Source organism: Clostridium senegalense JC122 (assembly GCF_000285575.1).
Lineage (GTDB): Bacteria > Bacillota > Clostridia > Clostridiales > Clostridiaceae > Clostridium_J > Clostridium_J senegalense.
In genome coordinates this window covers 1543882-1601552 of record NZ_HE611050.1, presented here as the reverse complement: position 1 = coordinate 1601552, position 57671 = coordinate 1543882, and the positions used below count along the sequence as shown (strand labels likewise).

At 26.3% G+C, this 57671-nt stretch carries 54 protein-coding genes, 2 pseudogenes and 1 other annotated feature; of the genes and pseudogenes, 40 read left to right on the top strand and 16 right to left on the bottom strand.

Features of this window, described 5'->3' with window-relative positions; genetic code table 11:
• Positions 1-646 precede the first annotated feature (646 nt).
• From arcC to CSGHG_RS07995, 7 genes are all read left to right on the top strand, one after another.
• Positions 647-1594, top strand: a complete 948-nt coding sequence (gene arcC / locus CSGHG_RS08025) for a carbamate kinase (RefSeq protein ID WP_010293965.1) — start codon at positions 647-649, stop codon at positions 1592-1594.
• A 13-nt stretch (positions 1595-1607) separates the two neighbouring features.
• Positions 1608-2813 (top strand): arginine deiminase, encoded by a 1206-nt coding sequence (arcA, locus tag CSGHG_RS08020; protein WP_010293964.1) that lies wholly within the window; start codon positions 1608-1610, stop codon positions 2811-2813.
• A 53-nt stretch (positions 2814-2866) separates the two neighbouring features.
• The gene (gene argF, locus CSGHG_RS08015) at positions 2867-3865 is read left to right on the top strand and encodes an ornithine carbamoyltransferase (protein ID WP_010293963.1); all 999 of its coding nucleotides are present in this window, start codon (positions 2867-2869) and stop codon (positions 3863-3865) included.
• A gap of 238 nt (positions 3866-4103) precedes the next feature.
• Positions 4104-4238 carry a hypothetical protein gene (locus tag CSGHG_RS24625; RefSeq protein ID WP_268869848.1) on the top strand — a complete coding sequence of 45 codons (135 nt, stop codon included), beginning with the start codon at positions 4104-4106 and terminating at the stop codon, positions 4236-4238.
• A 173-nt stretch (positions 4239-4411) separates the two neighbouring features.
• Entirely contained in the window at positions 4412-4912 is a 501-nt protein-coding gene (locus CSGHG_RS08005) for a YhcN/YlaJ family sporulation lipoprotein (protein ID WP_010293961.1), read from the top strand.
• Positions 4913-5051: 139 nt separating this feature from the next.
• A complete protein-coding gene (locus CSGHG_RS08000) occupies positions 5052-5240 on the top strand; it encodes a ferredoxin (RefSeq protein WP_010293959.1) in 189 nt (62 codons plus the stop codon).
• Positions 5241-5440: 200 nt separating this feature from the next.
• Positions 5441-5842 (top strand): hypothetical protein, encoded by a 402-nt coding sequence (locus CSGHG_RS07995; RefSeq protein WP_010293956.1) that lies wholly within the window; start codon positions 5441-5443, stop codon positions 5840-5842.
• A gap of 70 nt (positions 5843-5912) precedes the next feature.
• On the opposite strand, the gene ispF is transcribed toward CSGHG_RS07995, so the two are convergent.
• Positions 5913-6383, bottom strand: coding sequence for a 2-C-methyl-D-erythritol 2,4-cyclodiphosphate synthase (gene ispF / locus CSGHG_RS07990; RefSeq protein ID WP_010293955.1), 471 nt, complete (start codon positions 6381-6383; stop codon positions 5913-5915).
• Between the two features lie 286 nt (positions 6384-6669).
• The gene (locus CSGHG_RS07985) at positions 6670-6855 is read right to left on the bottom strand and encodes a hypothetical protein (RefSeq protein ID WP_010293953.1); all 186 of its coding nucleotides are present in this window, start codon (positions 6853-6855) and stop codon (positions 6670-6672) included.
• A gap of 543 nt (positions 6856-7398) precedes the next feature.
• Between CSGHG_RS07985 and CSGHG_RS07980 the strand changes: the two genes are divergently transcribed.
• Complete coding sequence (locus CSGHG_RS07980; RefSeq protein ID WP_010293951.1) at positions 7399-8004, top strand: LptM family lipoprotein; 606 nt, start codon at positions 7399-7401, stop codon at positions 8002-8004.
• A gap of 116 nt (positions 8005-8120) precedes the next feature.
• Here the strand turns inward: CSGHG_RS07980 and rluF are convergent, their stop codons facing one another.
• Positions 8121-8864: a 23S rRNA pseudouridine(2604) synthase RluF gene (gene rluF, locus CSGHG_RS07975; protein WP_010293950.1), complete on the bottom strand. Its 744-nt coding sequence runs from the start codon at positions 8862-8864 to the stop codon at positions 8121-8123.
• A 318-nt stretch (positions 8865-9182) separates the two neighbouring features.
• Here rluF and CSGHG_RS21830 point away from each other — a divergent pair, with 318 nt between their 5' ends.
• The gene (locus tag CSGHG_RS21830; protein WP_010293949.1) at positions 9183-10361 is read left to right on the top strand and encodes an N-acetylglucosaminidase; all 1179 of its coding nucleotides are present in this window, start codon (positions 9183-9185) and stop codon (positions 10359-10361) included.
• Positions 10362-10404: 43 nt separating this feature from the next.
• On the opposite strand, the gene CSGHG_RS07965 is transcribed toward CSGHG_RS21830, so the two are convergent.
• Positions 10405-10977: an anti-sigma factor domain-containing protein gene (locus CSGHG_RS07965; RefSeq protein WP_010293948.1), complete on the bottom strand. Its 573-nt coding sequence runs from the start codon at positions 10975-10977 to the stop codon at positions 10405-10407.
• A 144-nt stretch (positions 10978-11121) separates the two neighbouring features.
• Here CSGHG_RS07965 and CSGHG_RS07960 point away from each other — a divergent pair, with 144 nt between their 5' ends.
• Positions 11122-12681 (top strand): threonine/serine exporter family protein, encoded by a 1560-nt coding sequence (locus tag CSGHG_RS07960; RefSeq protein WP_010293947.1) that lies wholly within the window; start codon positions 11122-11124, stop codon positions 12679-12681.
• 41 nt (positions 12682-12722) lie between these two features.
• Here CSGHG_RS07960 and cls read toward each other — a convergent pair whose 3' ends face one another.
• Positions 12723-14180, bottom strand: coding sequence for a cardiolipin synthase (cls, locus tag CSGHG_RS07955; protein ID WP_010293946.1), 1458 nt, complete (start codon positions 14178-14180; stop codon positions 12723-12725).
• 476 nt (positions 14181-14656) lie between these two features.
• Here cls and CSGHG_RS07950 point away from each other — a divergent pair, with 476 nt between their 5' ends.
• Positions 14657-15526, top strand: coding sequence for a YitT family protein (locus tag CSGHG_RS07950; protein WP_010293945.1), 870 nt, complete (start codon positions 14657-14659; stop codon positions 15524-15526).
• 140 nt (positions 15527-15666) lie between these two features.
• On the opposite strand, the gene CSGHG_RS07945 is transcribed toward CSGHG_RS07950, so the two are convergent.
• The 3 genes from CSGHG_RS07945 to CSGHG_RS07930 all read right to left on the bottom strand — a co-directional run bounded on the left by CSGHG_RS07945 (position 15667) and on the right by CSGHG_RS07930 (position 20508).
• Entirely contained in the window at positions 15667-17097 is a 1431-nt protein-coding gene (locus tag CSGHG_RS07945; protein ID WP_010293944.1) for a YfcC family protein, read from the bottom strand.
• A gap of 417 nt (positions 17098-17514) precedes the next feature.
• A complete protein-coding gene (locus CSGHG_RS07940; protein WP_010293943.1) occupies positions 17515-18576 on the bottom strand; it encodes a M20 family metallopeptidase in 1062 nt (353 codons plus the stop codon).
• A 132-nt stretch (positions 18577-18708) separates the two neighbouring features.
• Positions 18709-20508, bottom strand: coding sequence for a sigma-54 interaction domain-containing protein (locus CSGHG_RS07930; RefSeq protein WP_010293941.1), 1800 nt, complete (start codon positions 20506-20508; stop codon positions 18709-18711).
• Positions 20509-20811: 303 nt separating this feature from the next.
• Between CSGHG_RS07930 and CSGHG_RS20205 the strand changes: the two are divergent.
• Positions 20812-21665 (top strand): annotated as a pseudogene (locus CSGHG_RS20205) (AraC family transcriptional regulator).
• An 88-nt stretch (positions 21666-21753) separates the two neighbouring features.
• Here the strand turns inward: CSGHG_RS20205 and CSGHG_RS07920 are convergent.
• Positions 21754-22416, bottom strand: a complete 663-nt coding sequence (locus tag CSGHG_RS07920; RefSeq protein WP_010293931.1) for a hypothetical protein — start codon at positions 22414-22416, stop codon at positions 21754-21756.
• Entirely contained in the window at positions 22406-22747 is a 342-nt protein-coding gene (locus tag CSGHG_RS07915) for a PadR family transcriptional regulator (RefSeq protein WP_010293930.1), read from the bottom strand. The genes CSGHG_RS07920 and CSGHG_RS07915 overlap by 11 nt, the downstream gene beginning before the upstream one ends.
• Before the next feature lie 215 nt (positions 22748-22962).
• On the opposite strand from CSGHG_RS07915, the gene CSGHG_RS23130 reads away from it, so the two are divergent.
• The 5 genes and pseudogenes from CSGHG_RS23130 (at position 22963) to CSGHG_RS07890 (ending at position 26276) form a co-directional block, all read left to right on the top strand.
• The gene (locus tag CSGHG_RS23130) at positions 22963-23115 is read left to right on the top strand and encodes a hypothetical protein (RefSeq protein ID WP_155844746.1); all 153 of its coding nucleotides are present in this window, start codon (positions 22963-22965) and stop codon (positions 23113-23115) included.
• A gap of 337 nt (positions 23116-23452) precedes the next feature.
• Positions 23453-24574 (top strand): annotated as a pseudogene (locus CSGHG_RS25060) (deaminase domain-containing protein).
• A gap of 161 nt (positions 24575-24735) precedes the next feature.
• The gene (gene truA / locus CSGHG_RS07900; RefSeq protein WP_010293928.1) at positions 24736-25473 is read left to right on the top strand and encodes a tRNA pseudouridine(38-40) synthase TruA; all 738 of its coding nucleotides are present in this window, start codon (positions 24736-24738) and stop codon (positions 25471-25473) included.
• Between the two features lie 152 nt (positions 25474-25625).
• Complete coding sequence (locus CSGHG_RS07895; RefSeq protein ID WP_010293927.1) at positions 25626-25907, top strand: zinc-ribbon domain-containing protein; 282 nt, start codon at positions 25626-25628, stop codon at positions 25905-25907.
• Positions 25908-25916: 9 nt separating this feature from the next.
• Positions 25917-26276, top strand: a complete 360-nt coding sequence (locus CSGHG_RS07890) for a DUF2085 domain-containing protein (protein ID WP_026022265.1) — start codon at positions 25917-25919, stop codon at positions 26274-26276.
• 94 nt (positions 26277-26370) lie between these two features.
• Here the strand turns inward: CSGHG_RS07890 and CSGHG_RS07885 are convergent, their stop codons facing one another.
• Positions 26371-26556, bottom strand: coding sequence for a hypothetical protein (locus CSGHG_RS07885; protein ID WP_010293925.1), 186 nt, complete (start codon positions 26554-26556; stop codon positions 26371-26373).
• Positions 26557-26856: 300 nt separating this feature from the next.
• On the opposite strand from CSGHG_RS07885, the gene CSGHG_RS07880 reads away from it, so the two are divergent.
• Both CSGHG_RS07880 and CSGHG_RS07875 read left to right on the top strand, forming a co-directional pair.
• The gene (locus CSGHG_RS07880; RefSeq protein WP_010293924.1) at positions 26857-27432 is read left to right on the top strand and encodes a nucleoside recognition domain-containing protein; all 576 of its coding nucleotides are present in this window, start codon (positions 26857-26859) and stop codon (positions 27430-27432) included.
• Between the two features lie 17 nt (positions 27433-27449).
• Positions 27450-27971, top strand: a complete 522-nt coding sequence (locus CSGHG_RS07875; RefSeq protein ID WP_010293923.1) for a spore maturation protein — start codon at positions 27450-27452, stop codon at positions 27969-27971.
• 56 nt (positions 27972-28027) lie between these two features.
• Here the strand turns inward: CSGHG_RS07875 and CSGHG_RS07870 are convergent, their stop codons facing one another.
• The gene (locus CSGHG_RS07870; protein WP_010293921.1) at positions 28028-29377 is read right to left on the bottom strand and encodes an MATE family efflux transporter; all 1350 of its coding nucleotides are present in this window, start codon (positions 29375-29377) and stop codon (positions 28028-28030) included.
• Between the two features lie 281 nt (positions 29378-29658).
• On the opposite strand from CSGHG_RS07870, the gene CSGHG_RS07865 reads away from it, so the two are divergent.
• The 10 genes from CSGHG_RS07865 to rbr all read left to right on the top strand — a co-directional run bounded on the left by CSGHG_RS07865 (position 29659) and on the right by rbr (position 41455).
• Positions 29659-30576: an ABC transporter permease gene (locus CSGHG_RS07865; RefSeq protein ID WP_010293920.1), complete on the top strand. Its 918-nt coding sequence runs from the start codon at positions 29659-29661 to the stop codon at positions 30574-30576.
• A gap of 15 nt (positions 30577-30591) precedes the next feature.
• On the top strand, positions 30592-32250 hold the full coding sequence (locus tag CSGHG_RS07860; protein ID WP_010293919.1) for a hypothetical protein: 1659 nt from the start codon (positions 30592-30594) through the stop codon (positions 32248-32250).
• Positions 32251-32529: 279 nt separating this feature from the next.
• Positions 32530-33363, top strand: coding sequence for a phosphate ABC transporter substrate-binding protein (locus tag CSGHG_RS07855; RefSeq protein WP_010293918.1), 834 nt, complete (start codon positions 32530-32532; stop codon positions 33361-33363).
• Positions 33364-33572: 209 nt separating this feature from the next.
• Positions 33573-34466 carry a phosphate ABC transporter permease subunit PstC gene (gene pstC / locus CSGHG_RS07850; RefSeq protein ID WP_010293917.1) on the top strand — a complete coding sequence of 298 codons (894 nt, stop codon included), beginning with the start codon at positions 33573-33575 and terminating at the stop codon, positions 34464-34466.
• Between the two features lies 1 nt (position 34467).
• The gene (gene pstA / locus CSGHG_RS07845) at positions 34468-35292 is read left to right on the top strand and encodes a phosphate ABC transporter permease PstA (RefSeq protein ID WP_010293916.1); all 825 of its coding nucleotides are present in this window, start codon (positions 34468-34470) and stop codon (positions 35290-35292) included.
• A gap of 14 nt (positions 35293-35306) precedes the next feature.
• Entirely contained in the window at positions 35307-36062 is a 756-nt protein-coding gene (pstB, locus tag CSGHG_RS07840) for a phosphate ABC transporter ATP-binding protein PstB (protein WP_010293915.1), read from the top strand.
• A gap of 18 nt (positions 36063-36080) precedes the next feature.
• The gene (phoU, locus tag CSGHG_RS07835; RefSeq protein WP_010293914.1) at positions 36081-36755 is read left to right on the top strand and encodes a phosphate signaling complex protein PhoU; all 675 of its coding nucleotides are present in this window, start codon (positions 36081-36083) and stop codon (positions 36753-36755) included.
• Positions 36756-37010: 255 nt separating this feature from the next.
• The gene (locus tag CSGHG_RS07830; RefSeq protein ID WP_010293911.1) at positions 37011-38294 is read left to right on the top strand and encodes a TraB/GumN family protein; all 1284 of its coding nucleotides are present in this window, start codon (positions 37011-37013) and stop codon (positions 38292-38294) included.
• Between the two features lie 159 nt (positions 38295-38453).
• Positions 38454-38704: a binding site (T-box leader), on the top strand.
• Positions 38705-38768: 64 nt separating this feature from the next.
• Positions 38769-40703, top strand: a complete 1935-nt coding sequence (metG, locus tag CSGHG_RS07825; RefSeq protein ID WP_010293909.1) for a methionine--tRNA ligase — start codon at positions 38769-38771, stop codon at positions 40701-40703.
• Positions 40704-40861: 158 nt separating this feature from the next.
• Entirely contained in the window at positions 40862-41455 is a 594-nt protein-coding gene (gene rbr / locus CSGHG_RS07820; RefSeq protein ID WP_010293906.1) for a rubrerythrin, read from the top strand.
• A 63-nt stretch (positions 41456-41518) separates the two neighbouring features.
• On the opposite strand, the gene CSGHG_RS07815 is transcribed toward rbr, so the two are convergent.
• Positions 41519-42289, bottom strand: a complete 771-nt coding sequence (locus tag CSGHG_RS07815) for a histidinol phosphate phosphatase (RefSeq protein WP_010293905.1) — start codon at positions 42287-42289, stop codon at positions 41519-41521.
• Between the two features lie 413 nt (positions 42290-42702).
• Positions 42703-43887 (bottom strand): sodium/glutamate symporter, encoded by a 1185-nt coding sequence (gene gltS / locus CSGHG_RS07810; RefSeq protein WP_010293904.1) that lies wholly within the window; start codon positions 43885-43887, stop codon positions 42703-42705.
• A 505-nt stretch (positions 43888-44392) separates the two neighbouring features.
• Between gltS and CSGHG_RS07805 the strand changes: the two genes are divergently transcribed.
• The 10 genes from CSGHG_RS07805 to CSGHG_RS07760 all read left to right on the top strand — a co-directional run bounded on the left by CSGHG_RS07805 (position 44393) and on the right by CSGHG_RS07760 (position 53975).
• On the top strand, positions 44393-45634 hold the full coding sequence (locus CSGHG_RS07805) for a DUF445 family protein (RefSeq protein ID WP_010293903.1): 1242 nt from the start codon (positions 44393-44395) through the stop codon (positions 45632-45634).
• Positions 45619-45903, top strand: coding sequence for a DUF445 family protein (locus CSGHG_RS07800; protein WP_081496259.1), 285 nt, complete (start codon positions 45619-45621; stop codon positions 45901-45903). Before CSGHG_RS07805 ends, CSGHG_RS07800 begins: the two co-directional genes overlap by 16 nt.
• 32 nt (positions 45904-45935) lie before the next feature.
• Positions 45936-46700: a TatD family hydrolase gene (locus tag CSGHG_RS07795; RefSeq protein ID WP_010293901.1), complete on the top strand. Its 765-nt coding sequence runs from the start codon at positions 45936-45938 to the stop codon at positions 46698-46700.
• A 436-nt stretch (positions 46701-47136) separates the two neighbouring features.
• On the top strand, positions 47137-48156 hold the full coding sequence (locus tag CSGHG_RS07790) for a 3D domain-containing protein (RefSeq protein WP_010293900.1): 1020 nt from the start codon (positions 47137-47139) through the stop codon (positions 48154-48156).
• Between the two features lie 99 nt (positions 48157-48255).
• Positions 48256-48543, top strand: coding sequence for a hypothetical protein (locus CSGHG_RS07785; RefSeq protein ID WP_010293898.1), 288 nt, complete (start codon positions 48256-48258; stop codon positions 48541-48543).
• A gap of 436 nt (positions 48544-48979) precedes the next feature.
• Positions 48980-49531 (top strand): ribonuclease M5, encoded by a 552-nt coding sequence (gene rnmV, locus CSGHG_RS07780; protein ID WP_010293896.1) that lies wholly within the window; start codon positions 48980-48982, stop codon positions 49529-49531.
• The gene (gene rsmA, locus CSGHG_RS07775; RefSeq protein ID WP_010293894.1) at positions 49524-50375 is read left to right on the top strand and encodes a 16S rRNA (adenine(1518)-N(6)/adenine(1519)-N(6))-dimethyltransferase RsmA; all 852 of its coding nucleotides are present in this window, start codon (positions 49524-49526) and stop codon (positions 50373-50375) included. The genes rnmV and rsmA overlap by 8 nt, the downstream gene beginning before the upstream one ends.
• A 214-nt stretch (positions 50376-50589) precedes the next feature.
• Entirely contained in the window at positions 50590-52005 is a 1416-nt protein-coding gene (locus CSGHG_RS07770; RefSeq protein WP_010293892.1) for a DUF7922 domain-containing protein, read from the top strand.
• A gap of 395 nt (positions 52006-52400) precedes the next feature.
• On the top strand, positions 52401-52976 hold the full coding sequence (locus tag CSGHG_RS07765; protein ID WP_010293891.1) for a hypothetical protein: 576 nt from the start codon (positions 52401-52403) through the stop codon (positions 52974-52976).
• A gap of 192 nt (positions 52977-53168) precedes the next feature.
• On the top strand, positions 53169-53975 hold the full coding sequence (locus CSGHG_RS07760; protein WP_010293890.1) for a hypothetical protein: 807 nt from the start codon (positions 53169-53171) through the stop codon (positions 53973-53975).
• Between the two features lie 93 nt (positions 53976-54068).
• Here CSGHG_RS07760 and CSGHG_RS23700 read toward each other — a convergent pair whose 3' ends face one another.
• Both CSGHG_RS23700 and CSGHG_RS07750 read right to left on the bottom strand, forming a co-directional pair.
• The gene (locus CSGHG_RS23700; protein ID WP_162829342.1) at positions 54069-54245 is read right to left on the bottom strand and encodes a hypothetical protein; all 177 of its coding nucleotides are present in this window, start codon (positions 54243-54245) and stop codon (positions 54069-54071) included.
• 250 nt (positions 54246-54495) lie between these two features.
• Positions 54496-54693, bottom strand: coding sequence for a cold-shock protein (locus tag CSGHG_RS07750; protein WP_010293889.1), 198 nt, complete (start codon positions 54691-54693; stop codon positions 54496-54498).
• Between the two features lie 456 nt (positions 54694-55149).
• Here CSGHG_RS07750 and nrdD point away from each other — a divergent pair, with 456 nt between their 5' ends.
• Positions 55150-57270 (top strand): anaerobic ribonucleoside-triphosphate reductase, encoded by a 2121-nt coding sequence (gene nrdD, locus CSGHG_RS07745; RefSeq protein ID WP_010293888.1) that lies wholly within the window; start codon positions 55150-55152, stop codon positions 57268-57270.
• Positions 57271-57671: the final 401 nt, after the last annotated feature.

Genomic DNA, 57671 nt, shown 5'->3' with positions numbered 1-57671 from the left:
TAAATAAAATGCAAATAAAAATTTACAAAAAATATACATTTACATAAAAATTCAAATATATTGTATATTCCATTACTAGTAATTAAAAAAATATATAATATGTATTCTATAATTTAAAAATATCTTGTTAAGGTATAATATTAAAAGGAAGAAAATAGATTAGTTTATTAATTTATTTTTTAAATAATATTATTATATTGTAATATAAATATTATTAATTTAAGATAAAAACAATATTTTCACAAAAAAATAAGAAAAAAGTAATAAATAATATTTAATTTTATAAAAATAAATTAATATAAATATAATTAATCGTTAATAAGTTATAAATTTATATTTATTAAAAAAATGTATAGCAAATGAATATACTTTATCATAGTAAATTTGACATAAAATAGAAAATTATTTACTATGATAGTACTTTATATTAAAAACATCTTATGAAATTACTGCATAAAACATCATGTTAAACATAATTTTAATACTAATGAAACAAGTCTATTAGATATAGAGCACATGACAATTAAAAATTCAACAAAATTAATTGATATTGATATTATAAATAATTATTTTAAATAAAAAGGGTGCTGGGGAAAGAATTAAAAAATATTATAAAAATAAATATGTTTTTAAATGGGGGGATATTGTGAAAATAGTATTAGCTTTAGGGGGTAATGCACTACAATCAAATCCAAAGGATAAAAGTGCAGAATCACAATTAAAAACATGTAAAGAGACAGCTAAATCTATTGTTGATTTAATAGAAGATGGACATTCAATTTCTATAGTACATGGGAATGGGCCACAAGTAGGCCAAATAGTAGCTACAATTGAAGATGCTATAAAATATAATAATAAAAATATTTTATTTCCATTTGATGTGTGCGGAGCATTTACACAAGGATATATAGGTTATCATCTTCAAAATGCAATAAGTGAAGAATTAAAATATAGGGAAATTAATAAGTCGGTAGCTACAGTAGTAACTCAGGTTTTAGTAGATGAAAATGATAGTGGCTTTAAAAATCCTACAAAACCTATAGGTTCATTTTATTCTAAAGAAGAGTCAGAAAATTTAGAAAAAAATCAAGGATATATTATGCGAGAAGATGCTGGAAGAGGATATAGAAGAGTTGTAGCTTCACCAAGGCCTGTAGATATAATTGAAAAAGAAACTATAAAGGATTTAGTTAGAAATGAAAAAGTAGTTATTTCTTGTGGTGGTGGTGGAATACCAGTAATAAAAAAAGGCAATACAATAAAAGGTGTTGCAGCAGTTATTGATAAGGATTTTGCAGCAGAAAAATTAGCAGAGATATTAGATGCAGATTGTTTGTTAATATTAACAGCTGTAGAAAGTGTATGTATAGATTATAACAAAGCAACAGAGAAAAAATTGAAGTCTGTTACTATAAAAGAAATTGACAAATATATAGAAGAGGGACAATTTGCTCCGGGAAGTATGCTTCCGAAAATAGAAGCATGCAAAAAATTTGTTCAATTTGGTGATAATAAAATGGCAATAATATCATCATTATCTAAAGCAAAGGAAGCGTTAAAAGGGGAATGTGGAACTAAAATAATTAAAAAGTAGGGGGCGATACTGGATGGAACAAAGAGGGGTGAAAGTTTATTCTGAAATAGGTAAATTAAAGACCGTTCTTTTGCATAAACCAGGTAGAGAAATAGAAAACTTAACACCAAGATATTTAGAAAAGTTATTATTTGATGATATACCATACTTAAAAATTGCACGTGAAGAACATGATAAATTTGCAGAAGTGTTTAAAATGAATGGTATAGAAGTTTTATATTTAGAAAACTTAGTAACAGATTCAATAAAAGATTCAAATATAAAGGAGCAGTTTGTAGAAGATATATTATTAAAAAGTAATTTAATTGATAATAAAATAAAGGGAGAACTAAAAAAATATCTTTTAAATATGTTACCTAAAGAAATGATTGATGTTATTATGGCTGGAGTTAGAAAAGAAGATATACTTTTAAAAGAAAGTAAAAGTGAATATCCTTTTTTATTGGAACCAATGCCTAATTTATATTTTACGAGAGATCCATTTGCGTGTATAGGAAGTGGAATATCTTTAAACTCTATGAGAAAAGTTGCAAGAAAAAGAGAAACTCTTTTTGGAAAATATATATTTAAGTATCATCCATGGTTTAAAGATACAAATGTGAATATATATTATGATATGGACAACCCTTCATGTATAGAAGGCGGAGATCAGCTAGTATTATCAAAGGAAGTATTAGCTATTGGATGTAGTGAAAGAACAGATAAAGAAGCTATATTAAAGCTTGCAAGCAATATTTTTAAATCAGGAGAAAGCTTTAAAAAAATATTATTATTTAATATACCAAAAATAAGAGCATTTATGCATCTGGACACAGTATTTACTATGGTGGATTATGATAAATTCACAATACATCCAGAAATAGAAGATACATTAAGAGTAATAGAAATAAGTTATGATAAAACAAACCAAAATGTGCTTGCAAAAGAGTGTGAAGAAAGTCTTGAAAGTATATTAAGTAGAGCTTTAAAAACGGAAGTTACGCTTATAAGATGTGGTGGTGGAGATAAAATAGCAGCGGGAAGAGAACAATGGAATGATGGTTCTAATACCTTAGCTATATCACCAGGAAAAGTAATAACTTATGATAGAAATTATGTTACAAATGAACTTTTAGACAAACATAATATTGAAGTATATGCTATTAAATCTAGTGAACTTTCAAGAGGGCGTGGTGGTCCAAGATGTATGTCTATGCCATTTGTAAGAGAAGATATTTAGCTTAAATTGAAAATTATTATAATATATTTTAAATAGTTTTGGGGGTATTAAAAATGTATAATTTAAGAAACAGAAACTTTTTAACACTAATGGATTTTTCACCAAAAGAAATAAACTTTTTTTTAGACTTAGCACAAGAATTAAAAAGAGCAAAATATGCAGGGGTAGAACAACCAACTTTAAAGGGAAAAAATATAGTATTATTATTTGAAAAAGATTCAACTAGAACAAGATGTGCTTTTGAAGTAGCGGCTCATGATCAAGGGGCACATGTAACTTATTTAGGACCTACAGGAAGTCAAATGGGAAAAAAAGAGTCTATTGCAGACACTGCTAGAGTTTTAGGCAGAATGTTTGATGGAATTGAGTACAGAGGATTTGGACAAGAAGTAGTAAATGATTTAGCTAAGTATTCAGGGGTGCCTGTATGGAATGGTCTTACTAATGAAGATCACCCAACACAAGTATTAGCAGATTTTTTAACTATAAGAGAACATTTTACAAAACCACTTAATGAAATAAAATTTGTTTATGCTGGAGATGGAAGAAATAATATGGCAAATGCTCTTATGATTGGAGCAGCTAAAATGGGAATGGATTTTAGAATAGTTGCACCAAAATCATTATTTCCAGAGGAAGAGCTGGTAAAAAAATGTTTAGAAATTTCAAAATGTACTGGTGGAAAAATAACAATAACAGATAGTGTAGGAGAGGGCGTTAATGGCGCAGATGTAATTTACACAGATGTATGGGTTTCTATGGGTGAAGCAGATGAAGTTTGGGCGGAAAGAATAAAACTTCTTCTACCATATCAAGTTAATTCAAAAATGATGGAGTTAACTAATAATAAAGATGTTAAATTTATGCATTGCCTTCCAGCATTTCATGATTTAAAAACGAAAGTAGGAAAAGATGTTTTTGATAAATTTGGTATAGATGCAATGGAAGTGAGTGATGAAGTTTTTGAAAGTGAAGCATCAATAGTATTTGATGAAGCTGAAAATAGAATGCATACCATAAAAGCTGTTATGGTAGCTACTTTAGGAAAATAATTTTTAATTTTAAAGGTATCTTAAAAATAGTTTTAAGATACCTTATTATTTTTTATGTAAAAATAATAATTTAATAAATTAGGTTAAAAAGTAAAATTTGATTTAAAAGTTTAAGAATGTAGATTATTCATAAAATATTAATCATAAATATAAGGGTTTCTTAATATTATATATCATTGACACAGGGAATTAAGACAATAAGGACAACAATAAAGTTTACTAAAGGGAGAGAGATGCTATGATTAATGAGATTCCAACAATGATATATGATAACTTAGGAAATCAATTAAAAGTTGTTAGAAATAATAAAATTTTTTTAAAAATAAAAATAAATATGGATATGTATTTCATGTTGAAAAAGCTGAGAAAGTAAGCACTGTAAGTGAATTTGAGCTAGAATTTAAAGATGGAAAATATATATTAAAAAGAGATATTTTTTTAGAAGTAATATCAGTATAAAATTAATTTCCTAAAATTATAATAAAAACTATTGAAGTTGAGCACAATAGTATAGAGAAATAGATAATAATTTTAGGAGGTATTTAAATGAATAAAAATTCTAAAAGACTTATGGCATTAGTTCTTTCAGCATCACTTCTTGCAATGCCATTAGTTGGATGTACTAAAAACACAACTGACAATACAACAAATAAAAATGGTATGACAAACAATAATGGTATGACAAACAATAAAGGAAATGCAAACAATGCTACAGGTAATGAAAAATCAGCTGAGCTTGAAAGATCTAAAGTTATAAGAGAAAAAATAGCAACAATAGCTGGTGTAAAAGAAGCCAGTGCTGTTGTTCATGACAATACAGCTGTAGTAGGTGTAGCATATAATGATGACATAACTTCTAAAACAGAAGTTAATAAAGCAATAGAAGATGCTATAAAACAAACAGATAATAAAGTAACTACAGTTAAAATTAGTGATGATACTGCAATGACTGTAAAAATTAAAAAAATGTATGAAGACTTAGGTAGTGGAAAAACATGGGAAGATGTAAAAGGTGACTTTGAAGGATTTAAAAAAGACATAATGTAATTATAAGATAAAAAACTCTACTAAAATATGTAGAGTTTTTCTTTTTAAAAAGAAATAATTTTAAAAATTAAGCAAGAATAAAAACATATATTGTTGGGAATTTTATAATTAAACTATAAATAAAAAGTGAGGTAATTATATGATAGCAAAAGTTGATAAAGCAACATGTATCAGTTGTGGTAGTTGTGCAAAACTATGCCCAGAAGTTTTTGAAATAGGTGTTGGTGATAAGGCTTATGTTAAAGTAGAAAAAGTTCCAGTTATAAATGAATTCGATGCAAAAAAAGCAGAAAAAAACTGTCCTGTTGAAGCAATAAAAACATGTTAGTTTATTTTAGATAATATAGGGGGATAATTTAAATTGCAAAATGTTTTATATAAGCTAGTTTTTATTTGAAATACCAAAATAATAGTTAAAATTATTTTGATGTTTTTTTATGATTAAATATAAATTTGGGTAGATTTGTAGCAATATAAAGGTCTCTAGAATATATATATAATAATAAAATATAATTTGGAGGGGAATTTATGGAGGCTTTTATGCAAAATGGTCTAGTTCAAGCATTGCTTATAATTTTAGTTGTGTTGGCAATTGGAATACTTGTAGGACTGTTGAAGAAGAAAAATATAATACCAGATGATAAATTCCTAAATTTCGGATATACAATTATTGATATGTTAGATGAATTAGGAGTAGCAGATGAAAATACGAAAAAGATATTGAGAATAATAATGGATGGAGTTAGATATGTTGAAGAAAACTTTAATAACATGTCTAATCCAGTAAAAGAGGAAACTGCATTAAATGTGGTAAAAGAAAATCTTGAAAGTATTAATGGTATAGAAAAACTAACAGAAGAAGACATCAAGACACTCATAAGACTTTCTGCAATATTATTAGGTGAAAGTGAAAAGAAAACAGTTGAATAATTGATTCATAAAGAAAAGGATGCAAAAGCATCCTTTTAAACTTTAAATAAAAATTTTATTTACATAATAATTAATCTATAAGTAAACATATACTTTGAGAAGATATACCTTCTCCAGTTCCAGTAAATCCTAAACCTTCCTCAGTTGTAGCTTTCACATTAATTCTATTACAATCTATATTAAGTGAATCACTTATGTTAGATACCATTGTAGCGATATAAGGAGCCATTTTAGGTTTCTGGGCTATTATAGTGGCATCTATGTTACCTATAGTATAGTTATGTTTTTTTAATAAATCACCGACATGTTTTAAAAGTTCCATACTAGAAATTCCTTTGTATTTTTCATCTGTGTCAGGAAAGTGCTTACCTATATCTCCTAGAGCTGCAGCTCCTAAAAGACTATCCATAATGGCATGAATAAGTACGTCTGCATCAGAATGACCTAAAAGACCTTTCTCATAAGGAATAGTAACTCCACCTAATATAAGTTTTCTGTTATCTGTAAGTCTATGTACATCATAACCTAGTCCGATTCTCATAAAAAACCTCCAAACAAATATAGAATTATCTATAAATGAATAATTTAATATTTTTTAAAATATTAAATTATAATTATAAAATAGATTTATCCTTAATATTATTTATTATACGAAATATTAGGAGAAAGTAAAATAAGTATAAAATATTTATAAAAATAAACAGTCAGTATAATTATTAAATACAGGGTATAAAATAATCATACTAACTATTATTTGAAATTAAATAATATATAGAATTGTAAAATTATATATAAACTTATATTTTAAAAGTTTTGTATATCTATGTTTATAACTGATTTTTATAGTTATAAATTTTTAATCTCATATTGTAAGGTTTATTATTTTTATTTTCTTTAGGATTTTTATTGTTAAAAAAGATTTGATTTTTTTTATAGAAAAAAACTAGATAATTTACTATGATTTTTAATTTTTTTCTAGATTTAAAGTCTACATAAATAACGTTATTAGACATTTTATCAACCCCCAATGTGCTTGTGGTATGGGAAAGAAGTAAAAACATTTGATAAGAAAATTATACCATAAATTACAGAATATTTTAACAATTCAAATTTTAATTGTTTTTAAATAATATTAATTATCAGTTAAATTTTTGAAACAATAAATAATATAAAACTTATCCACAAATTATAAACAATCATGTTGATAATGTGCATAAAAAATAATTTAAAAATAAACAGTGTAAGTACATCTATATTATTTTAATTTTCATTAAAATTATTCTAGAAAAATTAAAGTATAAATAAGTATTAACAATAACTCAACAGATTATCAACAAGAAGTCTGTGGATAATGTTAATAACTTTTTCAAGAATATAAGAATATTTACAAATTTTTCATAAGAACTGCGATTTATGTGATAAAGTTGTTAATTGTTTATAAAAAAAATAATTAAAAATATTAAGATTATTTTAAATATTGAAAAACTTTTAAAAAATTGATATAATTGAAAAAGAGCCAATTGGAAAAAATAACTAATTAAATTGGGGGTTATGAAATGAAAAAGGTATTATCAATTGTGTTAGCAGCAGTTTTAACATTTTCATTAACAGCATGTGGAGCTAATACAACTAATAAAAATGATACAAAAGAAAATACAACAAACACAGAAACTACTAATAAAAAAGATGAAAATAAAAAGGATGAAGAAAAAACTGAAGAAAAAGCTGAAGAAGTTAAATATGAAGAATTTGGACAATTATTAAATGCTGTATCTGAAAAAGATTATTACTATGATGATATAGGTACTATTAAGATATTAAATGATGTAAAAAAAGAAGTAAATGCTGCAAAGAAAGAAGAGTATATTAAAAAGACAAAAGAAATTATAGATAAAGAGATGACAGATAAAAAAGTAGATTTAAGTAAAATTAAAGTTTATGATTACTATAAAAACGCCAATGGAGAAAAATCACAAAAATCTTATGTGGTAGTTTATGGTGATGATAAAGTACCAACTACTGTTTATGAAGTTATGTTTGATATTTCAGAAACTGATGAACCAAGCTTAAAAGAGACAAAGGAAAATAAAGAATTAATTAATGATGATTTTAAAACATTATTTAAAGCTGACCTTGAAAAGCCAGCAGAAAAAGAAGAATAGATTTTTTATAATAATAAAAAATTCATAAATTAAAGGTGATTTTAAAACTTAAAAATCACCTTTAATTTTTTTATATATAAGTAGAATTTTCAAAGTACGTTCCCATAACAAGTTAATTATAAAGAAGCATCTTCTGTTTTTACAGAATCTTTTACAAGAGAGTTTATAACACCCATTTCCTTTTCCGTTAAGTATCTCCATTTACCTACAGGAATATCTTTTAGTGTAACATTCATAATACGAATTCTTTCAAGCTTTACTACGTCATATCCTAAATAATCACACATTCTTCTTATCTGTCTATTTAGACCTTGAGTTAATATAATTCTGAAAACAGAAGTACTTTCTTTTTTTACAAAGCATTTTTTTGTAATTGTATCTAATATAGGTACGCCATTAGACATAGATTTAATAAAATTATCAGTAATTGGCTTATTAACAGTAACTAAATACTCTTTTTCATGATTATTTCCTGAACGTAAAATTTTATTTACAATATCTCCATCGTTTGTTAGAAAAATTAATCCTTGAGAAGGTTTATCTAATCGTCCTATATGAAATATTCTTTCAGGATAATTTATAAAGTCAACTATATTTCCTTTTATAGATGTGTCTGTAGTACAAGTAATTCCTACAGGTTTATTTAGTGCTATATAAACCTTTTTACTTTTAGGTTTTACAGTTACTCCATTTACAGTGACAATGTCATTAGGTAGGACTTTAGTACCGATATCAGCTTTTTGTTTATTTATAAAAACTATACCTTTTTCAATTAATCTATCTGCTTCTCTTCTAGAACAGAATCCACTTTCACTTATGTATTTATTTAATCTGATGCCTAAAGCGATTTTTTTATCCATATACATCGTTCCTTTTCTAAAAATATTATAAGTATATATTAATATTATATACTTAAAAACTAAGTATAAAAATTAAATATAATATTTTTATATAAATTACTGTATCTTCTTTCACTATATAACTATACAATATAATTTAAATTTACAAAAATATAAATAAATATACAAATTAAAGGAATCATCATGTATAATTTAAGTATGCTTTATAAGCTATTGTCTAATGATTAGTGAAATTGTTTTTAAAAGAAAATAATATTTAAATTTATAACAATACTTCATTAAAATTGGACAAGCAATATTAAGAAAAGAGGGGGAAAAATGAAGAGAAAAAAGAGGTTTTCTATTATAAGCGTATTTTTATTAATAATGGCTACTATGATTATTACAACATCAAGGGTACATGCAGCAGTAGAGCCTAAAGTTTTTGACCATAAATTAAGTGTTTCAACTAATAAAGTTTGGAGTATATGCCTTAATGATACACTAAATGATAGTGCTATTAATTCACTAGAAAGTTCTATTAAAGTTACAACAGTAAATGGTGGCGTAAGCCAACCTATATCTATTAGCTATGATGCTAACAATAAGGTTATAAATGTAAACCCTCCAGAAGGTGGATATGACCCTAATACTATTTATAGTTTATTAGTAAGTAGTTCAATTACAAATTCAATTGGAAGCGGACTTGAAAATAATTATGTTATAGATTTTACTACTGAAAGAAACACAGATACTATTAGTGTTCCAGCGGGAAGCACAGTTGAATATATAGATTATCCATTCACATTAGATGATTTTGTACAAAGTCAATCAGGAAAATTAATTAAATTTTTAAGAAACTCACCGTTTACATCTGATGGAAGTTTATTAAATGTTAAGGCTTTTGCTGATTCAGAGAATTTATCTTTAAATAGTACTCAAGTTTATCAATTTTTAAGTTTAAAATATATAGATGGTATATCACCAGAAGTTTTAAATAGGGAGATAAATACAAAAGGTATTATAAAAGATAAAGGTTCAGTGTTTATAGAAGCGGGAAAAACATATGATATAAATCCTGTATATTTAAATTTACATTGTGCATTAGAAACAGGGGTTGGAACATCTCAGTTAGCTAATGGAGTAGATTATAAAACTCCAGATGGAAAGACTGTTAAAGTATACAATATGTACGGTATAGGAGCAGTAGATAGCGATCCTATAAATGGAGGAGCAAAAACTGCATACGAGCAAGGGTGGACAACTCCAGAAAAATCTATAATCGGTGGTGCTAAATGGATTGGAGAAAGATATATACACTGTTCACAAGTGACTGATATGGATGATAAAGATACATTATATGAAATGAGATGGGCTATAGGAGAATATCCAAGTGGATGGAAACAATATGCTACAGATGTATCATGGGCATATAAACAGGCCGCTAGATATGAACGAATTTTAAGTCAGTGTACAAGCGCTAAGTTAAAGTTTCAAATTCCTAGATTCGTTAAATAATAGATGAAAATAAGAAGCAACTTAATAAATATTAAGCTGCTTTTTATTGATCAAAATCACCGGTATTATTATTTACAGTTACTACAAAATTATTTTTTTCCGCATGACTTACAAATGTATTAAGGTCTAATGGTAATTCTGTCTTATTATTTGATACAAATACTAAGACTTTTCCAATGTAATACCCATTAGGGATTGAAATCTTTTTTTCTTTTAAAGCTTCATCAAATAGTATAATAAGGCCATCATTTAATGTATTTCCAAGCACGTTGGTATTGTTAATTAGTTCTATTCCTTCAGCATCTTTAGAAGATACATTAGATATTTTACCAGAGGATGTAACTTCAAATCTCACATTAGAATTAAAATCAGCAATTACAACATATTTAGTAGCAAATTGAGTATAAGTTAAAATACTAGCTGAAATTATACCTATTAAAAGAAAAGATATAAGAAGTTTTTGAACTAAAGTTTTCTTTTGAATTACAGTTCCTGTATATATATTCCCCATTTTAGGATTTATGTTATTTTTTTTTACAGTTATAAATTCTTTATCTTTAGTAAGAAGATATACTTTATTTTTTTCAATATTAATTATTTTACCTGTTCTTTTCATAGATAAATCCTTTCAAATTTATAAATTAGAATGTTAATTTTGAATTAACTAATTATAATAATATCATATAATTGAACATATATAAAACAGAGAGTATAATAAAAGTTAGAAAATACAGAATTTTGAAAATTTGGAGGCGGGGAGATGAAAAAAAGGAGAATATATATAGGAGGGTTAGTATTATTAACGGGGATAATTTTGATTCTAAATTATATAACAAGTTTAGGATATTATAAGAGTCCTCCATCTAAAATTTGGAGTAAAGAAGTAATTGTGGGCGAGGGAGTGATAAAAAATCCAGCTCCAATTCTAAAAGATGAAGAGAAAGTAATAGTTGGATATGACGACAAGGATAAGTTGAAGATTAGCATTACAGATAGTGTAGGAAAAATTATTGATGAAAAAGCTTATGATATAGATGAAGATTTTATAATGGGCACATCACTTTGTAAATCTAAAGATGGTTATTGGTTTAGTTTTACATCAACTAAAAATTCTGTAGGATATATGGAAACTTTAATTTTAGATGAAAACTTTAATAAAAAAGATAGTAAAAAAATTGAAGATATAATAGAAATGAAACAACTGGATGATAATTTAATTTTAATTTGTACAAGTGATAAAATAGAAGTTATAAATACAAAGACAGAAGAAATAAAAGAGTTAGATGAAAAAGGCGTATCTATGATATCTTCTGTAAAGTTAAAGGATAAATATCTTATAACTTTTTTAGAAAAACAAACTAATTTAAAAGCGGTTATATTTGAAAATAACCAGTTCAATATAGTAAAAGATATAAAAGAACTTCCTAAAATGCAAAATGTAGTTTATTCTAACATGGCATGTTCTGCAGATGATAAATATGGATATATACTACTAGAAGAGGAAACTAAAGGTGTTTTTTCAGGTTCAAAACTTATAAAGTATGGATTAAATAATAATGAAGTTGATATATCTAAATTAAGGGTAAATAACAGTGAAGAAGTATATTATAACAAAGGTTTCTATTCAGAAAAAGGTGCAAGATTTTTAGCTACTACTCCTAGATTATTTGGTAAAAAAGATTATCAAGAAAATATAATAGATTATATTATAAATGATGGAAAAGTAAAAGAATTTTCTTACGTAACTAGACTTAGAGAACTTTGTATTTATCCATATATAAATGGTGATATTGCGTCATTTGTAAGTTTTAAAAATGATAAAAAATTTAATATAAATATAGCATCTACTAATGAAGATTTCAAAAAAATTAATAATGAGTCAAGAAAAGAGGAATATTCTCAGGCGTTAATAGCAACAGTTCAAGGAATAGCTTATTCATTTTCATATTTATTTGTATTAGCAATAAAATGGTTGATACCGGTTTTTGTAATTGGTGGTATAGTTAGCTTTTTTGATTATAGCTTTACAAAAGAAAAGAGAGCTAAGAGTTTTATTGTTTTAGCATGCTTTGCAATCATTGCTAAATGCTATGCAATAATAACAACAGTGTATGGATCCTATAAAATGTTACTTCCTCAATTTATATCTAATACTATAGTTGGAACTATAGTATGCTTAATTATAGGTGCTTTAAGTTATGGATTAGGTTATAACTTTTATAAAAAGGACACAGAAATACTTACTTTAATACCATTATCAATATCTTTAATTATTGATTCAATTATAACATTGCTAATATTTGTACCATATATGACATAAAATAAGAAAAGGTATAAGGCTTATAAAAACCTTATGCCTTTTTATAGCATAGGTGCTAATAGTCTAGAAATTGCTTCTTTAACTTTTATTATTAAAGGACGTTCAGCATAATGTTTATTGGTAAGGTACGTAGAACTTTCGATATCTTTTAAAAATATTTTTTCTAAGTCTTTAGTAGAATCCTCATCATAAATCATAGCATTTACTTCAAAGTTAAGTTTGAAACTACGCATATCTAAATTTGCAGTACCAACAGTACACAACTTGCTATCTATAGCTATAATTTTACTATGAATAAATCCATTATTATATGTGTAGCAATGCACACCTGCTTCCATGAGTTCCCATGCATAAGACTTAGTAGCCCAATAAACAAACATATGGTCTGGTTTACAAGGAATAATAATTTTAACATCAATTCCGGAAAGAGCAGCTAGTTTTAGAGCTGTAAGAATACTGTCATCAGGAATTAAATATGGAGTTTCTATATATATATTTTTTTCAGCTCTACTAATCATTTTTAAATATGAGTTTCTTATAGCTCCCCATTGAGAATCTGGTCCACTAGATATAATTTGAATGGGTTTATTACCTATATATTGGTTTTTAGGAAAATAATTTTTACTCATAGAAAAATCATCTTTGTTAGATGCAAATCTCCAATCAAGTAAGAATCTAGTTTCTAATGTAGCTACAGCATCACCTATTATATAAAGGTGAATATCACGCCAAAAACCTATATTTTCATCTTTTCCTAAATATTCATCACCAATATTTAATCCACCTATAAAACCTTCCACACCATCAATAATACATATTTTTCTATGGTTTCTGTAATTTAGTCTTAAATTTATATAAGGGATAAATGGTGGAAAAAAACAGACCACTTCTCCACCAGCTTCTATTATCGGGGTGAAAAATTTTTTAGGGAGCCATATACAACCCATTCCATCATAAAGCACTTTTACTTCTACACCGCGTTTAGCTTTTTCTGTTAAGATACTTACAATTTTATTTCCTATTTCATCATCACGAAAAATATAATATTGGATGTGAATAAAATTTTTAGCATTTTCTAAAGAAGTAATTAATTTGGGGAATTTTTCTTCACCGTTATTTAATATTTCAACATCATTATTATGTGTAAATATAGCATTGTCAGTAGTTAGATTTAATTGAATAAAATCTCTATACTCATTTAAAAAATGATTATTTTTTACTAAATAGTCATTTTTAAGTATGGTATGTTGAGCTTGAATTGTTGGTATTAAAGCTTCTTCTTCTTCTTTTTTATAGTGGAAAAACTTTTGTTTTCTTAAATCTTGACCTAAAAATAAATAAAGAATAAAACCTAAAATAGGTATAAAGAACATAATCATTATCCATGTCCATGTGCTATTCGGGTTTCTTTTTTCAAAAATTATAAGAAGTATTGCTAAAAAAATATTTATTATATATATGAATGTTATTATGTTTTTAAAAATAGCAACAAAGCTCATAAAAAACCTCCTTTAAATATTATTAATATAAAAGTAGAAAAGTAGTTATTCTATCTAAAAACAGTGACTATTTATTAATATATAGCGTTGAATTATGAAATTTAAATATATAAGAGGTATAAAACTTTTTAAATTATCTAGTAAATTAAAGATTACTTGATTATAAATCATACTATAATATAGTTTAACTCTATTATAGCTTGAATATAATTGAATTTGAACAAATTATAAATTATTTGATAAATGAATAACTTTAAAATTTAGATTAGAACTCTATAGTATATTCAAAAAAGTATATTTGTCTATTGACAAAGTAGTAAAAAAAGTGATAAAAATATGAAATGCACTAGAAATTTTAAGATTATTAAAAAAATAGTGACTTAAAAAAATAATTTAAATATTTAAAAATGATAATGTTTACATTGCTTAGCGAATATGTTATAACAGATGAGGGGTTTTAGATGGAGGGAAAACGTATGTTAAAATTTATTGAAAAACAAGACATTAAAGATTACTTAAAAATAATGATAGGAATTACATTAACAGCAATTGGAATCAATGTATTTTTCAAACCTAATCAATTAGTTATAGGTGGACTATCAGGACTAGGTATTGTCATAGAACATGTGGCGAATATTCCTATATCGGTAACTAATATTTTAGTTAATATACCTTTATTTATTTTGGCAATAAAGCTTAAGGGGAAAGCATTTGCAGGAAAATCAGTATTCGCAGCACTTTATTTATCTGTGGCACTTACATATACAAGCTATTTACCACCACAAGAAGGTTTAGATATGATGCTTGTAAGTATATTTGGATCTGTTTTACTAGGGTCTGGAATAGGAATTGTATTAAAAATACCAGCAAGTACAGGGGGATCAGATCTTACTGCAGTTATAATTAATCATTTCTTTAAAAGTATTCCAATAGCTAAAATTATGGCTTGTTGTGATACAATAATAATCATATGTGGTATTATGGTTTTTGGTATAGAAAAAGGATTGTATGCAATAATAGCAGTGTACATAATTTCTACGGTGGTAGATAGAATAGTAAGCGGTGGTAGCGCTTCAAAGACTGTTCATATAATTTCACAAAAGTCACAAGAAATTTCAATTGCATTAATGAAATCATTGAATAGGGGGGTTACGGGACTTCAAGGTACAGGTATGTATACTAACGAAGATAAAAAAATACTATTTGTAGTTTGTGATCAAAAGGAACTTGTAATTCTTCAGAATATTGTTAAAGAAATAGACGATAAAGCATTTTTAACAATTACAGATATAAAAGAGGTATATGGTAGAGGTTTTACTCAGCCTAAATTTGAAATTGAAAAATAAAGTTTAAAATAAAAAGCACAAATCTATCTTGAGATAAGTGCTTTTTTTATTTGATTAATCATCAGAATCAATATCTTTTTTGAGATTGATATAACAACAAAATTTACTAAAGAAATAAAAAAGTTAAAGACGTATTAATATTATTTATATACAAACATAGCTAATACTAAAAGTCCAAGAGTAATAATAAATGTTAGTGCTACAAGTTTCCATACAAATTTTAGCCATTTTTCATAGGGTACTTTGGCTATAGCTAATGCAGCCATAATAACTGGGCATGTTGGTGCAAATAAACTTAGTATTCCATTTGCAGATTGATAAGCAGTTATTACTATATGTCTTGCTACACCAGAAAAATCTGCTAAAGGTGCCATAATTGGCATAGTAACAGTTGCAAGACCAGAAGTTGATGGAATTAAAAATGACATTGGTAAATAAAATAAATAAGTGAATATAGTGAATCCTACAGAACCTTTTCCTTGAAGACAAACTTCACCTAAATGTAAAACTGTATCAGAAATATGTCCTGCATTCATTACAACAGTAATACCTCTTGCTAAGCCTATTATCAAAGCAACCCCTAATAAATCACGTGCACCGTCTATAAAGATATGTACAAATTTTGACTCTCCGTTTTTGGCTATTACAGAAATAAGTATACTAGACACAAGGAATAGTCCTGAAAGCTCACCAAACCACCAGCCTAATGTTGGAATCAATGTAATACCTAAATCGCTAAATGGAATAATTCCAATTACCATTATTAAAAATGTTAATCCGAATATAGCAAGTATAAGTTTTCTTGTACCTGTTAATTCAGGAATTTCTCTTTCTGTTTCATCACCAAGGAAATGTTCTTTATGCTCATCATATAAATGATAAATCAATGACTTAGTTGGATCTTTTTTTACCATTTCAGCATATTTCATAGTCCAAAACATACCTAATCCCACAAGGATAATAAGAAGAGCTATTCTAAGTCCAATTCCTTCTCCCATGGAAATACCAGCAAATTTGCAGGCAATACTAACAGCAAATGGATTAGTTAAAGATGCTATAGTTGCCATTCCTGAACCTAACTTTATAACGGCAACAGCTGTAATTGCATCATACCCGGCGGCGATAAATACTGGAATCAATATTGGAAAGAATGCCAGTGTTTCTTCATCCATACCAAAGGTTATTCCTCCAAGTGTAAAGAAGAACATTATTAGAGGTATAAGCCATTTTTCCTTTCCTTCTAGTTTCTTAACAAGCCTACCTATACCTGCATCTATTGCTCCAGTTTTCATAACTGTACCTAAAAAACCACCTATTACAATAACGAAAATTATAACATCTATTGCATCAGAAAATCCAGTTATAGGAGCTAAAATGATATCTTTAAAACCCTGCGGATTTGAAGTAACTGTATGATATGTACCTGGAATAGGTTGTAAACTTGTTTCTGTAGATCCTGTATAGTTATATTGTCCCGCCGGCACTACCCATGTAAGGAACGCTACTAATAAAATTATAAAAGCCAGAATAGTATAGGCCGTTGGCATTTTGAATTTCTTTTTCATATTCATATATTTATCCCCCTGTTTTTTAAAAATTATAAGTCCAATGTTTAATAATATTAAGGTATGGTTTGTATTGTAAATTTTACTGTGGCTTGTGTTTTTCACCTCCAATATGTAAAAATATAAAAATTGATTTGTTTTAAATTAAAATTGTAGTTAAGTTATAACAATTACTAATTTATTAAAGCAAAAATCATGCCAATATAACTTATAGCTATAAATTTATTAGTTGTAAGGGTAAGCTATATAAAAATATAGCTATAAATTTATAATTTCAAGGCAAGTATTGTAAGGTTTTACTTTAAATGAAATAAAAATATTAAATGTTTCTTTGAAAAGTATATTTAAAAATTCTTAATTTGAAATTATAATTTTTTTGGTTTGGTTTTATTGGTTTATATTGTACAGTTTAACCATTTAGATTTAACCAATATTTAATATAAAATCTTTAATGATATCTTTATATTTATAAACAGAATCTATAATCACATATTCATCATCACCATGCCAATTTGCACCTGAGGGACCAAACTCTACAGCAGGTATATTATATTTAGAATAATAAACTGTATCTGCAGAACCATGCTGTCCAAATATATTAACAGGGTTGTCAGTAACTTTTTCTATAGACTTACTAAGTGCTTTAACATACATATTATCTACTTTTGTAGTTACCGGTGGATTAATTTCATGAATATGAATTTCTGTTTCAACCACACTTTTGATTTGTTTTAATATTTCTTCTGCACTTTGTTCTGGTAAAAATCTTATATCAAGGTACATTTTGCAGTAATCAGGAACTTTGTTATATACATCTCCGCCAGATATTTTTGCTAAATTAATTGATGGAAAGTCATAAAGTTCTGATTTTTCTTTGCTAAATGGAAGGTCTAAAATCTTTTCAAAACTTTTATATGCTTTAATTATAGCGTTATCTCCTTGCCATGGTCTGCTACCATGAGCTGATTTGCCGAAAAAGTCTATATTTATTTCAAGTACACCCTTTGCTTGAACTCCAATTCCAATTTGAGTAGGTTCACCACAAATTACAAAATCTCCTCTAAACCCTTTTTCAGCTAAATATTTTGAGCACTTATCTCCGCCAGTTTCTTCATCAGTTACTAGATGAAGCTCTACTTTACAAGGTAAATTTTCATTTTTCAACTCTATAAATGCGCATATCATAGAGGCTAAGCCAGATTTCATATCTGCACTACCTCTGCCATAAAGCTTTCCATCTTTTTCATAAGGGGTTAACTGATTTTCTTTAAAAGGAACTATGTCTAAATGTCCATTTAATATTATTTTTTTCGCACCTTTTCCTATAGTGCAAACTAACATTTTTTGGCCTTCATTTTCAAGTATCTCTGGAATTAAATCATTTTCTAAAAGTAAGTTTTTACAAAAATCTATAGCGTTATTTGTACCTTCTAGGGTAGAACTATCGATTTTTATAAGTTCTTTTGTAAGTTCAATACAATTCATAATATAATCCTCCTTAAATTTACATAAAATATAACGTCTTTTATACAAGCAAAAATCATGCCAAATAAAAAACAGCTGTAAATTTAAAATTTACAGCTGTTTTGGTTGTTTTATTGGTTTGTATTGTATACATTAACCATTTTGTTTTAACCATTCAACACCTTTATTTGAAATTTTCGTACCACTTTTCCCTTTGCTTTTTGTTACGAGTTCTAAATTTTGTAGTTTATCTAATTTACCTCTAATAGATTGTTCACTAAAATTAAACCCTTTTCCCTTTAATAATTCTGATAAAAATCTTCTTCCTACTATTATGTTTTTATTTTGGTTATAATATATTTCCTTTAATATAATTTTTAAATCATCATCAAGTTCATTATTAGAGATTTTATTATTATAGTTATGATATTTAATAAAGTCTAAAGGTAAATGTTCTTCTTTTATGCAACAACCGTCACAAATTTCATAAGAGTATTCTAAGGTATTTATAAGTTCTCTAACATTCCCTTTCCAATCCCTATTATTTAAAATTTCTATAACATTACTTGAAACATCTAATTTACCGCCTTTGCGTATGAAAAACTCCTCTATAATTTCAGAGATATCTTCTTTTCTATCTTTTAAAGGTGGTAAAATTATGTACCCCATTTTTAATCTGTAATATAAATCCTCTCTGAACTTACCTTCATCAATAAGTTTAATAAGATTTTTATTAGTGGCTGCAATTACTCTTACATCAATAGGTATTATTCTATCGCCACCAACTTTCATTATTTCTTTTTCTTGAAGTACTCTTAATAATCGTGTTTGCACTTCTAAAGGGGCATCGCCTATTTCATCTAAAAATATAGTTCCACCTTTGGCCTGTTCAAATAAACCAATTTTTCCTTCTTTTTTAGCACCTGTAAAAGCACCAGGTTCATATCCAAATAGTTCACTTTCAATTAGATTTTTAGGTAATGCACTAAAATTTATTGCAATAAAGGGACCATCATTTTTAAAAGAATAGTTATGGATGGCTTGAGAAAATAGTTCTTTGCCAGTGCCACTTTCTCCTTCAATTAATATGGAAAGATTTGTTCTTGCAAGTTTTTTTGATATGTTTTTGACATTGGTTATTTTTTCACTAGTACCTATAATATGTTCAAATGTATACTTTGCATAGTATCTCTTTTTTATAAGGTCTTCTTTAATATCAGTTTCTACTGTATTTAATAAAGTAGAATTTTTTATTTTATAAGAAAACTTTTTTTGAGTTTCCACTTGAAAACTATTTAAATGTAATACTACTCTTTCCAAATCTCTATGTAAAGTTAGTACTTCATTGTTTCTTACTGCTAATTTTTTACCTATTTCTATTATTTTCCTAATATAACGAGAAGAAATATCTTTCACTTTTTCATCGTAATATCCAATTCCACGCATTATTTCAATAAGACTACTCATGTCAATAAGACTACACTTTAAATCTATTATAGTGCTAACTTCACTAGGAACTTTATCAACTTCACCAGGAGTTACAGCAACATTACAAGGTTCATATTTATCTATACCTGGATAGTAAGGTATAAATTGAATGTGATCTATTCCTAAATTTTTTAAATGATCTATTAAGTTATAACTTGAGTCTTTTGCATCGTTTACAATAAGTACTTTACTTTCTTTGTTTAAAAAAAGAAGCTTATCAATATTACAATAGTTTAAAGTTTTATTAGCTATAATCCATGGAATGTTATTTAAGTTTATATTTACAGCATCATATATAGGTTTGCTAGAAAAAACAATGAGATCTCCGTAAATAGGTTCATTAATAGCCTTTTCATATATAGCATAGCTTTTAATGGTGGCAAACTCACTAAAATACTCTTCTAATTGACTATGTAAAAACATTCTTGTACTTTCTGTACCAGTAATTAAAATTATATTTTTCAATACTCTCACCTCTAAATTGTTTGATAATATATAATATTATATTATCATGAAATTTTAAAAACATTTCTTTATTGAAAATATTATATATTGTTATAATTTTATGAATTAAATAAAGGATTGTATTTATTATAATGATAATTAAGAATCATTAAAGGAATTTAAAATATTTTTAGAGAAATATATGCTTAATATAATTATTTTACTTTGATTAAAATAGAAGTATATACCTCTCATATTTGTGCATCAAAAGAGAGGTTATAAAAATTATTAGTTACTATACTATTGTTATAGGGGGATGAGCTAATGGAATGGTTAGAAAAATTAAATGAGGCATTAAAATATATTGAAGCGAATTTAAATAAAGAAATTGAGTATGAAAAGGCAGCAAAAATTGCTTGTTGTACGGTATATCATTTTCAAAGAATGTTTTCATATATAGCTGGAGTGCCATTATCTGAATATATAAGAAACAGAAGACTTACAAAGGCCGCTTTTGATTTACAAAACGGTAATAAGGTAATTGATGTAGCATTACGTTATGGATATGAATCTCCAACTGCCTTTAATAGAGCTTTTCAAAAGGTGCATCATGTATCTCCTTCAGTTGCGCAAAAAGAGGGAACATTCCTAAAGGCATATCCACCTATTAGTTTTAGAATAACAATAAAAGGAGTAGAAGAGATGAAATATAGTATAGTAAAAAAGAAGAGATTAGAATAGTAGGGGTAAAAGCTTAATTTAAAAAAAATATGGAGTAAAATTTTAAAATTTTTACTATATTATGTAAAGAAATAGTTGAAAATGGAAAGCTTAGTGATATAGTAGCGCTTATGGGTTCAGATTGCAAAGGTGTATTAGGTGTTAATGTATGTATGGATAGTTTAGATAAATGGGAGTATTATATAGCCGTTGAAACAGATAAAAAGGTATCAAACGAAATGTATGAATATATAATACCAGCATATACTTGGGCAGTTTTTCCTGGAGAGGGTACTATGCCCACTGCAATTCAAGAAATTGAAAAAAGAATAATTACAGAATGGTTACCAACATCAGGTTATGAGTATGAAGATGGACCAGATATTGAAGTATATTTAAATGAAGACCCTGCTAACTCAAAGTTTGAAGTTTGGATACCAATTAGAAAAAACTCATAAAAGTTATTTGATAATAATTTATCATAATTTTATAAATTAGTTGTGTTAAATTAATAAGGCACAAACTTTGTGCCTTTATTTATCTATTTTATTCCATCCAATTTATTTTTAGTGATTGTTTGTGAAGTAAATTGTTGTATAAAAGTGAAGAAATAAACCATATTGTAACAGATAATAAATGCATTATATAATTTGGAATTACAAATAACACAACTCTATCAAAGAAAGTTAATATAAAAATCATCAATAAAGATATTACAATGAACAGTGAAATTTCAATTGTATACTGTTTGATTAAAGGATCAAATGAGAATTTAGGCAATATAAAGATATTATAAATAGTCATTAATACACTATAGCCTATAGATACTAGTAACCAAGTTGTATCAACAGGCACTTTTTCTGGTGTTATGTTGAAAAAAATGATTCCCCATATAATCCAACAGGGAGAAATCTGATTTATTATTGAAAGTATTAATTCTTTAAAAGAAACTTTTCCATAACTATCAAGGATAGAATCGCACCAGGATTTCTCATCATTACCAATTATATTGGATAAGGTTTCATTTCGATTTTCTGCTTCTATAGCCATTCCAATTAAATCTTTTCTAATAACTTCTCTGTCAAAAGCTCCAATTTTAAATGTTTTAAAGTAACATAAAATGTGAGTCAAGGTTTTTTGATTTATTTCATTTAAATTTTCGGTATTGATTTCATTTTGAAATTTTAATTTATTTAATTCATTTTTCATTAATTTGTCCTCCTATAGATAATATTGTGTTTACAGAATGAGAAATTTCATTCCAATTTTTAATAAAATAATTTAAAGTTAAATATCCTTCTTTAGTTAAAGAATAATATTTTCTAGAAGGCCCTAAAGGTGAAGGGCGAAACTCGGAAGTAATTAAATTCTTTTTTTCAAGCCTTAGAAGGAGAGGATAAATAGTTCCTTCTTTTATTTCTGTAAAACCATATTGTTCAAGTTGCTCTACAATTTCATAACCATAAGTTGTTTTTATATTAATTATTTTTAAAATACATCCTTCTATTGTTCCACGCATTAATTGAGATTTATCATTCAAAATGAAGCACCTTCTTTCCACTACCTTGTACTATAAAGTAGTTAGCTATATTGTATAGTAAGGTAGATTTAATGTCAATATATTATAGTAAAGTAAAAATATACTATTATAAATATGTGTTATTAAATAAGTTGCTAAAATGTAAATATAGAGTTAAATATAAAAATTTATAGTTAATAATAAGTAGACAGTGAATGTTTGGAAATATTATATAATTGTTTAAACAGATAAAAAGTAATATTGAATTTATAATACTAGCATATACCTTGGCAGTTTTCCATGGAGAGGGTTTTATGATTATAGAGTGGTTATCAACATTAGGTTATGAGTATGCAGATGGACTAAAGGTTGAAGTATGTTTAAATTAAGATACTGATAACTCGAAATTTGAAGTTTGAATACAAATTAGAAAAATTCACAAAAATTAATTGATTATAAAATTACAAAGTAAAGCATAAATTAAAAAATATTTATTTTTTATAAAAATTTGATATGATATAAGTAACATAGGTTTAGTAATTTAAAATAAAGCTAAAATTTAGAACATTATAGCTATTTAATTAGATTTACATATAGCAAAAACTATTAGTATTAGAGAAAGTGCTAATCTTGCTGGATATAGTACTTTTTTCTTTGAGTTTAAATTAAGTAATTAAAATACTTTACATATAATTAAAATAATGGGGTGAATTCAATACAAGAAATATGATATCAAAGAAGATAAAAAAACAACGAATAGACATTAGTAATTTAAATGAGTTTAAAGACGCATTAAAAAAAGAAGGATATAAAATAAATGAATTTGATGAAGAAAGATTTAAAGTAGAAGTTGCAAAAATTTTTGAAGTTGATAATAGTTTAATAGAGAATTTGTATACATGTATTAGTGAAGAGGAGATCACCTATAGAGTAGATGATATTAAGGATTTAATTGACTATATAAACAAAATGATATTATTTGAAAATCAACATAATAAATTGTATAAAAAGATAAGTACAATAAAAAAGATAAACATAGATAGAATTGAATATGAAAGAGAACCTAGTATTCAAGATAATGTTGGTAATATGATGAATATAATAAAAAAATATCAAATAAGATATCTGGATTGATAAGTGAAAAAGAAAAATTAAATTAGAAAAATTAGAAAAAGAATTAGACAAAGAATATCTATACGCAAAGGATATTGAACTACTAAAAAAGATGATACTCATTAAAAAAGAAAATGTGAAAGAAAAATATAATGCTAAAACTAAAATTAAAACAATATCTATAGAAATGCCTGAAAAATAAATTGTGAGTATATTAAAGCAAAAAAAGGAACTGTAGAGTACCATGAATATTTAACTAATAACATACCAAGAATAGAACGACTAATAAAAAATATAAATAAATATATTAAGGTTGATGAAAAAGAAAAGACAACATCTAAAATAAACCAAAGTAAAACTCTACAGGATTCTATCAATATAGCAGTAGCTACATATAATGGCAAAGAATTTAAAGCAATTAGTGGAAGTAACGAGATAACAAATTATTGCAGTGCACCACCACTAGAAAAAGCAATTTTTAAAAGCAGTAAAGTTAATAAATTAGGTGAAATAGGAATAGGATATGATAGAGTTAATGATAGTGAAAAAAAGATACTTGAAGAGATACATAAACAAATAGAAGAAAAAGAATTAGAGAATGAAGGTAATCTTACTTTATATAGTAAGTGGGAACCATGTCCAAGCTGTTATTCTGTAATTAATCAGTTTATGAAAAAGCATCCTTATATAGATGTACAGGTAAAATATAGTGAAAAATATAGTAAAAAATCATAAACATATTATTAGCTAAGTGAATGAAAGATTAAAAAATATTTTTCTTAATTAAGGGTAGGAATTCATATTAGGATGAAAAGTTAAAGTGTATATGTGTACAACTAAATGTGTTATACTACTTTTAGTTTAAAAGAAAGATATGAAAGTTAGGAGAAGCAATTATGAAAAATTTTAAAATTACAATAGAATATGATGGTAGCAGATATAAAGGATGGCAAAGACTTCAAGATAATGAGAATACAATTCAAGGAAAGATAGAAAACGTGTTAACTAAGTTATGTGGACATAACGTTCAGGTTGTAGGTTGTGGAAGAACCGATGCAGGTGTTCATGCAGAAAACTATACAGCTAATTTTTATACAGATTGCATGTTAAGTGAAGAAATGATGAGTGATTATCTTTATGAGTTTTTACCAGAAGATATAGTTGTTAAAGATATAAAAGAAGTAGGTGAAAGATTTCATTCTAGATACAATGCAAAATCTAAGACTTATGTTTATAAAATAAATAATGGTAAGTTTAGAAATGTTTTTGATAGAAAATATATCTATCATATAGATGAAAAGTTAGATTTAGATGCAATGAAAAAGGCTAGTGAAGTGTTAATAGGTACTCATGATTTTCAAAGTTTTACAACTTTAAAATCAAAAAAGAAATCTACAGTTAAAACTATTAACTATATAAATATTAAAAAAGATAATGATTATATAGAAATAGAAATGAATGGTGATGGGTTCTTATGGCATATGGTAAGAATAATTGTAGGAACGCTTCTAGAAGTTGGAAAAGGAAATTTAAAACATAATGATGTTGAAAAAATATTAAATATGAAAAAAAGACAAGATGCAGGTCCAATTGCACAATCAAAAGGATTATTTTTGAGAAATGTTGAGTATTAGGTTATAAAAAACAGTTTTTCATAAAAATACAAAAATATAAAATATTTGACTAAAAGTGCAAAAAAAAGTATAATTTTGTTGACTTAATTTTACAAAATATTAATTTAAAAGCATACTTTTAAAAAAATGTATGGCTTATAAGGGGGATAAATATGTTTTGCAAAAATTGCGGAAAACAAATTAATAATAATGCTGAAATATGCATTCATTGTGGTGTTAGAGTAGCACCGAGTAGACCGCGGAGTGTAGATAATCCATCACATTTAGCGGGTATTGTATCATGCTGTTTTCCTATAGTTGGATTAATTTTATATTTTTTGTGGAAGGATGATAAACCTAAATCATCTAAACTAGTTTGTAATTGGATGTTAGCTGGTATTATAGTATGGGTTACAATTTATTTAGTTTGCTTTATCTTAAGTTTTACTATTTAAAGTGATTTTATGGAAAAAATATTAAAATATATGTTTTTTTGTCACAGAATGCCGGAGCGATCATTTTTTTTGAAAAACAAACAATTCCCTATATGTGCTAGATGTACAGGGATATTAGTAGGATATTTTATAGGAATAATATATAGCATATTAACTAAGAAAATAAATTTTTTCTTATTAGTTATATTTATGATACCTATATCAATAGATGGAATAGGTCAATTATATGGTTATTGGAATAGCAATAATATAAGAAGATTTTTAACAGGGATATTAGCTGGCATTGCAACTATACAATTTATACATATAGCTATAATTTTAGGGCTGAGAAGTGGAAATATGTTTCAAAACTATTTGAATAAAATTTAGATTTATATAAAAAGAGGCTAAATTAATTTAGTCTCTTTTTATATATTAAAAATTATTCCTAATAGTATTCATAAATAATTTATACATTAATAAATTATAAAATACCTTCTTCTTTTAATAACACTTCAATATCTTGAAGTTTTTTATTTAATTCTAAAAAATTTTTTTTTACAAAATCCTGAGAAATATTACTTGTTTTAATACTTTTTTCTAATTTTTCAATAGTATTTAGAGCTTCGTCAATATCTTGTTGAGCTAATTGTAATTTATTTTCTTTCATAAAAAATCTCCTTTAAAAAAGTCATATAGGGAAACAAGCTCCCATTTAGATTTATTCAATAATCTAAAATAGCGTTTACTCTTATAATAAAATGTTAGCATCTTAAAAATACAATTTCAAGGTAAAAGAACTTAAAAATTTTTGTATAGAAAGAGAAAATAATGAATTTAAATAAAAATTAGACATATATATTTACTATGATTTTTTTATTATTAGCGAAAAATATGAATTATAATCTTTAAAAATAATTAAGTTAGTAGTTTATTATGTAAAATCAAGAAAAGAAAGGGGAATTTTATATTGATAAATGTAATATGGTTTGTAATTTTAGCTATAGGAATTATTTTTGGATTGGCAAGTGGTGATGGAGAAATAATATCAAAGGCAATCATTTCAACTACCAGCTCCACAGTAGACTTAGTGATAGGACTTGTAGGAATGATGTGTCTTTGGTGTGGAATAATGAAAATTGCAGATAAAAGTGGCCTTACAAATAAACTTGCTAAAATACTTACACCTATATTAAAAAGAATATTTAAAGAAGCGTCAAAGGACGAAAAAGCTATGGGTGCAATAGTTATGAATATAACAGCTAATATGTTTGGACTTGGAAATGCAGCAACTCCTTTTGGAATAAAAGCTATGGAAGAAATGGACAAGTTAAATAAGGAAAAGGGAACAGCAAGCAATGACATGATTTTATTTTTAATCTTAAATGCTGCATGCATACAATTAGTTCCTACCACTGTAATATCTATAAGAGCAGCAGCAGGCTCATCGAATCCTGGTGCAATAATAATACCTGCAATAATCACAACATTTTCTGCATCTGTAATAGGGGTTATACTTTGCAAGCTATTACAAAAATATTTTTAGTTTAAAGGAGAAATTTTATGTTTGATTATATTATTAAAGCAATCATTCCTATAATAATAATATTAATAGTAACTTATGGAATGATTAAAGGTGTTAAAGTTTATGAATGTTTTATAGAAGGAGCAAAGGAAGGATTGAACATATGTCTTAGAATATTTCCTTATTTATTAGCTATGCTTATTGCCATAAATGTGTTTAGAGCATCTGGTGCAATGGATTTTTTAATTTCAATTATAAAACCAGGTGTAGATAAAGTTGGAGTACCGGCAGAAGTGGTACCATTAGTTCTTATGAAACCACTATCAGGAAGTGGAGCTATAGGGATTTTTACTGATATCATAAATCAACATGGAGCAGATAATTTTATAGGTATATGTGCATCTATTATAATGGGATCTACAGAGACTATATTTTATACATTAGCAGTATATTTTGGAGCAGTACAAATAAAAAAAATAAGACATACATTATGGGTTGCATTACTTGTGGATATGTGTGCAGTACTTATTGCAGTAAATGTAGCTAGAATATTAATATAGAATTTAAATAAAAAAGGGCCTATACTATAGCCCTTAAATATAAAAAAATTTTAAACTTATGCTTTGTTTTTGCAGAAAGTACTAAAGTTTTTCCTATAAGCAATGTATATTAAAACTGCATCTACAAACCACTGTATAACACATATAGACCAAAAATAAGTTACTGATAATTTCTTTATAAATATAAAATAAAATGTTAAAGGTAGTCTTATACACCAACCGGTAAATAAAGATATTTTAAAAGGTGTAGTTGTATTTCCTATACCTTTTAAAGCTCCACCGTAAATCATAGAAAATGCCATAGTAGGTTGTTGTAGTGATGCAATCATTAGACATTTAGTACCAAGTTTAATAACATCAATTTCTGTAGAGCCTATAAAAAGTTTTATTAATAACCCAGGTATTAATATAAATAGTGATGCAACACATAACATAACTATAAGCCCAAGAATTGCACAGTTATTTGCACATCTTTTAGCACCTTTATAGTCTTTTTCTCCAAATTTATTTCCAACCATAGACGTACAAGCAACAGCAAAACCCCATCCAGGCATATAAGAAAGAGACTCTAAACTTTCAGTTATGGTATTGGCGGAAAATGAAAGTGTTCCTAGCCTCATTATCATAAAAGTAGTAAGAAGTCGACTAATACTAAAGGCACCTTCTTGTAATGAAGCTGGGATAGATAATTTAAAAATATGCTTAAGTTTATTAAAAGTTATATCTTTAATGTAATGTAATTTAATTTTAATTTTAGATTTAGTTAATATATAATATAATGCAAATAAAAAACTGCATATTTGAGCTATAACTGTTGCAATAGCAGCACCATCAATACCTAATTCAGGAAACCCAAATTTACCAAATATTAAAGAATAGTCTAAGGTTAAATTTACAATTATTAAAATTAAAGAACCTATTAGTGGAATTTTAGTATTACCATAAGAACGTTGTATTGAAGATAACAAACTTGTTGTCATATTAAAAAACATTCCTATACAAACAATTCTAATAAATCTTTTAGAAATTAATAAGACTTCAGGAGTACAACCAGCTAATTTTAAAATTTTATCTGCAAATGTAAAAATTATTGTTATACAAAAGAAGATTATAATAATTCCTATAAAAGAACATATACTGGCATATTCTTCAGCAGTATCCATTTGTTTTGCTCCATATAATCTAGAGACCATAGAAGTTATAGCAACACAAATTCCCATAATTACAAATATATTAGCAAAAACATTAAGTATCTCCCAGGAGATACCTACAGCGCTTACAGAAAGTTGTCCGCCGTATCGTCCAATCATTAAAGTGTCTAGTACCCCTGTCATCATATACAATATCATTTCTCCAACAGCTGGAACAGCAATTTGCAAAACTTCTTTAGCTTCCTCTTTTTTCAAAAAAACACCCCCTAACTGTTTTAAAAGCAATTTAACTAATTATATCAAATAAATGGATATAAATTTACAAAATAATAAAAAAACATAATTAATTTTAAAATTTTAAAATATTTAATAAATTTTTAAAAAATTACTAAAAAACTAAGTATAAAATGTTAAATTTACAAATTATACAAAATCTTTCATAAATTTGTAACAAGTGAATAAATAAATAATATATACTTTTATATAAGGGTAGATATTATTTAAAATATTAGGTTGATTTAATATGGAGGGGGAATATGTTAGAGTTAAGGAAAGAAAAATTTGAAATTATAGGGTGTAAAGATAATCAAGAGGCATATCATAGGGGGGGACTAAGTTTTTGGTCATCTGTTAGAAAAAAACTTTTAAGAAATAAACTTTTTATATTTGCGGTTATTTTATTTATATTGCTATTATTAGCAATGATAATTTGTCCTATTTTTGGAAAGTTTGAATATATAGAAACATTTAAAGACGTATACTGCCCACCAAACTCTACATATTGGTTTGGAACATGTGCAGATGGTAGAGATTTGTATGCAGGGGTATGGCTAGCTACTAAGCACACATTAATTATAGCTGTTTTAGTAACCTTTTTAAATGTTTCTATAGGTGTAGTTTTTGGAGGTATATGTAGTTTTTATGGTGGATTGATAGATGAAATTATAGTTAGAATAATAGAAATACTTACAAGTTTACACGTAATAATAATACTAGTAGTTTTAATATGTATAACAGGTAGCCCTTTAATATCATTGGTAATGGCAATGGTTTTGTGGGGAGTTGGCAATATAGCCCTTATAGTTAGAGGACAACTGCTAAAAGTTAGAGAACAGGAATATATTTTGGCGGCTAAAGCATTAGGTGCAAGTACTTCTAGAGTTTTATGCAACCATTTTTTTAGAAATGTTTTAAGCACTTGCATAATAATGATTAGTTTAGAAATACCTTCAACAATACTTTTGGAATCAACTTTGAGTTTTTTAGGATTAGGATCATCTGTGTATTTTATAACATTAGGTGGATTGATAAGAATTAATTCAGGAATGTTATTATTTTATCCATACTCAATTATGATACCATCAGCTATTTTAGTTATATTAGCTTTAAGTTTAAATATAATAGGTGATGCGTTAAGAGATGCGTTTGATCCAGAAGAAGTCATTATAGATTAGTTGGAGGTGAGAAGGGTGAAAAAAGAAAAATATATAACTATAGGTTTTGTGATTATATTTATTATAGGCATATTTATATTTCATAATAAATTAAATAGTGATGTTATTGTTCCTAATCATACAGACAAATGGAGCAAGGCTGTTTTGGTAGAACAAGGAGATATAGAGCAGAAACCGGCAGTGTTAGATTTTAATAATAATGCAATAGTAGCGTACCAAAGTGGCAATGACTTGAAAATTAAAATCGTTGATAGTTCAGGTGAAGAATTAAAAACTAAAACTATTGAACAGTTAAATGAAATTCCTAGAGAAATTAATTTATATAAGCAAGGTAAAAAAATATATTTACATTATTCAATATATAAAGATACTAAAAGATTTATAAAAGAAATACAAATAGATGAAAGTTTAAATATAATAGATGAAAACTTAAAAGAAAATATTCAAGATTTTGTAAAGTTATCAGATGAAGCTTATGCTATATTTTATGATGGTTATGTTGAAGTTACTGATTTAAAAATTAATAAGGCGGCTAAAGTTAATATTGGCAAAAATATAAAATCAGTAGCAGGAAATTTTTATGACGGGAAGTATATAATAACATATTTAGAAAATTCTTTAGAGTTTAAATATATTACTGTGGAAAATGGAATACCATCAGATGTGAAGTTTGCATTTGGTAGTGCTGAAACTTCTAAAATAAGAATATTTGAGTCTAAGCTAGCAGTTAAAGATAATACTGGTATCTTAGTAGTTAAATATTCCCATGAAGGTGAGCCAAGTTATGAAACCCATAGTTTTGAAATAGATTCTAAAAAATCTAAGGAAGAACAAGAAATGAAACAGGTGTTTAGAGGTGAATTTGGTATAATTGTGCCTCCAAATACAGGAATATTAAAAAATAAACAAGAAGAATACCTTGCTTCAAGTGATGACTTTAGTACAGTGCCAGGAGAAAGTGATGAGTTAATTCTTAGTGCAGATGTAAGTAACTCAAAGCACAGAACTCAAAGACAAATAGTTGAAGTGTCTATGGAATATGTTGAAGGACAGCTTGAATATATGAACAAAGTAAATCCTAAATTAATAAATATTAATACTAATACCTCTAGAGATTCAATATTACCAACTAGGGATGGAAATTATATTGCATATGTGGATTGCATTAAAAAAGGTAATGCTCGATTAGAACTGATTTCAACCCATGAAAAATTTATAGAAGCTACTAAAGGTTACAGAGATGGAGATTTAAAAACCTGTATTTATATAACTATACAAAATATTTTAACAGGGGCGTTTTATATGATACCAATGGGAGCTTCATGGATTTTAATAATAATATCAATAGTATCTATAATATCAGTTATAGAATTTAAATTAAGTGATAGAGTTAGAAAAGCATTATTTATTATTTGTTATATGCTGATGATTCTATTAAAAACAGTTTTAATAAATGGATTTTTTTTCATGTCATATAAAGATATGATGCCACCTTATTTTACAGCTAAGGTTGGAACAATTATATGTCTTATTATGTCTATACCTTTAATTATATATGGATATAGAAAATATAAGTTCGATTTAGATTATTATGTTTTAGCTATTGCTATATCACCACTAATATGCATAGATTCTATGCTTACACTTATGTTATATGTACCAATTATAATGTAAAAAAAGCAGTTTTAAGATAGAGATATGTCTTTATCTTAAAGCTGTTTTTTATTTTAGTATATATTTAGTATATGTATGTTAAATTTTTTTTACATAATCTGAACATAGTTTAAACATAGTCTTAATACTGCTTTAACATTGATAATATAGTATAAGTTTTGTAAACAAGGTATATTGAATTAAAAAATAATATAAATTAAAAGTAAAATTCAATTAGAATAAAAACTTTTTTACTAGGAATACTACATAATTAATATGGATTGTTTAGGAGTGTATATGATGAAAAAAAAGAGGTTGCTTAAAGGTATAATTGCAGCATCATTGGCTATAAGTATAGTCTTTGCAGTTACAGGGTGTGAAAAAAAGACAGTTAGTAATAATACTATAAAAATATCTGGATCAACATCAGTTTCACCTTTAATGGAAAAGGAAGCAGAGTTTTATAAAAAAAGTAATAAAGACTTAGATATAGAGATACAAGCAATTGGATCATCAGCAGGAATACAAGATACTATAAATGGAGTTTCTCACATAGGTATGTCATCGAGAAATATTAAAGAAGAAGAAAAAAGTTCAGGGTTGGACGAAAAAATAATAGCTTATGATGGTATTGTAATTATAACAAATAATAAGAATAGCATTAATAATTTAAGCTTAGAACAACTAAAAGAGATATATACAGGAAAAATAACAAATTGGAAAGAACTTGGTGGAGAGGATAAACCAATAGTTGTTGTATCTAGAGAGGATGGTTCAGGTACAAGAACATCTTTTCAAGAAATTGTAGATTTTAAACCAGAAGAACAAATAGAAAATGCAATAATAACAGATGGTAATGGAAGTATTAAAAACATTGTAAAAAGCAATGAAAATGCTATAGGTTATATATCCTTTGAATATATAGATGACACTATAAAACCTCAACATATAGATGGGGTAGAGCCTACAGAGGAAAATGTATTAAAAAACACTTATAAATTATCAAGACCTTTTATAGTAATTTATAAGGAAGAAAATTTTACACAGGAAGATAAAAAGTTTTTAGATTTTATATTAAGTGAAGATGGTCAAAATATAGTTAAATCTAGTGGAGCAATAAGAATAAATCCATAATAAGACATAATAAAATAAAAATCTATGCAATTTAAAATGTGCATAGATTTTTTATTTTTAAAGTAGAAATGTTAATTATTTTTAACATGGACTAAATATTGAATTAACACAGTCTAAACATTGCTTTAACATTGACTTTATATAATATAGTTAATAACTGTTGGGCATAATAAATTAAATTATAACAGTATAAAGAGGTGTGAAGGTGAATGGATTTTAATATAAATAAAGAAAGTAATAAACGAAAATATTTTATAGAAAAGTTATCACAAAAAATATTTTTAATATGTGCATTAATATCAGTAATAAGTTTAATTTTAATTATAGGATTTATATTTTATAAAGGGTTTCAACCATTTGTATCAAAGGGATATTCCTTTACAGAATTTATATTTGGGAAAAAATGGGTGCCTAGTAGTGATAAATTTGGAATTTTTCCAATGATATTAGCATCAATTTATGGAACCTTAGGCGCTGTAATAATTGGAGCTCCAGTAGGAGTTTTTACAGCACTATTTATATCTGAAATTGCACCTAAAAAAGTAGGTGTAGTAATATCAAATGCAGTTCAGTTATTAGCAGGGATACCATCAGTTCTTTATGGTGTATTTGGATTAGCTGTAATAGTACCTACAATACAAAACTTATTTAATTTACCGAAAGGACAAACATTGCTAGCAGTTATAATAGTTCTTGCTATAATGATGCTACCTACAATAGTTACAGTAGCAGAAACATCTATAAAAGCAGTACCTAAAAGTTATAAAGAAGCATCACTAGCCCTTGGGGCATCTAAAATAGAAACTATATTTAAAGTTGTACTTCCAGCAGCTAAATCAGGAATTCTTGCAGCGGTGGCATTAGGAATCGGAAGAGCGATTGGAGAAACTATGGCAGTGATTTTAGTTGCAGGTAATAGCGTAATAATACCAAGAGGACTTGCAGATAGCGTTAGACCTCTTACTACTAACATTGCACTAGAAATGGGATATGCATTTGGTACTCATCAAGAGATGTTATTCGCAACAGGTATAGTACTGTTTATATTTATAATGATTATTAACTTAACTATTTTAAAACTTTCTTCAAAGGTAGGTAAGTAGAATGAGAAAAATAAAAGGATTTTTTCTAAATAGCTTATTATGGCTATCGGCTATTTTAACAGTAATAATATTAGGAGTAATATTAATATTTATATTTGCAAAGGGAATAGGTGTAATAAACTTTAAATTATTATTTAGCAATTATTCATCAGATGGCCAGGGTGGGTTACTTCCTATGATAATAACAACACTATATACCGTTGGATTGTCTCTTTTAGTGGGAGTGCCAATAGGAATATTATCAGCTATATATCTTCAAGAATATGCGAAACAAGGTGTAATTGTTAAATTTATAAGATTTTCAACAGAAGTGTTAGCTGGTATACCATCTATAATATATGGATTATTTGGTTCCATATTCTTTGTAACCATATTAAAAATGGGTTACTCCATATTAGCGGCAAGCTTAACATTAGCAATAATAATATTACCAGTAATAATAAGAACAACAGAGGAATCACTAAAAACTGTACCATCATTTTATAAAGAAGGATCTTTAGCATTAGGCGCTACAAAGTTTCAAACTTTATATAAAGTTGTTTTACCAGCAGCTATGCCAGGAATACTTTCAGGAGTAATATTATCAATCGGAAGAATTATAGGAGAATCAGCGGCTATATTACTTACAGCAGGAACTGCAGTAGCTATACCAGAAAATATAATGTCTAGTGCTAGAACACTTACTGTTCATGCGTACTTAGTTACAAAAGAGCAAGGAGATATAGGGTTAGCAGCAGCTATAGGAATTGTTTTAATAGTTATGGTTTTAGTATTAAATTTATTATCTCAATTCATAGTTAAAAGATTTACTAAAGGAAATTATTAAAAAGAGGTGAGTTTATGGATAACAAAAAAATTTCTGTTAGAGATTTAGATTTATTTTATGGTGAAAAGCAAGCACTTTTTAAAATTAATATAGATATATCAGAAAATGAAGTTACAGCATTAATAGGACCATCAGGATGTGGAAAATCAACTTTTTTAAGAACTTTAAATAGAATGAATGATTTGATAGATAATGTTAATGTTATAGGTAAAATAGAAGTTGATGGTAAAAATATATACAAAGATGATGATGTAATTGCATTAAGAACTAAAGTTGGAATGGTGTTTCAAAAGCCGAATCCATTTCCAATGAGTATATATGATAATGTTGCGTATGGACCAAGAATACATGGGGTAAGAGATAAAGCTACCTTAGATAAAATAGTTGAAGAAAGCTTAAAAGCAGCAGCACTTTGGGAAGAGGTTAAAGATAGACTTAAAGCATCAGCTATGGGAATGTCAGGTGGTCAGCAACAAAGACTTTGCATAGCAAGAACAATAGCTATGAGGCCTAAAATAATTCTTATGGATGAACCAACATCAGCATTAGATCCTATTTCAACATTGAAAGTTGAAGAACTAATATTATCATTGAAAGATAATTATACTATAGTAATAGTTACTCATAATATGCAACAAGCAGCACGTATATCAGATAAAACAGCATTTTTCTTAAATGGTAAATTAGTAGAATTCGATAATACAGGAAGTATATTCTCAAACCCTAAAGATATAAGAACGGAAGATTATATAACTGGAAGATTTGGTTAAAAATGAGGAGGGGATTAAATGAATGCTAATATAAGAAAAAACTTTGAAAATGAGATTTTAAAACTAAATGAGAAGTTAACTAGTATGGGGAACATTACAATAGAAATGTATAAAAGCACCGTTAAAGCACTTAAAGAAAATGATAAGGAGTTAGCTTTAAAGATAATAAAAAAGGATTCTGTTATTAATGAATTAAATGATGAAATAAATAATGAGGCAGTAATATTAATAGCAAAACAATCACCAGTAGCAATAGATTTAAGAACTATAATAACAATCATTAAAATATCTACTGAAATTGAAAGAATAGCAGATTATACTAAAAACATATCAAATTATATACTAGCTTTTAATACATCTAATTGTGAAGGAATACAAAGTTTAAATAACGAGTTTATAAAGGCAATTTCAATTTTGACAAATATGATAAATAAGACAATGGATTCTTATGAAAATGAAAGCTTAGAAGATGCTAAAATTGCAGCAACTTTAGATGATGAAATTGATAATATTTATAAATCAAATTTAAAGAAATTTGTTCAAGGAATTAAGAAAACAGAAAATGAACAAGAAATTGATCAGTACTTGCAAGCTATAATGGTAAACAAACATTTAGAAAGAGCAGGAGATCATGTAACAAACATAGTTGAAGAGGTTATGTACTATATAAAAGGAAAAAGATATAGATTGTAAAAAAATAAAGTTACATTATAAAAACTGTTACAACATAGAGAAAAGTCTATGAGTAGCAGTTTTTTTACTATATAGAAATTTAATTCTATTTAAATAAAAGTGCAAAAAAGATAACTTTACAAAATGTATAAAACTAGTTAATAAAATTCATATTTTATTTAATAAAATTATGTTTAATGGTTTTATAATGAAAAACATATGAAGTGGTAAAAATTAACTTTATATAATTTTTTTTAATAAAAGAGGGCATTTATCATGAAGAAAAAAGGAATAATCATTATAATTATTGCTATTGGAATTATTTATAACATGCCGATGAATAATGTTAATTATGTTAAAAAAAATAGTAGAGAATTAAAGCTCAATGATACTAACGATAACAAAGATTTAGATTTAATATTGGATAATATAAAAGATAAAAATATAGTTTTTACAAATGAAACCCATGGCATGAAGGAAAATACTTATATTAAAGAGAAATTTGTTAATTATTTAATGGATAATTGGAATTTAAAATATTTTTTTGTGGAGAATGGATATGCAGAATGTAGTTTTATAAATGAATATTTACAAACTGGGGATGAAAAGCTATTAAATGATATTTTTAATAATTTTTTTAATATAGTATATACTGAGGATGAAAAGCAAGTGCTTAAAAAAATTTATTTAAAAAATAAAGAATTGCCAGATGAAAAAAAGTTAAAATTTGTTGGTATTGAATCAATAGAATCATATAATGGAGTAAAATTTTATTTCAATAATATTTTAGAGAAATATAATAATTTATCTAAAGAACAAATAGCTAAAATTGAAAAAATTTTAGAGTGTAATGAGAAGGAAGAACTTTATACTGAAAGAAGTAATGAATATATAAAAGCAATTGAGGAATTTGAAAGTGATATTAAAGAAAATAATGAAGCATATATAAAACATTTAAATAAAGAAGAGGTGTTTAACATAGAATTTATATTAAATAATTTAAAAAATATGTCTCAAATAGGCAACCCAGAAAAGGGCGGACCATATGTTAATAAAGAGTTTTATGAGACAAGGGATAAGTTAAGTTATGAAAATATTATTAGTATATATGATCATTTTGGCGAAGGAAAAACATATATTGATTACGGAATAGCTCATGCATATCAAAGCCAATTTAATGGAGTAAAATTTTTAGCAAAAAATCTTAATGATGATTTGAAATTTAACGGCAAAATATATAGTATAAATACAGTATATGAAGATGGGGAGAGATTTAATAATTTTAGTTATGAAACTGAGAGGTATAATAGTATTACTACAGAATTACAAAATACTTTAAAAGATGCTGGTATAGAAAATAGTAATAGAATAATTGCATTAGATAATAAAAAAAGCCCCTACAAGAAGAAAATGTATAAAGAGTTATTTAAACTTCAATATGCATATGGAGATGAAGAAATGTTTAAAAATGATAAAGGTGTAACTACAGACTTTTTTCAAGCAGAAATTGTAATAAAAAACCCAAGGCCGATTGAATGGAATGACGAAGAGTTTTTTTAAGAGTTAAGAAAGTGATTAAAATGTTAATAAGAAAAAATTAATTAATTTAATTATATTTAAAGTTTTAATGGATATAATATAATAAATAAAACTTATATAAATATTAAAATTTATATTGACAGAATTTTTGATTTAACATATTATATTAATAAATATTGAAATAATGCTATGAAAAGAAGAGTAATGGTGATAATAATGTCCAAAGAGAGCTAGGGTAGGTGAAAGCTAGCGTCAGAAAACACTATGAACATGGCCTTGGAGCAGACTTTCTGAGCAATAGTTAGGAAAGTACGGTGGCAACCGATATATTGCAAGGTGATAAATACTTTAGGGTTGAGTCACTTACTGAGGTACTTATTGTAAGATAAGTATAAATTAGAGTGGTAACACGTGTATATTACGTCTCTATACGATTAATTTCGTATAGAGACTTTTTATTTGTATAAAATTAAGATAATTATAGGAGGAATAAAAATGAGTAAAAAACCGTTTTATATTACAACACCGATATATTACCCATCTGCAAATCTTCATATAGGAAATACTTATACTACAGTTGCAGCAGATGCCATAGCTAGATTTAAAAGACTATCAGGTCATGATGTAATGTTCTTAACAGGAACAGATGAACATGGTCAAAAACTTCAAAGAATAGCAGAAGAAAAGGGCGTTCAACCGATAGAATATATAGATGAAATAGTTGCTGGAATAAAAAGTCTTTGGACATTAATGGATATTAAATATGATAAGTTTATAAGAACAACTGAAGATTATCATAAGAAAGCTGTTCAAAAAATATTTAAGCAGTTATATGATCAAGGTGATATATATAAAAGTTCATATGAAGGACTATATTGTACACCATGTGAATCTTTCTGGACTGAAACACAATTGGTGGACGGAAAATGCCCAGACTGTGGAAGACCAGTTGAAAAGGCAAAAGAAGAAGCATATTTCTTTAAAATGTCTAATTATGCTGATAGATTAATTGAGTATATAGAAACTCATCCAGAATTTATTCAACCAGAGTCAAGAAAAAATGAAATGCTTAATAACTTTTTAAGACCGGGATTACAAGATTTATGTATATCAAGAACTTCATTTACTTGGGGAATACCTGTAGAATTTGATCCAGGTCATGTTATATATGTTTGGATAGATGCATTATCAAACTATATAACTGCATTAGGATATAATAGTGAAAATACTGAGCTTTTAGAAAAATATTGGCCAGCAGATGTTCACTTAATAGGAAAGGATATATTAAGATTCCATACAATTTATTGGCCAATAATGTTAATGGCTTTAAATATGCCACTACCAAAGCAAGTATTTGGTCATGGATGGTTACTTGTTGATGGCGGAAAAATGTCTAAGTCAAAAGGCAACGTTGTAGATCCAGTTATTTTAGTTAATAAATTTGGTGTAGATGCAGTAAGATACTATTTATTACATGAAATTCCATTTGGAGCTGATGGGTTATTTAATAATGAAATATTTATAAAGAAAACAAACTCAGACCTTGCAAATGATCTTGGAAACTTACTTTCAAGAACAGTTACAATGATAGAAAAATATTTTGATGGAGTAATACCAGAGCCACAAGTAAAAGAGTCTTTAGATGAAGAGCTAATTTCACTTGCATTAAATACTCCTAAACTTGCAGAAGAAGCTTTAGATAAATTTAATGCACCTGCTGCACTTGATCATATATGGACATTAATAAGAAGAACAAATAAATATATAGATGAAACAACTCCTTGGGTTCTTGGAAAAGATGAAGAACAAAAACCAAGACTTGCTACAGTTTTATATAATTTAGCAGAGTCTTTAAGAATAGTTTCTGTTTTAGTTTCTCCATTCCTACCAAGTACAAGTGAGAAAATAAATGAACAAATAAATGCAACAAATATAACTTGGGACAGCTTAAAAGAATTTAATGGAACAGTTTTTGGAACTAAAGTTTGCAAAGGCGAAGCTATATTCCCAAGAATAGATGTTGAAGCTAAATTAGCAGAACTTGATAAGATTGCAGAAGAAGCTAAAAAAGCAGCAGCAATTAAAGAAATGGAACCTATAAAGGAAGAAATTACAATAGATGATTTTGACAAAATAGATTTAAGAGTTGTTAAAGTTTTAGAATGTGAGCCAATTAAAAAGGCTAAAAAACTTTTAAAATTAAAAGTTGATTTAGGTGGAGAGATACGACAAGTTGTATCTGGAATTGCTCAGCATTATAAACCAGAAGAATTAGTAGGTAAAAATGTGGTTCTAGTTGCAAACTTAAAACCGGTAAAATTAAGAGGTGAATTATCGCAAGGTATGATATTATGTGCATCAACTGATGATGATAGTAAATTATTTGCTGTAAATCCTGGTGATGTTCCAGCTGGAAGTATAGTGAAATAGTATAAGTAATAAAAACTGTCTCGAAATGAGACAGTTTTTACTTTTTTAAAATTATAATTTATAAAAATTTTCGATATTTAGAAAGCGCTGTATAAGAATTATATTTAAATTTTAGGGAATTCTAATTTGTAGAATAGATTTAAAAGGAGTGTTTTTATATGCCAACTTTAAAAGGTAGTAAAACTGAAAAAAATCTTATGAGAGCTTTTACTGGAGAATCTCAAGCAAGAAACAGATACACATTTTATGCAGAAGTGGCTAAAAAAGAAAATAATGAATATTTATACCACGTTTTTACAGAAACAGCAAATAACGAAAGAGCCCATGCAAAAGTATTTTTTGATTTATTAGCTCAAGCATTGACACCAGAGACTGAAGTGTTAATAGAAGATGGAACTTATCCAGTAGCAACAGGAACAACAGAACAAAATTTGAATTATGCAGCTAATGGAGAAAATAATGAATGGACTACTGTTTATCCAGAGTTTCAGAAAATAGCAGAAGAAGAAGGATTTAAGGAAGTAGCTATAGCATTTAAGCATATAATAGAAGTTGAAAAATCCCACTACGAAAGATATAAATTACTATATCAACTTATGAAAGAAAATAAACTTTATAAAAGAGATGAGCAGATTTCATGGAGATGCATGAATTGTGGATATATATATGAAGGAACAACAGCACCACTTGCATGTCCATTGTGTAAATATCCTCAAGGATATTATGAAAGATATTATGGTACTGAACAATAATATATAATTTAAATAAAAGACTATGGAATTATATTTATAAATGTATAATTCCATAGTTTTTGTTTATATTTTTTCATATTCTATTTTTCTATTTTTAAAATGTACTGGTTTTAAATTTAAAACATCACAAAAATCAACAGCTTCTTTAAAAGATCTACCTATATTTTCAGGAACATGAGAATCAGAACCAATAGTAACAAGGGTTCCACCTAATGAAGTATAAATTGAATAAATGTCTTTTAAAGATTTAATAGCTTTATCATCGTTAAATCTTCGTGTATTAAGTTCAACTACTATATTATTTTCAATACAAAGTTTAAAAACTTCCTTTATGTAGTCACCATATTCACTTACATGCATTTCTTTATCTTCAAAAGTACAATATCTGCATATATAATCTATATGAGCTAAAATATCGATATAATTATGGGTATTAATAGAAGCTATCATATCAGTAAAATATGTAGTAAAGATATAGTCTTTAGATTTACCTTTGTATAATGATTTATCAAAAATATCTATACCATTTACAGAATGTTGAGATCCAATTATTTGGTCAAAATTATATTTTTTTGCAATATTTAAATTTTCATCTGAAAAATTTTCATCCATTCCAAGTTCAATGCCTAAAAGTAAATTATTGCTTTTATAGTTAATATAGTCGTTAAAATAACTATCTATGTCAAGCTTAAATTTTGTTTTATCTGGATAATTTAAATCCATATGATCAGTTATAGTTAACCCTAAATTTAATTCTCTAGCTTTTTTTATAGCAATATCTATATTCATTTCAGAATCGCTAGAAAAGTTAGTATGTATGTGGGTATCAAACATATAAACACCGCCTTAAATTTAATAATTAGTTTATATAGGGATACAATCTCCAACTTAAATTTATACATCAAATTTTTGTTATAAGTTGAAAATTACTAGGAACAAAGTGAGTAGTAATAACCACAACTGGTTATTATTCACTCTTAACTTTTAACTAAAATATTGATGAAATATTAATTTGAGTTTTCTCATTTGATAAATGAATAAACTTAAAATTTAATTTGGAACCCTACAAAAGTAAATGCACAATATAATTATACCACTTAAGGTACATTAATATAAAAAAGAACTATTCTAATAAAAATTAAATTCTTATTAAAATAGTTCTAAAACTTTATTTGAATTGTGATATTTTAAAATACAAAATTATTCTTAAACTTATATGTTCTAAATTCTTTTATTTAACTTTAAAACTAGCCAAAAAGGTTAGCAAATATAGCTATAATAACAGAATTTGTAAAGTCAACAAGGAATGCGCCTACTACTGGTAATATAAAGAATGCTTTTGGAGATGGTCCAAACTTAGAAGTAACAGCATCCATATTAGCCATACCATTAGGTGTTGCACCCATTCCAAATCCACAGTGACCTGCAGACATAACAGCAGCATCATAATCCTTACCCATAAGTCTAAATGTTATAAAGTATGCGAATATGAACATTAATACTGCTTGGCAACCTAGTAATATTAGAAGTGGTCCAGCCGTTTCTTTCAATTGCCATAATTGTAAACTTATCAAAGCCATTGAAAGGAATACATTTAATGCGATATTTCCTATTGCATCAGTACAAGCTGTATTGATTTTAAATTTCTTAGTTACTTCACCAAAATTTATAACTATAGCTGCAATTATCATAGCATCTATATATGCAGGTAATGTTACACCTATTTTAGTGAAGAAGATTTCTAATATACTACCTACACCCATACATATAAATATTATTGATAATGTAGTAAATAATGATTTATATGATAATTCTTCTTTTGCAGTAGTTGTAGCTGCTGCATATTCAAGAGAATCACCCTTTAAATTATTCTTTTGAATTAATTTTTTTCCAATAGGTCCACCGATAATACTACCACAAATAAGACCAAATGTTGCAGCTGCCATTGCTGTAGCTGAAGCACCAGCTAGTCCATATTGAGTTTCAAAAGTATGTCCCCATGTTGCACCAGTTCCATGTCCACCAGTCATAGTAATAGAACCTGCAATAAGGCCAAGAAGTGGATTAGCACCTATAAGTTTTGAAACAGCAACTCCCACTATATCTTGTAAAACAACTAAAGATACTGCTGCTATAAAGAACATTATAACTTGTTTTCCACCTTGTTTAATAAGTTTAAAACTAGCACCAAGTCCAATTGTTGTAAAGAATACAAGCATAAATGGATCTTGTAATGTTACATCTAGGTTTATAGTTGCAATATTATATTGTCTAAGTAGAAAGTTTATAATTGCAAAAATAAGACCGCCTATTACAGGGGCAGGAATACAAAACTTTTCTAAAAGTGAAACCTTTTTCTTTAAAAAAGATCCAACATAGTAAAAAACTATTGCTACTGCTAGAGTTTGAATCATACTTAAGTCAATAACCATTAATAATCCTCCTTTAATATAATTAATTAAAATAAAAAGTACTACAATTCAATATTACAATAATATAAAAAATTCAGTCAAATGTAAAATAAGCCAAATTTCGAGAATAATTTGTGTTAACACAATAAAATGTCTAATTTTTTCAAATATACTAGTTTTAAAATTGAAAATTATTTCATTTTTTGAATTAGGCTAAAAATACTGATAAATGAAGGAAATAGTTAAAGTTTTATCAAATATGGTGAATTTATATTTAAATGTAAATAAAAAAATGTTAAGATAAAATAATATCATATTATTTTTTAATATGAAAGAGAAAAATATAAAAAACTATGCTATATAATATATGAAGGAATTGGATAAACTAAGAAAATAGAATATAATATTTAGTGGGCTAAATGTTAATGTACTATTAAAACGTTACAAAAATTGTAATAAAAGCTACTATTAATGTTAAAAGAATATCAATACATTTATTTACAATTAAATTAAAGGAGTGATAGATTTGAAATATTTAATAGGTATTATAATAGGAGCCATAATAGGATATTTTACTAACTGGTTAGCTATTAAGATGTTATTTAAACCACATAAAGAGGTAAGGTTTCTTGGGATTAAAGTACCTTTTACCCCAGGATTAATACCAAAGGAAAAAGATAGAATTGCTAAAAGTGTTGGAGATGCTGTTGGAGACCATTTACTTGATAAAGAAACAATTATAGATTCATTATGTAGCGAAAAAATTAGCAATTCTATTAAATTGTATTTTAAGAATAAGTTTTTAAAAGTCAAAGAAAGTGAAAAAACAATTGGAAATATATTAGATACAAGTTTACAGTTAAATGTTGATAATGTTTTAAAAGAAAGTATTTCATCAACTATTTTAAACTCTGAAATTAGTGAAAAAATAAAGAGAGACGGTTCTTTGGTTATTGAACAACAACTTTTAAAAATTATAGGAAAGAATCCTAAAGAAGTATTGCTGAATAAGGATTATGATAAACTTAAAAACAATTTAATACATAAGGGTAATGAATATTTAGAAAGTGAAGAGTTAGTTGCAAATGTTAATAACATATTAGAAAAAAATATAAAAAATTTACAAGACTCAGAAGATAAAATTAAAGATGTATTACCAGAAGGATTAATAATAGCTTTAAAAGTTTATGCATGTGATAATCGTGAAAAAATAGCACAGTATTTAAAAGATATATTAAGAACCGAAAAAACAGAGGTTAAAATTAAAGATGGTATAAACAAAGCTATATTAGGAATGAGTCCTATGATAGCTATGTTTTTGAAAAGCGATATTATATATGATAAAGTCTTAGAATATGGTGATGCTTTTTTATCAAATGAAGAAAATGTAGATGATTTATCTATGTTGATAACTAATGCTATAGATAGCTTTTCGGAAAAGTCTATAAGCGAAGTTTTAAAAAGCATTTCTTTAGAAAATAAAGAGGAAATTGTAAATAATATATCAAAGCTAATAGTTACTAAAGCAAAAGACAATAATGTTGTAGATAGTTTTGTTATTAAAATTCAAAATGGATTATTTGAAAATAAAAATAATATAGAAGAAGTATTAAAAACAGTAAATATAGATTCAAAGGATTTAATTAATAAAATAATAGATATTGTTAATAAGGATATTTTAAAGGATGATATTATTAAAAGTGGTGTAAATTCAATGGTTGAAAGTTTGATAACAATAATTAAAAGTAAAAAATTAAAGAGGTTTTAGTTAGTGTTGATGAAAGGATAATTGATAATATATCAAATAATATTGTTGAAGTTTATAATAGATTTATGAAAAATAGTGGTAAACAACTTGTTGATAGTTTTAATGTATCGAGAATAATAGAAGATAAAATTAACAGCTTTGAAGTAGAATTTGCAGAAAAATTAATTTTAGAAATTGCAAGTAAAGAATTAAGAGCTATAACATGGCTTGGAGGATTACTTGGAGGAATTATGGGATTATTATCACCGATTTTAGGAACTATTCTGTAGTAATTATATAAACTAGTTAGGGGGAATTTATTATGATATTTGATTCGCATGCACATTATGATGATGCAAGTTTTGATAAGGATAGAGATAAAGTTATAAAAGAAATAAGAGACAATGGTGTTATTGGAGTTTTGAATTGTGGATCAGATTTCAATGGCATGAAAATGTCAGTGGAATTGTCTAATAAACATGACTTCATTTATGCAGCAATTGGTATTCATCCATCTTATGCTGATATTGTAGATGAAAAATTAATAGATGAATTAAGGGATATTTATAAGAATAATAAGAAGGTAAAGGCTATTGGTGAAATTGGCCTAGATTATTATTGGGAGGAAAATCCACCAAAGGATATTCAACAAAAGGCTTTTAGAATGCAGATGGAACTTGCAAGAGAGCTTAAAATTCCAGTAGTTATACATGATAGAGATGCACACAAAGATACATTAGATATAATGAAGGAATACCCAGATGTAACAGGAGTAGTTCATTGTTTTTCTGGAAGTGTTGAATTTGCTAAGGAATGTATAAAGTTAGGTTACTATATAGGGGTGACAGGTGTTGTTACTTTTAAAAATGCTAAAACTATAAAAGAAGTAGTAAAGGAAATACCAATGGAAAGAATATTGGTTGAAACTGATTGTCCGTATATGGCGCCAACACCAAACAGAGGTAAAAGGAATCAATCAGATTATATAAAATATATTATAGAAAATATTATGGAAATAAAAGGTATAAATAAAACAGAGGTAGAAAATATAACTATATTAAACACAAAAAAGTTATTTAGCATATAATCTATTAATAATTTTTACTATTGTTCCATAGAAGTAATAAATAATGAAATATTTTCATTGATATCTAAATTAAGTTATAAGTAGCTTGTTTTGTAGATGAATAACTTGGAATATATACTTTAATATGACTGATAATGAAAAAATTTAAAGGGTATTTTTAAAAGAATTTGTAAAATAATTTAAAACATTGACTTTCATAAAGTAATAATTAATTATTTTAAGTAATATATTTAATTAACATCATCAAAAAAATTTATTAAAAGTCTTCTACTAAGTCTACCCTTAAGGATTGATTTATCTGCAATTACAAGTCGTGAGGTATGATTAAAACTCATGCATTTACGGAGTCAATTCACAAGAGAATAGTTTGAAATTTGACAGGAATAAAAATCTTAGGTATAATTTCGAGGTACTCTTGTCTAAGGGAGGTATTTTTATGATTAGTAATATAAAAACAAGACTAAATAGTATTTTTAAGTCTTGGAAAAAAACTCTAGCGGTAGCGACGTGTGTTACTGTTATAGGGGGCGCAGTTACTATAGTAAATATGAAAAAAACTATATCAGTAGTTATTGATGGCCAGGAAGTACAAATAACAACATTAGCAAGTGATTTAGGAAAAATATTAGATAAACAACAAATAAAAGTAGAATCATTTGATAAGGTATCTGTAGCATTAGACAGTAAAGTGAAAGATGGAGACAAAATTTATATAAAGAAAGCTGTAGATGTTGAAGTTAATGTTGATGGCAAGGTATTAAAATTTAAATCATCAGAAGATAACGTAGGAAATATGTTAGATTCTAAAAAAATTGCAATAAATGATTTAGATAAAATATCACCAACAAAAGACGAACTTCTGCAAGATGGAATGAAAATAAATGTAACAAGAGTAGCCAAAGAAGTTAAAAATGAAGTTAAATCGTTAGAATATGCAGTAGAAAAAAGAGAAAATAATGATTTAGCGGAAGGTACTGAAAATATAGTTCAAGAAGGCCAAAATGGGGAAAAATTAATAACCTCAGAAGTCGTTTACGAAAATGGAAAAGAAGTTTCACGTAAAGTAGTAGGTGAAAAAGTTCAAAAAAATCCAGTAAATAAGATAGTAGACGTTGGTACTTTAGCAACTGTAAGAACTTCACGTGGAGCAGAGGAAAATTATACTGATATGGTGGTTATGGAATCCACAGCCTATACAGCAGATAGAGGCAATGATAATGGAATAACAGCATCTGGTACAAGTTGTGTTCGTGATCCGAACGGATATAGTACTATTGCAGTTGATCCAAGAGTGATTCCATTAGGAACTAAAGTATATATAGAAGGTTATGGTTATGCAATAGCTCAAGACACTGGTGGAGCAATTAAAGGAAATATAATTGATGTTTACTTTAATAGTTATAGTGAAACTATGAATTGGGGAAGAAGAAACGTTAAAGTTTATATTTTAAAATAGGAGCTAGGCTCCTATTTTTTCTTTTTCCCAAAATTTAGATTGTAATATTGAAAATATAATTTAATGTATATAAGTATTATTTGAAATAAGGAGTTATAAATGAATTTTAAATTTACAATAAATGAAGTTATAACAATTGTTATGGCTATGTTGGAACAGTTAGAATCAATAAATGAATTTGGTATAGAAAATGAAGTATATTTTCCTAAACCTATAAATGATAAATTGAATAGTATCGAGGGCAAAGAATATGATAATTTCATAGCTAAAGCATATGAAATAGCAGATAAGGTTTATCTTCTTAAAAGTGGAGAACTTAATGAATTGAATTTTATCCACGAAGAAATTAATAATTTAGCACAAGAACTATTAAAAGAGTATATTTAAGTAGAAATTACATTGTTTAGAGTTACTTTAAATTATTATAAAAATAGATATAAAAACTATTTAAAATAAAGCATTTATAGGAATACTAATATAAAAACTGTTATAGTGTGGCAAATAATTTATATAATAGTAGGCTTACTTTTCATATCATATATAATGAGTTATAATATTAAAGTTAGAATTCAAGTTTCTTATAAAATAAATATAAGTTTTATAGGGAAACAAGCTTGCATTTAAATTTATTCAATAGCTTAAAATATTTTATGAAAAATGTAGTGTTGAATTTTAAAGGATGCTATATAGTAGATGTTCAAAACTTAACGTAATATAGTTTTAGAAAATATAAAATAAAATTATGTAAAAAATCTTAGGATTTTATCTACTATATAGCATCTTTAATATTAAGAAAATATCTTATAAATCTTGGAGGAATGTAATGATTAAAGAAGTAATTGTTGTTGAAGGTAGAGATGATGTTACAGCTGTAAAAAGAGCTGTAGAAGCAGAAGTAATTTCAGTTAGTGGTTTTGGTATAAATGCCAATAGTATAAATAAGATAAAAGAAGCACAAAAAAGACAAGGGGTAATAGTTTTAACAGATCCTGATTTTGCAGGAGAAAAAATAAGAAAAATAATATCAAAAAGAGTTTCAGGAATAAAGCATGCTTATATAAGTCAAAAGGATGGAACTAAAGGTGATGATATAGGAGTTGAAAATGCTTCTCCAGAAACTATAATTAGAGCACTTAAAAATGCAAAGTGTGAGATGAAAGATGTACGTAAAGAATTTAATATTCAAGATATGTATTATTTTAAATTAACTGGAGATAGTAGGTCAAAAGAAAGAAGAGATTGTTTAGGAAATATACTTGGAATTGGTTATGGTAATGCTACTCAATTTGTTACAAGATTAAATAACTATGGAATAAGCAAAGAAGAATTTGTAAAGGCTATGGAAAAGGTTGGAAAGGAGATAGATAATGAGTAACTTAACTACAAAAGATATTGTAAATAAGTATGATTTTAAATTTGCTAAAAGTTTAGGACAAAACTTTTTAACAGATGATACGGTGTTAGAAGATATAGTATCAGGTGCAGCTGTATGTAAAGATGATTATATTATAGAAATAGGACCAGGTGTAGGAACACTTACTGTTGAATTGTTAGATAGAGCAAAAAGAGTTACTAGTATAGAACTTGATGATAGATTAATACCTATTTTAACAGAGGAACTTAAAGATTATGAAACATTTAATCTTATACATAAAGACGCATTAAAAGTAAATTATAAAGAGTTAATTGGTGATGAAAAAAGTGTTAAAGTTGTAGCGAATTTACCTTATTATGTGACAACTCCAATTATAGCAAATCTTTTAAATGGTGAGTATAACTTTAAATCATTAACAATAATGATACAAAAGGAAGTTGCAGAAAGAATAGATGCACAGCCTAGTACAAAAGATTATGGTGCATTTTCATTATTAGTACAATATTATTGTGATACTGCAATAATTAGAAGAGTACCACCATCATGTTTTATACCTTCCCCTAAAGTAGATTCTATAGTAATTAGATTAGATAAGTTAGAAAAGCCTAGAATAAGTGTAAAAGATGAAAAGTTGTTTTTTAATGTAATACGTCAATCTTTTAATATGAGAAGAAAAACTTTATGGAATGGTATGAAAAATATAGGCTTGGAAAAAGAAAAATTAGAAAAAGCATTTAATGTTGCAGGAATAGATCCAAAACGTAGAGGTGAAACTTTAACTATAGAAGAGTTCGGAAAGTTAAGTGATGCCATATATGATGAAAGAAATGCAAATAACATATAGTATTTAAAATTTTATAGATAATTTTAAAAGTTACAAAGTAAGTAAAACTTAATTTGTAGCTTTTTTTATATTACGCTGATTTTAAAAATAGGAATTATTTAAATATTAAAATAATAAGATAATAAAAGAGATATTAGATATATTATAAAATTATCATTTTTTATAATATAGTTTCATATATTTATAGTGTATAAATTAAATGGAGGTAGCAAAAGTGGCATCTAAAAAAAGTTATAGTAGGTTTTTTATTATTCTGCAAGAAGATGAAAAAGGTCACGGATTGACTTCGGATAAAGCGCCATCAGGTTACACGAAAATAGAAGTTAAAAATAATAAATGTAAGTTATCTTATTATGTTCAAAATTTAAAAAAGAATGATAAAGATTATTATATGGCATTAATCTGTGATAAAGATGATGTTAAAAATGTAATAAACATATCAAAGTTGAACATAGACGATAATGGAAAGGCAGATACTACATGCGAATATGATGTTAACAATATAGGCAACACAGGCATGTCATTAGATAAGATAAGTGGTTCTGCAATAATATCTCTAAGCAGTAATAGAATGAAATCTATTATGAGCGGATTTATAACTAATGAAGTATCAAAGGATTGGAAAAATTTTAGAGTAATTTCAGAGGAAAGTTTATCACGAAAACAAGATGTAGAGACTAAATTTGATCAATATGAGAAAGAAATTGAAGAGAAGAAAAACGACTTACAAAAACACGCAAATATAGAAAAAATGGAAGAAAATGTTAACTCTCAAAGTAACTTTGCAGCAGAAGAAATTATAGGTAAGGAAAATAGCTTACAAAGTGAAACTATGGGAAAAAATGAAAAAGAAATTTTAAGAAGTGAATCACAAATACAAGAAGATAGAAATGCTGCAAACTTATATCAAATTAATGATGATGAATTTGATATGTTAGGGGAAAATGAAATACAAAGACATAAGAAAAAACATGAACATGACAATGAGTGTAAAGAAGAACATAAAGAAGAAAAAAAATCAAAGAAAAAGGAAAAAGAAGAATGCCAGGAATGCCAACAATGTAAAGAATGCAAAGAACATGAACATGAAAATAAATCTAAAGAAGAGAAAGCAAATAAAAAAGAAAAGCATGATAAAGATAAAAAAGATTTACATGAAGAGTATCATAATATGGAAAATATCTTTAACTTAAATGAAAAGATGGTTAATGAAAGCCAAGGGATAATGAATAAATTTTTTAAGGATATAGTTAAAGATTTTGAGAAAGTATTAGGATATGATGAAATTAAGAATTGTACATGGTATAGAGTAAACATATATCAGTTAGAAGATATGTATTGTATAAATGATTATAAAAAATATACGGTAGTATACTACCCATTAATATGTTATTATCCATACATTTCAAAATATAAACATTGTATGATAGGTCATAAACACGATAAAAATGGTGATTTAAAGTATCTTATTTATGCAATCCCAGGTAAAAAATCTGAACATGAGCAGCCATATGGAGGTAAAACTGGATTTGTTACATGGATGCCAAGCAAAAAAACTGATGATTATGGATATTGGATGATGTTCTACGACTTTAAGAATTCAACAGTAGTAGTACCTGTGAAAAAATAAATATGAGGGGGGAGACCCCTTCATTTTTAATTATAGTTTGTAAGTACATATAGGGTTCTAAGATGAGTTTTAAACTTATTCAACTTTAAAATAAGAAAACTTGAAATTAACGTTATATAATATTTGAAAGTATATTTTATATAAATTTGCAAAGCAAATTATATTATTAGGTTAAAGGAAGCTGGACTTTATTTTTGTCCTAAACTATGAATTCTTAAATTTTAAGTATTTCCGTTCATAGTTAATTCTTTTGGGTATGCAAAATTCGAAATATATAATATGAAGTATTATTTTGAAACCCTATAAATGAAAAGCTTCTATATTAAAGAAATGTAATATAAAGTTTCATAATAAGGTAATTAACATATATAAGTAATATTTAGGGGGATAAAAATATGAGCTTAAATGAATTTGATAGAAAAAAGACTGGGTTAGCAATTATTATGGTAGGGCTTATGATAATGGTAATAGGAATAGGAAATTTTTTTCAAGATAAATTGAAAGAAACTACTTTAACACAAAACAATATATCTTCATTTAAAATATACAAGATTAATAAAAATATTAATTATAGCCTTCCTGATACATGGATTAACAGTGAAAGTAAGGGAGGAAACGATATAGAATATAATAGTGAATTTATTTCTGATGATGGAGTAATAAAAGGAAATATTAAGTTATATAAAGATGAATTTAAGCAAAATGAATTATTAAAGAAGCATAGTGATAACTTGCAGTCTTTAGGGATAAAAGAGTATGAAAAAAGAACTATTAAATTTAAAAATGGTAAAGGAACTTTGATAGAATATAAAAATAAATTATCAGATAGCAAAGTGTATAGAAATTATGATTATATAATAAATTTAAACAATAAAAATATAATTGTTAATTTTTATATGGATGATAAAAGTTATAAAGAAAATACACCTACTTTGTTAGATAAAATTGTAAAAAATATTCAGTACAATTAATGTTTGATTAAATAACATACAAGTATTATAATAAAGATATTAATAAAAGAGGAGCATTGGCTTCTCTTTTATTAATATGGATATACAGAAAATGTAAGTTTGAAAAATGTATAAATTAGATGGTGATTTTGGAATCATATATAAAAAGATAAATATATGAAAATAAATTTAAATGATTTTTGGAGGGCTAATGTGAAAAAAAATAAAAAATATTTAATAATCCTAATATGTTTTATTGCTATGATTGCCTTAAATGGATGTTCTTTAAAAAAAGATAATGGAGCATTTGGTTTTATGAAAAATAGCAATGTTATGAAAATAACAATTCAAAGTACGAGAGATCAAAGCTATAAGTTTACTGTTACGGATAAAGATGTAATAAATGATATTTATAAAATACTTTTGAAGGCAAAAAAAGTTGATGAAAAGAGTACATTGTCACCAGACTATGTTTTTGAAATATATGAAGGCCCTGAAAATATACATAAATTTAATTATATTACCGGATTAGATAAGGCTGAAGGTGCTAATTTTTATGATGGAAATAATAATTATATAGTTTCTAAAAGGTTGGATAATGATATAATAAAGAACTTTTGGAATATAAGAAAGCCTTTAGATTTTGAAAAAGTTTATTACAATTCTATACTTAAAGGACTAGATCAATATTTAAATAATGAAGGCAAAGGATTAAAAGTTGCTGTCAACTTAGATAAAGATTTAGAAATGGCTAAATTTGTATTATCAACAGATTTGCTTAAATTTGAAAAGAATTTAAATAAGCTAAATAATGTAACTCTTATTGGTGATAAAAAAGAAGAAGAGTTTGACGCGGTAATGAGTTTAAAAACAGAGGGGTATACGTCAACTAAGTATAAAGGTATAATAACATTTTCAGGAAAAGCAGGATCCAATGATCAAATTTATTATATAAATGACGTATATGAAAATGGTGGTTGGAATATTAGTATAACTAAAGAAAAACCAGAAAATTTCTAGTTTAATTATATTTAGTTCTAGAAAATTAAAAGAATCATATATAGAAATTTTAAGTAAACACTATTAAAAAATAATAGTGTTTATTTTGTTATACTAAAAAAAGTTAGACATGTTTAGTGTATCTTTTTTATTATGTAATGTAGATAAGTTTACACTATCGCCTACACTAGAGTTTAATGGTAATGAATTAAGTGGAATATTTATTATAAAACTATTAGAAATTTCAACAAAAGCGTCAGTACTATTTAAATCTATAATTTTACCAAACAATAAAAACACCTCTTTTATGTAAGTTTTGCTTATTGAAAATTTAATTTAAAAATGTAAATTCATTAATATTTTAAACAAATATTAATTTTAGTATTCATTAGAAGCATAAAAAGTATTATTAGTATTTATTAATAGCAATAACCTGTAAATAAAATAATTTACAGGTTAAAGTTTTTTATTATAGTTTAAGCATTTATTAAAATCATAATAATTTCAAATTTACAAAAATTATCATGAATAGGATCAAAAATTATAATTTACAAACATTTGTAGCTTGAGGTCCTTTTTCACCTTCAACTACATCAAATTCTACTTTTTGTCCTTCTTCTAAGGATTTATATCCATCATCTTTTATAGATGAAAAATGAACAAAAACGTCTTCTTCACCTTCTACAGATAAAAATCCAAATCCTTTTTCGGCATTAAACCATTTTACAGTACCTATCATAAAAATTCCTCCTAAATAAAACAAATTCATAAAATTTAAATTTGATACTAGTTTTTACTATTTATAAATTTTTATACTATAAATATTTAAATTTAATATTTTTTTATGATTTAATATAAAAATTGATTTATAGAATTTTATAATTAATTTAATGAAAATAATATGTACGGTACTATACAAGGGTTATATTCAATATATTAAAATAAGCGAAATAATTTGAAAATAATAAATAAGGTTAATAATTAAGCACATAATTTAATATATAAAAAATTATAATATAAAGCCAAAAAAAAACATGTCAATTTGACTACATAAGTGAAAAAGGAAATAAGAATACATTAAGATAAGAATTTTAAGTTTTAAGTCATTTTTCTATACACATTCGCTAATTGATATAAATATTTTACTAGAGTATAATAGACCGAGTGCAATATATCGTGTTTGAGGGGGTAGTTTATGCTATATGTTGTAAAAAGAGATGGTAGAAGAGCTGAATTTAACTCTGTTAAAATAACAAATGCAATTAAAGGTGCGGCAGATGAAATTTCATATAATCTACTTGAAAGCGAAAAAATAGAATTAACTCAAAAGATAATTAAAAGAATTGAAAAATTAGATGTAGAAGAACTTACTGTAGAACAAGTACAGAATATGGTTCAAGAAACATTATTAGAAAACGGGCATAAGCCTATAGGTGTAGCTTATGCTAACTATAGAAAAGAAAGAACTAGATTAAGAGAAATTAAATCAGATTTAATGAAGGCAATTGAACAAATAGGTGTGGAAACGGATAGAGATAATGCAAATGTTGGAAATAACTTTAGTTCAAAACTTCTTAGAATAGCAAGTGAATCAAATAAATGGTTTAATTTATCAACAATGCCAAAGCATTTATCTAAAGCCCACGAAAATGGAGATCTATATTATCATGATTTAGATAGCTATAACTTAACAGTAAACTGTCTACATATACCAACTAAAGAGGTATTAGAGAGAGGTTTTAATACAGGTTATGGATATCTAAGAAAAGCTAAACGTATAGACTCAGCAGCAGAGCTGTCTTGTATATTACTTCAATCAACTCAAAATGATATGTTTGGAGGACAATCACATCCAGATTTTGATAATGACTTATCTGTATTTGTAGAACCAACAAGAGAAGAATTAAGAAAAGAATTTGAAGAATTAGGAATCCCAAAAGAAAATATAGAAGTAGCAGTAGAGAAAAAAGTTAATAGAATGATTGAACAGTCTATGCAAGGGATTGTATATAATTTAAATACAATGCATTCTAGAGCAGGTTCGCAAGTTCCTTTCTCATCAATAAATATTGGAACACCTAATAATAAGGATGCGGCACTTATATGTGAAAAGTTTTTAATTGAATATGAAAAAGGATTAGGTAAAGGAGAACAACCTATTTTCCCTAATATAATATTTAGAGTTAAAACAGGTATAAATAAGGAGCCAAATGATCCATATTACTACTTATTTAAATTAGCTTGTAGAGTAGCTAGTAAAAGAATGAATCCAACATTTATGAATATAGATGCAGATTTCAATAAGGAATATTACGATAAAGGATATATGCCAGCAACAATGGGATGTAGAACATACCTTATGAGTAATTGTAATGGAGAACCAGGAACTAAAGGAAGAGGGAATATAGCACCAACAACTATAAATCTTCCAAGAGTAGGTATTCTTGCTAAAGGTGATAAAGAAAAATTCTTTTCTTTATTAGAAACTAGATTAGAACAGGCAAGTGAATCATTAATGCATAGATATAATGTATTAAAAAATTTAAGAATTAAAGATTTACCATTTGTTGCAGGACAAGGACTTTTAAAAGGATCAGAGGGATTAGGTGCAGATGATTCTATAGAACCTATTTTAAAACAAGGCAGTTTTGCAATAGGATTTATAGGACTTGCTGAAACTTTAATAGCCCTTACAGGAAAGCATCATGGTCAGTGTGAAGAGTCAAGAAAGCTTGGCGAAGAAATTATAACATTTATGAGGGCCTTTACAGACAAATTAACTAAAGAAACTAGTCTAAACTGGGGATGTTATGCAACACCAGCAGAAGGTTTAAGTGGTAAATTTATATTACAAGATAAGAAAGTATTTGGAGAAGTAAAAGGGGTAACGGATAAAGATTACTATACAAATAGTTATCATATACCAGTAGGGTTCCCAATATCAATAATAGATAAAATCCAAATAGAAGCTCCATATCACAAGCTTTGTAACTCAGGTCATATAAGTTATTTAGAAGTTGACGATTATCCATCACCAGAAGTTGTTGAGGATATTATTAAGTATGCTTATAATAACAGTAATATAAGCTATATAGGTATAAATTTTCATATTAAATATTGTAGAGATTGTGGTACGTACTTAAAGCCAGATAAATTTGAATGTCCAACTTGTGGAAGTTCAAACATCCAAGGTGTATCAAGAGTAACTGGATACTTAAGCTTAGATGAAAGATTTGGTCCAGGAAAATACCATGAAAGAGAAGATAGACTATCACATACAGAAAATCATAAAAAAATCTATGCAATAGAGGAATAATAAAATTTTATAATTAAGTAAGGGTGTTATAAAACTAACTAAAAGAAAGTTAGTTTTGTAATACCTTTTTTCGTATATTTTATCCTTTGGAATAAATAATATATAAATGTTATAATTGAAGAAAATATTAAATAAGGTGAAGATAAAATGAAAATAATATACAAAAAGGATTATGGAGAAATTTATGATTTCTTAGCTAGTCTATGGATAATAGTAAATAAAGATATTTTAGAAAAAATTTAAAAGAAAGTGAAATTGATTTAAATAAGGATATATTTAGCTTAGATGTAAATATATTTAATTTTTTATCTAATATTGAAGAGAAAAATGGTGTAAAAAAGGAAAATCTATATTTTTTCTTTTCTCAATATAATAGAAATACAGAAACTTTTAATACTATA

Coding starts and splice junctions, on each gene's coding strand:
- pstB (WP_010293915.1), top strand. CDS start 35,307: ATGGATAACAAAAAAATTTCTGTTAGAGATTTAGATTTATTTTATGGT.
- ispF (WP_010293955.1), bottom strand. CDS start 6,383: ATGAGAATCGGACTAGGTTATGATGTACATAGACTTACAGATAACAGA.
- CSGHG_RS07980 (WP_010293951.1), top strand. CDS start 7,399: ATGAAAAAGGTATTATCAATTGTGTTAGCAGCAGTTTTAACATTTTCA.
- rbr (WP_010293906.1), top strand. CDS start 40,862: ATGCCAACTTTAAAAGGTAGTAAAACTGAAAAAAATCTTATGAGAGCT.
- nrdD (WP_010293888.1), top strand. CDS start 55,150: ATGCTATATGTTGTAAAAAGAGATGGTAGAAGAGCTGAATTTAACTCT.
- CSGHG_RS07920 (WP_010293931.1), bottom strand. CDS start 22,416: ATGAAAAATGAATTAAATAAATTAAAATTTCAAAATGAAATCAATACC.
- CSGHG_RS07830 (WP_010293911.1), top strand. CDS start 37,011: ATGAAGAAAAAAGGAATAATCATTATAATTATTGCTATTGGAATTATT.
- CSGHG_RS07945 (WP_010293944.1), bottom strand. CDS start 17,097: ATGAATATGAAAAAGAAATTCAAAATGCCAACGGCCTATACTATTCTG.
- metG (WP_010293909.1), top strand. CDS start 38,769: ATGAGTAAAAAACCGTTTTATATTACAACACCGATATATTACCCATCT.
- CSGHG_RS07815 (WP_010293905.1), bottom strand. CDS start 42,289: ATGTTTGATACCCACATACATACTAACTTTTCTAGCGATTCTGAAATG.
- CSGHG_RS07950 (WP_010293945.1), top strand. CDS start 14,657: ATGTTAAAATTTATTGAAAAACAAGACATTAAAGATTACTTAAAAATA.
- CSGHG_RS07865 (WP_010293920.1), top strand. CDS start 29,659: ATGTTAGAGTTAAGGAAAGAAAAATTTGAAATTATAGGGTGTAAAGAT.
- arcA (WP_010293964.1), top strand. CDS start 1,608: ATGGAACAAAGAGGGGTGAAAGTTTATTCTGAAATAGGTAAATTAAAG.
- CSGHG_RS07890 (WP_026022265.1), top strand. CDS start 25,917: ATGGAAAAAATATTAAAATATATGTTTTTTTGTCACAGAATGCCGGAG.
- CSGHG_RS07790 (WP_010293900.1), top strand. CDS start 47,137: ATGATTAGTAATATAAAAACAAGACTAAATAGTATTTTTAAGTCTTGG.
- CSGHG_RS07750 (WP_010293889.1), bottom strand. CDS start 54,693: ATGATAGGTACTGTAAAATGGTTTAATGCCGAAAAAGGATTTGGATTT.
- CSGHG_RS07765 (WP_010293891.1), top strand. CDS start 52,401: ATGAGCTTAAATGAATTTGATAGAAAAAAGACTGGGTTAGCAATTATT.
- CSGHG_RS07965 (WP_010293948.1), bottom strand. CDS start 10,977: ATGAAAAGAACAGGTAAAATAATTAATATTGAAAAAAATAAAGTATAT.
- CSGHG_RS08000 (WP_010293959.1), top strand. CDS start 5,052: ATGATAGCAAAAGTTGATAAAGCAACATGTATCAGTTGTGGTAGTTGT.
- CSGHG_RS21830 (WP_010293949.1), top strand. CDS start 9,183: ATGAAGAGAAAAAAGAGGTTTTCTATTATAAGCGTATTTTTATTAATA.
- CSGHG_RS24625 (WP_268869848.1), top strand. CDS start 4,104: ATGATTAATGAGATTCCAACAATGATATATGATAACTTAGGAAATCAA.
- CSGHG_RS07875 (WP_010293923.1), top strand. CDS start 27,450: ATGTTTGATTATATTATTAAAGCAATCATTCCTATAATAATAATATTA.
- CSGHG_RS07795 (WP_010293901.1), top strand. CDS start 45,936: ATGATATTTGATTCGCATGCACATTATGATGATGCAAGTTTTGATAAG.
- rnmV (WP_010293896.1), top strand. CDS start 48,980: ATGATTAAAGAAGTAATTGTTGTTGAAGGTAGAGATGATGTTACAGCT.
- CSGHG_RS07960 (WP_010293947.1), top strand. CDS start 11,122: ATGAAAAAAAGGAGAATATATATAGGAGGGTTAGTATTATTAACGGGG.
- CSGHG_RS07855 (WP_010293918.1), top strand. CDS start 32,530: ATGAAAAAAAAGAGGTTGCTTAAAGGTATAATTGCAGCATCATTGGCT.
- argF (WP_010293963.1), top strand. CDS start 2,867: ATGTATAATTTAAGAAACAGAAACTTTTTAACACTAATGGATTTTTCA.
- CSGHG_RS08005 (WP_010293961.1), top strand. CDS start 4,412: ATGAATAAAAATTCTAAAAGACTTATGGCATTAGTTCTTTCAGCATCA.
- phoU (WP_010293914.1), top strand. CDS start 36,081: ATGAATGCTAATATAAGAAAAAACTTTGAAAATGAGATTTTAAAACTA.
- CSGHG_RS07940 (WP_010293943.1), bottom strand. CDS start 18,576: ATGAATTGTATTGAACTTACAAAAGAACTTATAAAAATCGATAGTTCT.
- gltS (WP_010293904.1), bottom strand. CDS start 43,887: ATGGTTATTGACTTAAGTATGATTCAAACTCTAGCAGTAGCAATAGTT.
- CSGHG_RS07785 (WP_010293898.1), top strand. CDS start 48,256: ATGAATTTTAAATTTACAATAAATGAAGTTATAACAATTGTTATGGCT.
- pstC (WP_010293917.1), top strand. CDS start 33,573: ATGGATTTTAATATAAATAAAGAAAGTAATAAACGAAAATATTTTATA.
- CSGHG_RS07985 (WP_010293953.1), bottom strand. CDS start 6,855: ATGTCTAATAACGTTATTTATGTAGACTTTAAATCTAGAAAAAAATTA.
- truA (WP_010293928.1), top strand. CDS start 24,736: ATGAAAAATTTTAAAATTACAATAGAATATGATGGTAGCAGATATAAA.
- rsmA (WP_010293894.1), top strand. CDS start 49,524: ATGAGTAACTTAACTACAAAAGATATTGTAAATAAGTATGATTTTAAA.
- rluF (WP_010293950.1), bottom strand. CDS start 8,864: ATGGATAAAAAAATCGCTTTAGGCATCAGATTAAATAAATACATAAGT.
- pstA (WP_010293916.1), top strand. CDS start 34,468: ATGAGAAAAATAAAAGGATTTTTTCTAAATAGCTTATTATGGCTATCG.
- cls (WP_010293946.1), bottom strand. CDS start 14,180: ATGAGCTTTGTTGCTATTTTTAAAAACATAATAACATTCATATATATA.
- CSGHG_RS07885 (WP_010293925.1), bottom strand. CDS start 26,556: ATGAAAGAAAATAAATTACAATTAGCTCAACAAGATATTGACGAAGCT.
- CSGHG_RS07995 (WP_010293956.1), top strand. CDS start 5,441: ATGGAGGCTTTTATGCAAAATGGTCTAGTTCAAGCATTGCTTATAATT.
- CSGHG_RS07895 (WP_010293927.1), top strand. CDS start 25,626: ATGTTTTGCAAAAATTGCGGAAAACAAATTAATAATAATGCTGAAATA.